The following is a 57,268-nucleotide window of genomic DNA, read 5'->3' on the forward strand; positions in this document are numbered from 1 at the left end:
CCAGAGGCTGGGGGAGCTGAAGTTTATACTCATGAGATAGCGAAAAGGCTAGTTAAGAAGGGTTATGAAATTACGCTTTTTACCTCATATTTCGATGGAGCTGAAAAGAAAGAAGAAATTGATGGAATTGAAATAATCAGGGGAGGGAAAATAGTTGGCATCTTTGACACTGTCTATTCACATGCAAAGAGATTTTACAGGGGAAATAAAAATGATTTTGATATCGTAATAGATGAAATAAACACCCGGCCATTCTTAACTCCAAAATACGTTGATAAGCCAATAATCGCGTTAATACACCAATTAGCAGTTGAGTTTTGGGATTACAAAACACCATTCCCGGTTAATCTTGTTGGAAAACACTTTTTGGAGCCATATTGGCTAAAGCATTATGTGGATATAAAAACGATAACTGTCTCTGAATCTACAAAGGAGGATTTGGAGAAATTAGGGTTTAAAGATGTTGAAATAATTTACAATGGTCTGGATGGAAATATTTTGGATAAGGTTCCTGAAAAGGAAGATGAATTTACGGCTATATTTGTTGGCAGACTAACTCCAACCAAAAAGCCTGAAGACGCTATAATGGCGTTTAAAATGTTTGATAAGGGCAAACTCTGGATCGTTGGGAGAGGAGAGCTTATAGAAAAGCTTAAAAAACGGTATAATTACGATAATATTGACTTTAAAGGCTTTGTACCCGAAAAAGAAAAGATTGAGTTCATGAAAAGAGCTCATGTATTATTAGTCCCCGGAATAAGAGAAGGCTGGGGGAGGGTTGTGATCGAGGCTAACGCCCTGGGAACTCCCGTCATAGGCTACAACGTTCCTGGGTTGGGGGATTCAATAAAGCACAACTACAACGGTTTGCTATGTGAACCAAATCCCAAGGCTATGAGCGAAGCGCTTGAAGAATTGTATGAAGATGAAGCCCTTAGGAAAAGACTAAGCGAAAACGCTTTAGAGTGGGCTAAAAGATTCAGTTGGGATGAGAGCGCGGAGAGGTTTGAGAGAGTTTTGGGGGTGGTGGTAAGATAATGAATAAATTATTAGGACAACTATTAGGTCTCAGAGATAAATGTGCAAAATATCAGGATGAGATTAACAACAAATCGGAAAGAGGTAATGGTATAAAAGCAGGATGTTTTGGCATGATACATAACTATGCTGTAGCAACGCTTGAGCTACTAAATTTCTACAAAATAGTATGGGAAAATCCTAAAGTACTTGGGTTAGAGGTTCCAAGAATGGATGAAGATCTCGAAAGAGCCAGAAAAGAAAATGCGGAAAGAATCATAGATGCCACAAAATGTTTGTTTATTAAAAGTTTATCAGCTATTGAATATTCTGCAAAAGAAGCAATCAAAGATAAAGAACATCCTTTGCATTCATGGTATCAGGAGCAAAAGAGTAAAAACAGACGGATTTATCTAAGTGGAATAATCTCTGAGTCTTATAGAATGGGACTGGTCAATAAAAAACAAAAAGAATATTGGGATTGTTTAATATATATGAGGAACATGATCGTTCACAACAATGGAGTTGCTGATAAAAATGTAAAATATAGGATCAATGATTTGGAGATTGTATTTGGAGAGAACAAAATGACAAAAGGAAAGCTGGATACTTTCGTTAAATTAACGGACATTGCAGTGGATTTATACTATAGTTGGGTTTTGGTTTCAGAAAAATATAAGACCGGTGAGTGAAATGGAGAATAAAGAGATGCCATTGGTTTCAGTGATTATTCCGACGTATAATTCAGAAAAAACGATTGGAAGGTGTTTGGAATCCATTAAAAACCAGACTTACAAAAACATAGAGATTATTGTTGTTGATAGTTTTTCGCAAGATAAAACGGTTGAAATATGCAAAAAATATAATGCAAAAGTTATCCAAATCAAGAGCGAGAGGACAAAAGCGAAGAATGTGGGGTTAAAGGATGCGAATGGAAAATACGTCCTTTTTATTGATTCTGACATGGAATTAACTCCAAAGGTCATAAAGGAGTGTGTTATACTGATTGAATCAGATCCTAAAATTGGTGGCATAATAATTCCCGAACGCTCTGTCGGTAATAGTTATTGGGTCAAGGTTAGAGATTTTGAAAGAAGTTTTTATGCTGGGACTGAGATAGAATCTGCAAGATTTTTCAGAAAAGATCTGGCTTTACAAGTTGGGGGTTTTGATGAAGATGTTGTGTTCTTTGAAGAATCTACACTCCCTCAGAAGATTGAGAAACTTGGATATAATGTAAAGGCGAGAATCTCATCGTATATTCTCCATCACGAGGAAAACTTCTCGTTATTAAAATGGCTTAAAAAGAAATACTACTATGGAAAGACAGCTAGGAGGTATAGGGCAAAATATAGAGAGTATGGAAGCAAGCAGATAAGCCTGTTTTACAGATTTGGATTGTTTTTTAAGAGGAAGAGATTTTGGAGTAAACCACATTTGGCTTTAGGTGTAATTGTTTTAAAAGGATTGGAGTATTTAGCAGCTGGTATTGGGTATTTAAGGGCATCTTAAAAGGAGGAGTGAAAAATGGAGATTCCTCAGAAAGCATTGTTCATAGCAAATGGTATAGGTGTTGAGGATGGAAAACCAGGAATAAGTGGTGGAGACATGAGATGGATAGAAATTGCTAAAAAATGGCAGGATATGGGAATTGAAATCCACGTATTAACTCAAGATGCAGGAATAGACCTCTGTGAGAGAGTAGGACTAACCGTAGAGTTTCACAAGATGGAAATGCCAAGCGAGTACTCGGTAAATGGTTATCTTTTAAGGGCTCTCAATTCTTTCAGGCTTCCCAAAGAACTTACAAGGTTTGAAGGAATAATATACGCCTCTACTGAGCATTGGTATGACGTAATTCCGGGGGCATTAATTAAAAGAAAGAACCCCCGGAGCAAATTTGTAGTAGTAGCTCATTGGGTTGCACCACTAATAAGAACTGGAACTTCACTCATAAATAGCATCCTATTTTACATAAATCAGCGTATGGGTTACTTTGTTGGCAAGAGATATGCCGATATCTTCTTGGCAGTATCTGAACCAACTGGAAACGATTTAAAAAGAATAGGGATACCCGAGTCCAAAATAAGGATAGTTGAAGCGGGAGTAGATTACGAGGAAATAAGAAGAATTGCCTCTCAAGTAAAAGAAAAAGAATTCGACGGGGTATTTATGAAAAGATTCGATGGCACTAAAGGTGTCTTTGATGTAGTGGAGATATGGAAGCACGTTGTCTCAGAAATTCCAGATGCGAAATTAGTCCTTATTGGTCATGGAACAAAAGCAAATGTGAAGAGACTAAAGAGAATGATTCAAGAGAAAAAACTCGAAAACAGTGTGTGTATTCTCGACCCAATCTATGATTTTGAGGAGAAGTTTCGGACACTTGCAAGGGCTAAAGTTTTTCTCCTGCCCAGCTATGAAGAGAACTGGGCTATCGTCATTGGGGAAGCCATGGCAACTGGATTACCGGTAGTGTGTTATAATTTACCAGAAATCCAACCAATCTGGGAGGACAACGTTATCTGGGTTCCAAAAGGAAACAAAGAAGAGTTCGCTAAGAAAGTTGTCGAATTACTTCAGGATGATGAGCTTAGAAAAAGACTTGGGGAAAAAGGGGCTGAATTTGTAAAGAAGTATGATTGGGAAATGATAGCTAAGAAAGAACTTATAATAATCTGGGGGGAACTATAATGGTAAGTCGAAAAGAAGCTATTCCCAAGTTGATCACTATTGAAACGAATAAGGAGATAATTCTAGGTTTTTCAATCTCACCTTTTTTAGTAGATGCTAGAGAGGCTAATGAAGAAACTACTTTTTGTTTTAGATTTTTAGTAACCTCAAAATTTCATATAGATCCCCATGATGCGGTAGGGGTCTTTGACAAGTTTATGCTTTTAAGTGATGGTTCTATATATTACTCGAATCAAATACTTCCTAAAATTAGGCTTAATTTAATATTCAAACCCCACAAAAACGAAATTCAGGTCAATCCAATATACCTAAGATTAATAAAAGAGAAGATTGGCTCTGTGTATCCACCGGGGGTATTGTTATTAGACTACGTCTTTGTTAAACTTCTTACACATAATTTCTTAACAATGGAGGGTAAAAAATGAAGAGACTCTATATACTTTTAGTAGTTTGTATATATTTGGTGATATCTTTCCTTTCGGCTGTTCACTATATTTTCTCCCCGGGTGTTGTTGGATTTAGGCATGATTGGAGCATCCCACCGTTTCCCGATCAGTTGTGGGATATGTTTTCTGAAGCAATATTCCTCTGGAACCCAATCTCAAGCGAAGGTGCATCTGGAGTTCCGAATACTATGTTATATGGGAGACTACTTGAATTTATGCTGACCCTTTTCTCTGGATTTAATGGTGAAATACTGTCCAAAATTATTGTCCCCTCATTTATGTTGATTTCACCTTTAACAATGTTTTATCTTGGTAAAACACTGAAATTCTCAGATAAATCAGCATTTTTTATGGGTCTTTTCTATATGTTGACTCCTGTACTTTATAATAGAGTTATTGCCGGGCATCATCTTTATAATTTTGCATATGCAATTTCACCTTTATTTTTTGCATTTTTACATAAATACATTTACTACAAACAAAGATTTTCGTATATTCTAATGGCCGCATTAGTATTTGGTGTGTCGGCTATTCAAGTGCAGTTCCCCCTAATGTTGGCGTTTATGGCAGCTCTGTACTTGTTGACATTTGCTGTATCGAGAAGAAACTATGCCTCACTTGTAATATCCTTAAAAGCAATCGCTATTCTTATAGTGCTGTTCATTATATTCAACTCTTTTTGGATTTTAACAATGTTTATGAATCCAGAAACATTGTCTAAACTTGTGCTAAATAAAGCAGCACCAATTAGTTATCATGAAATTATAAACGCTCCTAAACTTTTTCCAGCATTTTTAATAATTGGATATAATCATGTTTATGATCCATTTTACCTTTATACTCATAACAAACTGCCTAGTTTAGTTATATACTCCTTGTTATCCTTGTCGATCCTTTCGCTTATAGCAAGCATCTCTGCTATTAACAAAAAAGAACAATCATATCTCGTTGTATATTCACTTTCGTTGCTTTCCGTTGGACTATTCTTTGTGTCTGCTGTAAACGGGCCATTCCCTCAGTTGTGGAGACTTCTCTATACCAAAATACCACTTCTTTCGGTATTTCGTGAGGTATACCATTCAATGTTTGTAGTGGCATTTGCATATACGTTACTTATCGGAATACTCATAGAAGAACTTCAGAAAAAAATCACTTCTTCCAAATTAAAAAACCTATTGGTGCTGACAATGCTATTTATAATATTAATCTCGGGATATCCTTCTTTGAATTCCTTTATGCACCAATTAAACATATTGAAATATGGAACTAGTGACGTAGAGGTATACAATTTTCTGAAAAATAACTCTGAGATATATCGTGTAGTTTATGTGCCATCGTTAAGTCCGATAAAATATCCAACTGCAAATTGGCACTCTTTGGATTTGATGATTAAATATAGTCCTAAGCCAACGTTTTCTCAACACGTAAAGAGGATATCCCCCTTGGAAGGAATTCTGCAATATTATATATTGGCATCAATTGAAAAGCCTGAAAAAATAGGGAACGTCCACAAATTACTCGAAAAGATTAGCGTAAAATATATAATTTGCAGACCTGCTTTTGTGTCATATTATCCATATTATGTGCCTATGTTAAGATACCTCAATGAGGTTTATGGTAGCTCGACACTTTATAATAATTGGTTTAACACAAGCATTAGGTGCAACAACATAAAAAACACTGTGAAAGTAATAGTGGAATTCAACAACATATATGTAGTTCAGATAGATAACACCCCATTTATCAACGTCGGAGAGTTTCCAGTAGTTTTCTCTTCATTCAACAGTTTATTGTCAGCAGTTCAATATTTGAACAGTAACGAATTTGCAATAGTTTTGAATCCACTTCTGAGGGAATTTCCAATTATTGATATCAGCAACACCTTTGTGTTCGATAAAAAATCCTCGTATGGCCTATACCTAATAAGCTCTAATGCCAGTACTACTTTATTTATAAGCCCAAGCGCACTAAACAACAGACCCGAGAATGGCTGGGCAACTGATCTGCTTAGTTGGTATATCCATCCCTCCATTGCTATAGCCCCAGTCTATGGTGGGAATATAGTACTTACATGGGCTTCTCCGAAGGTAAATTTAAAGGAAAACTTATCAATCTCCAACTTAATTGCCAGTTGGGACTTCATATCTCAGGATCAAGTTAAAGAGTGGAAAAAGAACACTCCAGAAAGTCAGTTTAATGCTATTCAAACAATTTCATGGGACAAAGGTGAGCAAGCCCTTAGGGTAGAACTTTACAATTCGACTTGGGGCTGGAAGACAATAAGGTCTCCTTTAATTCCTGTAAAATATGGCCACGTTTACAGGTTTGTATTTAAAGTTAAAGGTGAAAATGCCCATGCAGTTCATGCGTATATTAGAGAATATGATGCTAATAAGACGCTGATCGAAGATTCTTTCCTCTACTATCCTTCCATAGGTGATGAAACTTTTAACTGGAAAGAAATAACTATAGATTATATACCAAAAAATGAAAACACCAGATATCTCCAGCTCCAAATATGGCATGGTCATGAAACAGATAAACCGTTGCCCAATATAATCTGGGTAGATGATGTGAGAGTTTATGACATAACAAACTACACTAAGCCAGTCACCCTTGAAATCCCCTTCAAAGTCGATAAAACCGACAATTACAAGCTTTTCATTCGCTACTTTAAGAACCAGGAAGGTGGAGCAATAAGAGTTTACCTAGATGGGACTCCAATTTATATCAAGACCAAAGACCAACTCAACAAATTCGTTTGGGAAGATCTAGGCACATTCAAACTTGAAAAAGGGGAACACAAAATAGTTCTTGAGAACGTTAGAGGTTTCAATGCAGTTAATCTGTTTGCATTGCTACCTGAGGATGAGTATTACAAAGCAAAGGGAGAAGTTGAAAGGTTATTGCAGAACAAAACCATAATCTATCTATTTGAAGCGGAATCCGACTTATACAGGGAAAAAGCCGAGGTCATAAAAGACTTCAATGCAAGCAATGGGGAAGCTGTAAAATTCAAAGATAAAGGAAAAGCGTGGCAAAATGTGGAAATCGTGAAGAACAGTACCTATAAACTTGCATTAAAAGGGGCAGGTACATTTAATGTATCCATAGGGAACTACAGCTATATTTTGACTTTAAACAATCTAACATTCAAATACACGCCAATGTTCTACTTGAGAAATGGAGAGTACAAATTAAAAATTATCCCCTTATCAAAGAATGCAATCTTAGATGTAGTCTGGCTCTACTCAGCAAACAACAACGAAACACTTGAAGAACTCTTCCAAGTCAATGAAACTCCCGCCACAGTCAAAAACTACACAAAAATCAACCCGACCCTCTGGAAGGTTAGGGTCAACGCAACAAAACCCTTCTTCCTCACCTTCGCCGAATCCTATGATCCACTGTGGGAAGCGAGGGTTTACAAGGACGGCAAACTCATAGAAAAAGTCTCTCCAGTTCCAGTGTATGGAGTAATCAACGGCTTCTGGGTCAACCAAACCGGAGACCTTGAAATAGTCCTAAGGTACACCCCTCAGGACTGGTTCGAAAGGGGATTAATAATCTCCTTAACAACCTTCGTCTTGAGCATCTTTTACATCTTCTACGACTGGAGGAGAGAGAAGAGCGATAGGTGGGCTAAGAGATTGGAAGAGAAGTTCAAAAAACTAACCAGTAAAGTTAAACGAAAATTGAGCCCTTAACTAGAGAAAGTTGCGGGAGATGAGTTCAGCTTTGTGAAACTTTTCACTTTGATATTTCAAAGGTTGCGAGAAGAGCAATAAATGGGCCAAGAGATTGGAAGAGACGTTCAAAAGAGTATCGACTTTAGATAAGTAAATTTAATAAATCTCGCCCAGAAGATACTCAGAACGAGGGAAATACATGACAGGCAAGATATTGTCTGCAGACTCAAAGTCACTTGTCATTGTACGTAAAAAGCAGTTTAAGGCGAACATCGGTGTCGCTTTATTGTTTGAAAAACCGGAAAAATTCAAGGAAAATTGCATCAACTATTTTGAGAGCCTTAAAGGGAATTTCAATACCAAAAATCCAAGATATGTGTTCAAAAGCAAAGATATAAAGTCGCTCTTTGGGCATGATAAATCAACTAAAATTATAGGGGACTTTGTTTCCCTGATCAATGAATCTAAAGTTGCCGTTAGTTTTGTGTTCTCTATACTCAACACGAAGCGTTTAAAGGAAGTCAGGTATTACTCGGGGGACAATGCAGTAAAGACTGAAAAGCCCATGAAGTTTATAGACAAGTTAACGAGTTATTTCTCATACATAACCGCATGGAAGTCACTGAGAGAGCTAGGACTTAATAGCATCGAAGTTCATCTGGACAATTTCGATGAACAGGAATATACTTACGCATGGGATGAAGTAGTAGTATCTAACCAGCCAGTTATCTTCCCAAAAGGGGACCAAGTTAATCTTTTCATCTCCGCTGCAGACATCATACTCGAATACATTCATCAGAAAATTATGGAACAAAACATCCGGTTGGGAGTTAGAGAGATGGATGAGCTCAATGAAAAGCACTTAGGTCTCGATGATTTTAAAGTATTCTACAGCGGGAACAGGGATGTTAAATACCTAGCACCATATTCACGCAGGAAAATTCCAATTAGAGACTACCTCGCAAGACCAATGCTCTATGTTCTACCCGAAGGATTAATGGGAAAGGAAGAAAGAGCAGTTATAGAGAATTCCCCGTCCTTCCAGTATCTCCTTAGATTTGCCTCTGATATTGGAGGGGGATTGAAATTCATATCGCTTGAAAAGGATGCCTATAATATAAGAGAGGATGATATTATTGTTTACTTTGGGAACGAAAGCAAGAAAAAAGCTGAATATCTTAAAAAAGTACTTAAATATCCAATAGAAGTATATTCCATATTAGAAATCATTGAACGCTATGAGACAAACGCTAACGGAGTCTGACCGAAATATTTTTATACATGAGGCTTAAATGTTATAATGAGGGTACACTCCAAGTAGGGAGTGTGCCCGTTATCTGATCTTATATTCTTGTACTTTCTATATTGTTTTATGAAGGGTTTGTTCTCCGGATAATTCAACTATTGCCGTTTATTATCTGAAAGCTTCGTCCTTCAGGGTGGGGAGGAGGTCAGCTCATCTACGACTGGAGGAGAGAGAAGGGCGATAAATGGACCAAAAGGTTAGAAAAGAAGTTCAGAAGGATAATTAGTAGAGTCAAGATAAAGGGGCATTAACCTCCTAACTAGGAAAAAAGCTTCCTTCAATTTTTTATTCTTTTTGTAATAGTTCTTTTATGGCTTTTTCAATTTTCCAGACCTCAATTAAACCTTCTTTGCCAATCTTTTCAAAGTGCTTATCGTTAGTTATGATAACAGTCCTAGTTTTGAGGCAGGTAGCGGCGTGAACAGCATCAGCAACTTGGTTTAGAGGGAAGTACTTCAAACACTTAAGAACTTCCTCCCTTGAGGGATTCACGATTTTAGTCCTTTTTCTTAGAAACTCGAAGAAATCCATTGCATTAAATGTCTCTGCATACTTCAATACTCGGCAAGGAGGACATCATTCCCAACAAGCTCATAATCCGAAGTAAGCAGATAAAGGAGCAGATCCATTGTTTTTGTCCAGCCCTTTTTTACTGCAGCAATGAAAACGTTAGTATCAATCAGAAATCTTGTATTTTTCTTTGGCAACTCTATTCCCCTCTTCCTCTGTTTCCTTTTCTAGCTTGTCAATATCTACCTTCTTTGCCTTTGCTATGAGCTCTTGGGGCATCTGCTTCACATTAAAATGCTTTAATATTATTGTTTCATTGTCAATTTCTGTTACCAAGAACTCTTCCCCCTTCTTAATTTTCAGCTTTCTTCTAATATCTTTTGGGAGCAAAATCCTACCCTTTTCATCAACCTTTGTGATTCCAACTTTTCCCACCAATCTGGCTTTTGACAGAGAGTATTCAAAGATTTCCCAAATACTGTTAGGATAAGATGAGAATTTCAACACTCAACAACCTTGATCCAGCTTGCGTTTTTAACCTCATCGGAACCGGGCTTTCCTCTTCCTTTCTTAACCACTTCAATCCAAACAGCCTTTGGGATTATTATTTCCTAAAGAGCTCTCTTAAGACATTTAATTTTCCAACATTGGCCAAAGCTATTAACGGTCCAGAGTCGGAAACCACAATCATAGCGACCTCTCCAGGGTTTTGATGTCCTCTTTTGAATCTTCTTCGTCATATTGAAGAGATACGCCTTTTGATGCTAAAATTTCTATCATCTCCCATCTGCTCACTCCAGCAATTTCTGCGGCCTTGCCCAAGCTAACTATTCCCCTCACGGTAAAGTTCAATAGTAAGGTAAAGCCTCGCAACTCTTGGGGATCTTTCTCACTAATCCTCAAAATTCTTGCCAAATCTTGAGGGACAGAAACAAAAACCTCGCTCACAATAATCACTATAGGAAAATAGCTTGGAAAAGCATAAAAACTTGTCATCCAATGTTTTCTCATCCTAGAACATCAAGAGCAGAATTGCAACCTTTAGCTTGAGGAGAGTTTTCAGAGTTGCTAAAAGATATAGGAGAATGTGTTTTACGGGTAAGGGAGAGAAAGAGTTATGAATGAGCCAAGAGGTTACAGAAGAAATTTAGAAAAATTGGGGGTAGAATTAGGGATATGTTGTTAGTTAAATAATCTTAACCAAAATGTTTAGATTTTGGTTAATTATAATTGACTAGTGGTGATATTTTTCTTTTCCAAACCTCGCCGTTTACGGCGGTTTACTGAAGAACTTCCTCAATATTTCTGCTGTTGTATAAGATTTCACGAGGTTCTGTTACTTAAACTGACCTCCTCCCCGTCCTGAAAGGCGAGGATTCCTGCAGAGAGGTATAAGTATGCTAGTGAAATATTCACGAGGAACTATTCCAAAAGATACTACATCATCCGCGTCACTAAAGGAAACTCATTGGAATAATCAAAAACTAAACGATAGCCTTAAAAATGCTCACTCTTAATTTGAGTTGGCTTATTGTTCCAAGTGCTCCTCAGTTGGTACGAAGATCTGTAGAAGGAGACAAAGGTGAACCTAATGAAAAAATTAATCACGTTAGTGCTCCTCCCTTTACTCTTCACTTTCGCTTTAGCCAACATTGAAGAAGGTGAAAATTGGCAAGGCAACGGGGTTAAGATAGAATCCATGATAATTAATAGTAACATAATTTTAAAGGCAACATCTACAAGAGAAGGATTTAACACCTTAATTTCTCCTCTAGTACCTATGAATACAACCCTAAAATACTCGTTCCTAATAAAGGCTGAAAATACTAACGGGGTTTTAGCAGAGATTGCTTATTTTAATGAAAATAAAACTTTCATATTTGCCAAAAACGTTACGTTCATAGGAAAAGGCTCTTTTAAGTGGAAAAACATAGAGATAACAGCCACACCCTTTAAAGAAGCTAAATTCTCTTCTCTAGTGATTATAATAAACGGCACTGGGACGATTTATTTAGACAACCTCACCATTAGCGAGGTTAAAGCAATTGAAAAACCAAAGACAGAGACAACTACAACTGAAGTACCACCAACTACTACTCCATCCCAAACGGAAACGTCAAAAGAAATCGAAGCTACAACAACTACCCAAGAAATGGAAAAAGAAGCCTTAACTAATGAAACAGAAACCCTTCAAAGGCTTCTAATTGATGATGAAGACATTAAAATCGAAATCTTTCTAAACAAAACCTATCACCCAGGAGACACAATTAGAGCGGACTTTTACATAACCAATAAAAAAGGAGTAATAAACGAAATAGATATAAAGCTTGAAGTTTACTACTTCGGAATTAAGGTTTTCTCCTATGAACATCCTTCATGGCGTGAATATAGCAAAGGAAAGACAATTCATATCTTCCAGGAGTCTAAGCTCCCAATAATAACTCCCCCTGGAAAATACATCTTAAAGTTCTACATAACACCAGTAGGCAGAGAAACGAAAGAGATAAGCACATCAATAACCGTAAAGCCCAATGCAAAGTGGTTTTTGTTCGTTATAACTGTGATAGCTCTCTTTTCGGGAATAGTGCTTCTAGTTAAAAAATACTGGAAGTTGATAGCTAAAACATACAAAGAATTTTCAATTGGGCAAAAATTTGTGTTCTTCGCCATAATAGGGTTAATAACAGCGGCAGTTATCTTAGCGCTTGGAGCTGAAAACTACGCTAATGATGTTGCCATTGCAGTCTATTACCTCCTCGTTATTGGTGTGCTAAATGAATGGATTGAATATTTAGAGCCCAAGTGGGATAGGAAAGATGTAAGGGGAGTAGTTAGTGTTTATGTGCTTGCTTTTCTATTATATCTTTCAAAAGACAATCTTACTGCGTATCCTGCAATCTTAGTAGTTATTATCGGAGCGATCCTTAGTTTGCTAACTTTAAAACATGAAAAAAGAACAAAAATTGAACATCAAAAGAGAAGGGAACTTGAAGAAATTGAAATTGTTGAAGAAACAGAAAATGGGTTCATAATCTATGAGATAAAAGGTGAAAAGGATGAAAGAGAAGAATAAATTAATCTTGCTCTGGTTCATCCTGATCTTTATCCCTCTATTCACCTTAAGACTATTCCAAGATGAGATGCTGTATCTAAACATGTCCAGAAAAGCCCTCCAATTTGAATTTCTGCCTAGATCTTCACTTGTTTTTATCTTAACCTCCCCACTAATGGTGCTTAAAAATGTTGATTTCAGAGTTTTCCTCCCAAGGATTGCAACATCATTAATAACTCTCTTGGACTTGATTCTAATTTACAACATAGCCAAAATGTATTATGGAAAAAAAGCGGGATTCTTAAGCTCTCTAATGTTCTTATTCTCATTTGTTGCTTTAAGGTATGGTGCAAGATACACTCTAGAGCCTTGGGGAACTTTTTTTGCATTGTTGGCAGTCTATTATCTTGATACAAAGCCCATGTACTCGGCGGTTTCAATGGGTTTAGCATTTTGGGCTAGGGAGCAGTGGGTAGTTGTCTATCCCTTTTATCTCATCCTTGCAAAAATCAAAAAAGACCATAGAACTTTCATTAGAATATTGCTCGTATCTTCAGTAGTTGTAGCTTTGAATTTCCTATTTATTTTCTATGTGAGTGAATTCTATGGAGGCATTCATAGAGCCAGCGTTGTTTCGTATCCGTCGAAAACTCTTTCATCATACATATCTTTTATTCCATCCCTGCTCAGAGATTGGATGGAGTTTGTAATAGCTTTTCCATTAACTACAATTGGTTTTATCTATACCTTAATAAAGGACAGAAAGAACCCTGAGTTTTGGGTTATTATTCCATCAGTTTTGGTTTTAAATGGATTGCCAGGATTTATCCTAAACGGCCCCTTTGAGCGCTACACTTTTGGGCCTCTGGCCTTAATGAGCATCTTTTCCGGCTATGGGATAACCCAGCTTTACAATGATTTAAGATCCAAAATTAAACTTTTGGACATTTTAACAGTAGAAAAATGGGTCGCTTTATTTTTAATTGCCCAATTTATCTTTTTCAACGTCGCTGTTCTAAAGCTCAGCGACATAGGAGCAAAGGGAATCCAAGACTACGGCTATTGGCACGATAGGGAAGTTTTCAAGATTTTGGAAGAAAATGCTAATCCAAATGAATTTTTCGTAGGAACTCCTCATCCAGCTCTCCTTGGTTTTAAAAATTGGAAGTGGGCAGATAGAAATATACAAAAAGCCATAGAACTCAATCCAGACTGGTTGATAACATTCGAAAGCTGGGTGAATTTTAGAGAAAACCCACACGAGATCGATGAGCTGGAGATTTATTCCATAGGCCCCTACTTAGTAATTCACGCCAAGGAGAAAGGTGCCATAAAAAAGTACGTTGTTTCAAGTGATTTGAAGCTCTGGAAATTTAGGAAATGAAGCGTTTAATTGTTTTTCTCCCAATTATCCCCATTTTTCTTCTCGTCTTTTCATCCCTTAGCAAAAATAAGATCTTTTCTGCTAAGTCTTTTTCATTCAAATTTACCAAGCTTCCGCTCTTTCCCTCTTCAACAATAGCTGGGAACTCTCCCACTTTGCTGACTACAACTGGAGTCCCCAAGGCTAAAGCCTCTAAAACAACCATCCCAAAAGCTTCACTCTTGGAGGAAGGTAGGACTAAAATCTTGGCTTTTTTGTAAGCATCTATCAGCTCTTTTTTGCCCACATGTCCGAGGAATTCGACGTTTTTCTCAAGATTTAGGTCTTTGGCCAATCTTTTATAATAATCTTCTAAGTCCCCACTACCAATTACCATAAGTTTAACGTCAGGAATTTCTCTTTTAACTAAAACTAACGCCTTTAACAATAATTCTAGATTCTTCCACCTGTGGAATTTGCCCAATTGTCCTACGAAAAGAATAACATTTCCTTTTCCTTTGAAATCTGGCTCAGCAAGGAGAAAATCTTCACCAACTTTTGGATATTTTACTTTCGAATAAAATCCTTTTTTCCACAGAATCCTTTGAACGTAGCGGGAAACTGAAATGATTTTAGTGTTTTTCAGCGTTATCCTTTCAATTGTTCTTTCATAAAGCTCAGCGAGAAGGTCAACCCAAGAGCCCTTCTTTAGCTCTCCAGTATGATAAACAATTATTACAGGCTTTTTCAAGAGCCTGGCAACTAAGGAAGCTACATCTGCAAAAAATGGAACTGGAGTGTGAGCAATTATAAGCTCAAAATTTTTTCTTTTCATCATTGCTAGGAGCTCAAAAGGCAGGAGAAATCTAATTGGCGTGTTTGAAAGAATGAAGTTTGGCTTTTTTCTTAAAATTTTAATCTTGCCAATTTTCTCATCTCTGCTTTCTCTCTTTGTTGAGCATATAACAACTACTTCATTCTCTTTACTCAGCTCTTTTGCCATTTCATAGGCATATCTCTCTAACCCACCCCCTTCTGGATAAAAGTAAGGGGAAACCATTAAAATCCTCACTCAAAGCCCTCCTTCAGCATTAGAGAGCTTATGAAGAAGGAGAAAAATATCAGCTGAATGCTTAACGCTATCAGCGTCAATACTATTATAGCCGATCTTATTTCAAACAGCTCCCCGTATCCTGTTGCCCTCCACCTCAAGAATATCCCAACACCCAAGACTAAACCCACTATAAACAAAATTCCACCGAGCATAAGCCCCTCCTCTAAAATTGAGTACCTCATGAAAAATTTCGTTATTCTGTCTGGTCTATCCAGCCCTTCCTTAACGGCATAAACTTTCCCCGAAATCCCGAAGTTTATTACTTGAAAGCCCACTATAGTCAAGAGACTCCCCAGAATCATAGTGTGCATTCTTAGAGGATTCGTGTTGTAGGCATAAGCCAAGAGACCAAAGCCAATAATTATTAAAAATAAACCAGGGAGCAGGAACAGGTATGAGGGTGAATAGAGGAGCATTAGCCTTAAATGCCTCCACCCATCTCTGAACGAGTGAAGCTTTGATTCACCAATTCTTGGATAATAAGTTATGGGCACCTCCTTAATTCTCAAACCTGCTTTCGCTGCTTCTATCACCATTTCGCTTGCAAACTCCATTCCACGACATTTCAGGGGGAGCTTTTGTAGTGCTTCCCTTGTTATTGCTCTGAAACCGCAGTGAGCGTCTGAAATCCCTATTCTGAAAAAGAGGTTTAATGTTTTTGTCAAAAGAGGATTCCCAATATAGCGATGTAACCAGGGCATTGCTCCAGGCTTAATGTCTCCTTTCAACCTCGTTCCAATAACAAAATCTACTTCCCCTCTTATTAATGGCTCCAAAAGCTTTGGAATCTCACTTGGATCATAACTCCCATCTGGATCCATCATTACAATATACTTTCCTTTTGCAGTATTAAATCCCTCAATGTAAGCATCACCGTACCCTTTCCTTTCCTGTTTAATAACCTTTGCGCCTAAGCTCCTTGCGATTTCTGGTGTTTTGTCGCTGCTCTTATCTACTACTATAATCTCATAGGAGAGCCTCAGTTGATCCAACGTTTCCTTAATCTGCGGTATAATCTTGGCTATTGCCTCTTCCTCATTCATAGTGGGCAAAATCACTGAAACTTCAACGCTCATTTAGGACCCTCTCATAGAACTTTTCTGTTAGTTCAGCTATGTTCTCCCAATCGTATCGTTTAGCGTTTTTCACGCAATTTCTTTTAAATTTTTTTCCGCTAAAGAGCGAAATTTCTATGTATTCTGCTAAAGAGCTTGGAGTAGACGATGAAATAAACCCGTTATATCCGTGAATTATTAAGTCCTTAGATGCATTCATGGGATAATTGAGAGTTATTACGGGAAGTCCAGAGGCGTTCGCCTCCAAAACAACTATCCCAAAACCTTCACGTTTGGAAGGGAGGACAAAAACTTTTGAAGATTTTAGATAAGATATAACTTCTTCGTAGTCCCTAAGAAAGCCGAGGAATTTCACATTTTGGGATAGCTTCAGCACTGATGCTAAACTTACCAGTCTCTCTTTTTCTGGGCCTTCACCAATAATTAAAACTTTCAAATCAGGAACGTTATTTTTTACTATTTCCACAGCTCTTAGAAGCAAATCAACGTTTTTCTCTTTTATTAACCTTCCAACGAAGATTATGTCATATTCCTCATCTCTTCCACTTACTTTTTGTATTCTCTTGAAATCAATCCCATTCGGAATAAATTCGCTCGTCACGCCAAGAGAGTGCAGTCTCTTCTGAGTTAACCTAGAGACGGAAACATTGTTTTTTGTCAATTTACTCGTTACTTTTTCTATTTGGAGCCCAAATATTCCTAAGTCTCCTAAGTACTCCTTCCAGTACTCTCTCCAAACTTCATGCCACGTTATTACTAAGGGAGTATTCTTTATGATCGAATGAAACTTGGCCGAAAAACAAGAGAGGTAAGGAAACTGCTGGCAGTCTATAATATCGTACTCACCTTTAAATTTCAGGAAAAGCTTTGATGCAAAGTAAAGTGCCTCCCTTATTGATCTTTTTCCACCCTTATAGAGGTTCTTCCCTTTTCCTACTCCATAGAACTTTATATCCCCTAAGTTTTCTTCTCCCCATTGAAGGCCAAACCAGTGAACCTCATGTTTTTTAGCTAGTCTACTCCCTATTTCATAAATCCTTTTTTCAACTCCTCCTTTGATCCAGGGATAAACGGCATCATAAACGTATGCTATTCTCATTTTCCATCACTTAACTTTGAATATCTTGATGATGCCGCCGTCTGAATAGAATGGGGTTGAGTTTATGAACATTAACTGGGCAAGGGGCGTGTTAAATGCTTTTTCAGACATTAAAACGGCGTATCCGTAATTTAGGTTTATGTATACAACGCTACCACTTATTGTGCCTTCTTTTAGCTTTGCTCTTACTATTTCCTTGCCCCTCTCTACCCAAACTTCTTTTGGTGTGAACGTCATTTTTGGCGTCACAACTTTAACTTCCCAAGCATCCCCTGGTTTTGCTACAACTTTGTAACCACCTTTAGAAAACACGAAAGCTCCAAAAGTATACTCTAATGGCAGGAGCATAATGGAATATTCGCCACTATTTACACCGGCAGTCTCGAGTATTGCCCCAAACTTGTTAACAAGCTCCAAGTTTACAACCACATATTTAACCTGTCGTTTTTCAAGCTCTTTTTGGGGCAACAATCCCAAATAGTACTTAGCAACGTATGGAGCGTTCCCCTGCCCGTAAACGCTATCAGCTACTGTTGGTCTTTCTGCATAGTACTGAACAAACCCACCATAATCCCACCAAGTCAGGACTACATCACTACTGTTGGAATGCTCTTTTAGGTAAATTAATGCTCTTTCCCAATTTTTGCTCATAAAAGGCTTTGTGTTGTAGAGAGAAGCGAAAGAGAAGTATCCCACGGATGCAAAGACTAAGAAAATTAGAAAAATTGATATAACCTGCCTTTTTGAGCACTTCTCATCAATAATTTTCAAGAGGTAGGAAAAACCAAGCCCGCTCATAAACGCAACCCCTAAAGACGCCAAGAACACAAATCTAACCGCATTCACCAGCAAATAAACACTTGGGAGAATCCATCCCAAGCTGAGGAGGTTTATCACCCTGCGTCGCCTAAGCTGCAGGAGATAAAAGGGAACAAACAAGATGGAAATACTAAATGCCCTCCATAAATCTGAGACTTTTGGCCTTTGAAGCTCCATAATTGTTCCATAGATTCTATTTCCACTAAAATACCCAAAAGCCTTAAATAAAGACGCTATTTGTTCTCTGAATATTGTTAAGGACAAGAATCCAAAGAGGAATCCCCCTATAACAAGAACAAACAGCCGATATTTGAATTCAATCCTCACTTTTGAGAGAATTAAAAACACTGAAAGAATGAAGAGTGAAGGTAAGAAGAGGTATTTGACAAATATTATCGGAAAACTTGAGTACATCGGATTCCAATGGGGACCTGATAATATTTTTGCGATGAGGGCTCCTATCAATGTCGTGCTTAGAAGGGCAAGGGGCATGAAAATTCTTTCTTCTTCCCATAAAAATAGAGCAACCCCCCAAGAAAGGGCTATTCCAACTGTAAAAATAAAGAGTATTGGGTATCCCCACCAAAAGAATGCTGAAATCCCTAGTATAATACCAATTCCAAGGAATGAAAGGTAATAAGTAAGTTTCCCCCTGTTTTTAAGCGAAACTGACAGCAAAAATAACAATACAGAGAATAAAAACAAAATATAATTATCCCCTCTATAATAGTTTGCCATTGATCGGTGTATATGGCCGTAGCTCAATGATAGAAACAGTGCCGAAAAAATAGCCTCTTTTCTCCCATAAAAATTAAGCACTGCCATAAAGAAAAATAAAACCGTTAAAAGCCCAAAAATAACAGGCGTAATCCTAAAAGCATTATAGAGGGAAACCCCAAAAATACTCAGGGTTTTATAAACGTAGAGGGGAACATAGTATAATCCCAAAGGTTCTGTTATTTCTGCGCCAAAAGGAGCATTTGAAAGGGGATAATACTGCAAATTTCCTTTCAGCATTTCTCTTATAACAGATACGTGAACATATGGGTCAAAGCCAAATAAGTATCCACATTTAAAATAGGGATATATTCGATATGTGAGTGTGATGAATATTATTACTATGATGGCACTTATAGTTTTGGATAATTGTTTTATGCTTTCCATAACATTTCCCTAATCTTCTTTGGGTCCCACAATTATAAATTTTCGCCCATCGAGTATGGAGGCCACAAAGATTAAGTTAAGAGCTGAAACTAAGACAGAGATAACGCCGACCTCTTGGTAGGGATAGAGTCGAGAAGTCACGTTCCAAAATATGAAGCAAGGGAGGCAATTATTGGGGACATTGAGATCTGACCTCTTCCCAGCCTTGAAGGGCGAGGCTTTCAGGTTGTAATCGTGTAGTGTGGGCTGTGGCTAAATTAGCTTTGTTCTTCCTCAAGGCTCTCCGAGGTTTCAGCTAACATTTCGAGACTCACATAAAGTGCTTCCACAACCTGAGGCTCTTTGAACTTGAGCATGTAATCCCCGCCTTTTTCGGGCCTAAGTCTGGATAAGACATTAGTTGTTCCAAGATAGGCTACTGACTTGTCAATTATAACAGCCTTCTCATGCATTTGCTTCCGTTTGTGAACTTTGAATCCATAAGACTCCATGGCACGAATATTCTTAGACTGGAACTCTCTAGACTTTGGCCCCGTGAAAACGTCAGGATGCCTTGTGTGAATTATTACTTCCACTCCCCTATTCTTGGCTCTTATGAGTGGATCCATCAGCCAGGACTCCCTGTTAATTATTTCCGCATTTATGAAGGGGGAGTAAATTACAATTTCTTCTTTAGACTTGTTAATGTCATTAATCAGATTTTCTCTGAATTCCTCAACGCTTAAGAAGTCGGGCTTGAGGTCTTCAAAGGCTTTTTGGAGTAAAGGCCTCGACTTTATTGCCTGAGCTAGTGGACCTTCCCTTTCTACGAGTTTGTAAAGGGGGCCATACTTTTCCCTAATCTCACGGATTTTGTCCCTCAATCTCATGAGCACCACCTCCAAACTTCCCATTAGTTAAATGTAGTTAAAAATACCTTAGTTCCCACCACCTGTGAGGTAATCCCTCCAGATTCACAGCCAGAATCGCTCCCAAAATCCTAACAGCCAAACCCCTCAAACTAACACTCCTGCTCGGTTTCAGAAGAAACTCAGAAAACTTCGAAAACAAAGTCTCAATCCGCCTGCGAAAATCAGACAGGTACTTGTAAAACTTCCCCTCCCCCAGACTACTAATCTGATTCTCCAGCTTTACCGGCGTGTAAACAACACCAAACTTCAGGAATTCCTCTTCCAACTCCCTGCTGACATACCCCTTATCCAGAAACAGAAAACAGCCAGTAAACTTTTCAACAATCACCCAGAATTTCTCCCTGACAACGCTCACATCATGCTCGTTCGCCGGATCAATGGACAATAAAGCCAGCAAATTCCCGTCAGAATAACACGTCAGCTTGTACCCATAGTAGAACTTTTTTTAGAGGGGACAAACCCAACTGCGGGCTTTTCAGTTATGACTTCTGAAGAACCTACCTTCCCTTTCCTGTTTTTTCTGGCCAACTCTTTGGTCTCAACTGACTTCGAGTCGATTATTCTGACGTATTCCCTGGCGTGTTTTTTGAATAATTCTTCCTGAGTTATGATGAGGTTTTTCGTGCCTGTTCAAGCGTTCTGTCAGTTTGTTGTACCTGATTTTTGGGAAGAGTTTCATTTCCTCAATTAAAACCCTGTAAGCGTGCTTGTAAACTCTGTTAAAGTGCAAGTGTGCTAGTATTGCGCGTTACGCGTAGAGGCTGATTACTTCCCTGCAGGTGTTTTTCGGGTAGTGTTTGCTGACTATCGGGTAGATTTCGGATTTTATGGTCAGAATTTCCTGGTGGAAGTTCATCACGACCACCAATCAACCAAAAAATTTAAATGCATATAAATCTAACGACCCGATGGGAACTAAGGTTACTTAAAAAACTTTACTCTTAATGAGGGCGTGTTTAGTTTCACCTCCCGTTACTTAAACAGTACTTGACTCTGAGGAGGATTCTGTTGGTGTGATGAAACCTGGAGATTCTTTGTGTCCAAGTTTCGGATACTCTAAGAAAAATATCATTGTTGTGGTTGTGAGTGTTAGTGATATTGGGGCTGTAATTAAGATTCCGAGAATTATGCCAATGGTGTTTAGGTTAACTGTCAAAAGTGTCATGACTATTGATATTGGAATGGCAAAAAGGAGGTATTTTATACCGTATTCAGCGTATTTTCCTCCGTTAAGGGCCAATTCCAAGCTTTTTCTGAGTGCCTCCCCAAAGGTTAGTTCTTGAGAAACTATGAGGTAAGGAGTTCCGTAGATTAAATATGTCAGGAAAATCATTGTTGGGAGTGCGAGGAGTACAAATAATGGAGTTATCAATGCAAGGCCTATCATTACAAATAGAATTGGGAGTATTAGAACTCTGAACTTCAGCATCTCTACAAAGTATTTCCCAGCATTGTGGGGGAACTCATAAGTTCTATCCTCAAGTCCCTGCTTTATGCTTCCGAGATAGCCAGCTGCTAGATAGGATCCAATGATTGTGAACGCTATTAGTGAGATAAGTCCCGGAAGGGAAATGTTTATTCCAGGTTTTGGGTTTGGAAGTGAAACAAAACTCCAGAGATTGGGTACATCCTCCGGGAAGATGAATTTAACGCCAATATGAAATCCATGAAAGTCCAACACCCTCTCAATATTGTCAATTGAAAAGAGACTTGTAATCATTGGAATTAACATTAACGGGATGAAATCAGATTTTCTATACCAAGCCTCCTCCAAAAGCTTCATGAACTCCACCATAAACACCCCCATCTTTAATCTGACTACCTTGGTTCCCATCATGTTTTTAGTTGTGTGTTGTATGTTTACACATTAGTACTTCCTCAAGCATTCGGACTAATTTTAATTTTGATGGGAAGTAAGGTATATATAATAGTTTCTTCTAATTATCAGCTTTGAACTATTGAGCATTTTGATCTCAAAGGATTTCTCTTTAGTTCCACAAAATTTTTATCTAAGTTAATTGTCAATTTTTGGTAATGAGGATGGAAGAACTTAGAAGGGTTTTCGGGAGCAGGGTATTTGAGAGGGGAGAAAGATATTACAGAGAAGGGCGGGTTATTGGAGTTGTGAAGATAGGGGATAAGCTCTATGCAAAGGTTAAGGGGAGCAAAACATACGCAGTAGAATTCGACCTTAAAAAGAATGTGTCATACTGCACTTGTCCCTACGGAATGAACTGCAAGCACGGTGTTTCTGCATTTTTTGCCTATTCTAACGGTGAGTTTTTTGACGGCGATGCATTTCTCAGGTCTCTGGAAGATAGGAGCAAGTCGGAAATTCTGGAAACTTTAAGAGAAATACTTGAAGACAATCCAGATATCCTGCTTGGAATAACGGAGGACGTCTCCTCATACTTTAAGGGTCACATATCTTATGAGAGCGCTCTCAGGATTAACAGGATCCTCAAAAGAAAAAAGATCCCTAAGGAGAAGGCGTGGGAGCTCGTAAAATACATATGCAAGCACTACTACGATTTTGAGGGATTCTATGACGACTACAGGGATTTGTATTATGGTGACCTGGTTCTGGAACCTCTCTTCGAGCTCATAGAACGGGGATTAAGTAAAGAAGACTTTGACCACTTTGTTGAGATTTTAGAGCTTTCAGAAATTCCTGAAGACGTCTATAAATATGCATACGGTGTTTTGTTGAGAAATGCTTGGCGTTTCAGGGAAGAAATCTTAAACGCCAGTGATGTAAGCGTTAAGCTTAAAGCACCTTTGCTCGCAAAGATTGGGGAGAAGAAGAAAGCCGAAGAAATGATATTAAACTCCGATCTTAGTTTAAAGGAAAAGGTCGCTCTCCTCCTTGAAGTTAATCCAGAGCTTGCAAAGGAGCTTGGCTTAAAGCTCTCTGACTATTCTCTTCTCATAGAATACTTCGGGAAAAAGAGAAATTATGAGGAAGTTTTGGAGATTTATGCAGAGAGTGATGGTGTGGGCTACCTCGTAAGTTATGTCTGCGATGCCATAAAAGCCACAGGAAAATTGGACATGTTTGAGGAGATATTGAAGAAGGAAAGTAAAAGCATAGCATTCTTATGTGCCCTTGAGCTGAATCTTGGTGACAGGCTTGCTGAGCTCTTCCCCAGTGCCCTGGAGGAATATATGAAGGGGATGCTCTCTCGCAGTGCCATTCTGGACTCGCTCTCAATAATTCAAGACCTAAGGCCGTTGATTCCAAGCGTTGAGAGAATAATTGAATTTGAGGTCGCCAAAAAGGACAGAAGGGCATATGAGTTTGCGGCTAAACTTCTGAACCTTGTTAAAAAGGTGGATAGAGAAGAATACGAAAGGCTGGTGAAAAAGCTCAAAGAGAAATACCCGAAGGTGAGAGTACTCTGGGAGGTCCTTGAGCACCCAGCTGACTAGAGGAAAACACGACCAAAAGAGTTAAGCTAAAGGAGTCCTGTCTCAGAGCGAAACTTCACTGAGGCCTCTGATCACGCGGTGCCCCCCACTCTCGTTATTGTAGTGTCAAAAAATAGAAAGAGCTAAACCTTTCCGACTCTCAAGTATACAAATCCCAGTTGGTAAGCTTTCTTGTGGTTTATAATGTTTCTCCCATCCACAATCACTTTGCTTCTTACCTGTCTTGCTATTTCTCTTAAATCTAATTCCCTAAATTCTTTGTGGTCAGTTACTATGACTATTGCATCTATGTCTTTAAAGTCTTCTTTCCACTCCGCACCGAAGCGTTCCGCGTCTTCCGGAGTGCATAGGGGATCGTAGGCGTAAACTTTAGCCCCCCACTCCTTGAGTTCTTTGATTATTGGAATTGCCGGGCTTCTCGTAAATTCCCTAACCCCACCCCTAAACGTCAGACCAAGAACGAGAATATTACTTCCTTTTAGCGGCTTTCCAACCTCATTGAGCCCCTTAATAGTGAGCTCAACAACATGGTGAGGCATTGAATCATTAATCTCTCTGGCAGTCTTAATCAAGCGTGGATTCGTCTTTTTGGCCAAATTAATGACGAACCATGGGTAGATTGGAATACAGTGTCCTCCAACTCCGGCACCAGGCATGTGGAGGTGGCAGTAGGGTTGAGTGTTTGCTGCCTTAAAGACTTCAAGAGCATCTAAGCCATGCTCTTCACACCATAATGCCAGCTCATTAGCCAATGCAATGTTGACGTCTCTGTAAACCCCCTCAAAGACTTTTACAGCTTCAGCCGCTTTTATGGAACTAACTGGGATGACTCCCTTCTTGTTTATTGTCTCGTATATTCCGATAACTGCTTCTAGGGTTTTCCCGTCGCTTGCCCCCACAATTTTGGGATACTGCCCAGTGATGTCCCTAATAGCAGTTCCAGTCATTGTTCGTTCGGGAGCATGAGCTAAACCAAATTCTCCAAGCTTAAGACCGCTCTTCTCGAGGATTGGAATCAAGCTTTCAGTTGTTCCGGGTGGCATGGTGGCCTCGGTTATCACGATGTCGCCCTTCTGGAGTCCTTTTGAAATCTTCTCAGCCACATCATATACTGGATCAAGCTTGAGGTTGCCCCTCTCGTCGGTTAGGGTTGGAACGAGTATCACCATAACATCGGCCTGCTCTGCGGCTTCAACTCCGTCGGTAGTGGCTCTGAGCCTTCCTGCCTCGACGTTCCTCTTAACTAGCTCATCCAGGCCGGGTTCTTCCTTTACGTGGTTCTCTCCACGATTTATCATCTCAACGACCCTCTCGTTGATGTCCACCCCTATCACGTTGGCACCGTGATCAGCAAAAACAGCAGCCAAAGGTAAACCCATCTTCCCGAGACCATAAACAGCTATCGTAACTTTGCCCTCTTTGAAAACCTGCTTTACCTCCCCTCTATTTAAGCCAAGGAGCTTCATTTTCTCACCCCAGCTTTACTACCTCATCCCTCGCTGCACTTTCAAGAGCCTTAACGGCAACTTCTAAAGCATGTAAGCCTTCTTCTCCACTAACTAATGGTTTTTTACCCTCTTTGGCGCACTCAATGAAATGTTCAATCTCAATCCTAAGGGGTTCTCCCCTTTGTACCTTAGCCTCATGCACCCACTTATTGTCATAAATTGTCAAAGTTTGATTTATATAATCGAGATACGCTATTCCCTCAGTTCCAACAACGTTTAGCGTTCTCGTTTTATGAGGTGTTAGTCTGTTGGTTTCGATAACCCCATCAATTCCATTTTTGAAGCTAAGAAGAATAAGGGCGTAATCTTCAACTTTTGCAGGATGCTTTACGTTTCTTGCCTTTGCGTATACCTCTTTAACCCTCGAATCTACAAGGAAGCTCATTATATCTATGTCGTGAACTGCTAAATCGATTATAACCCCAACATCCGCTATTCTAACGACCATTGGGCCTACCCTTTTAGCATTCATCGTAACTATCTCCCCGAGCATTCTTTGAGATATCGTCTCTTTCAGCTTCAGTACTGCTGGGTTGAACCTCTCCACGTGGCCGACCATTAGAACAACGCCCCTGTTTTTGGCTGCTTTAATGATTTCTTGAGCGCTCTCAATGCTCTCAGCTATGGGCTTCTCAACTAAAACGTGAACTCCGTTCTCGATGAACTCTAAGGCGACTTGCTTGTGAAGGGAGGTGGGAACGGCAATGCTGACTGCATCAACCTCATTTACAAGCTCCCTGTAATCGGCAAAGGCCCTTGTCCTAAACTTCTCCGCAACCTCCTTAGCTCTTTCGAAGTTGGCATCTGCCACTCCAACTAATTCAACTTTGCCCTCTCTGGCCAATTCAGAGTAAATCCTCGCATGGTGAAAGCCCATGTTGCCAACTCCAACAACTCCAACGCGAAGCATTTTGATCACCCTTTATGAACAGCTACTAGTTGCTTTACCTTTAAAGTATAAAAAGCTACTCTAAAAAGCTGAACAAGTAGATATTTCAAGCTTCGGAATTGCAATGCTTAAATCCATGGTTTATTAATGTGTCAATACAAAGGCTCAAAGAGCTGAAAAGTTCCTTCTTTATGAGCTAATCATCATCCAGTATTTTCCTTTCTTCAATCCTTTCTTTTTAAGCTCTTCGAACTTCTTCTTTGCGATTCTATAAAACCCATCATCGTGGAGAACCTTTCCATAAGAAACTGCATCAAGTGCCGTTGGGGAGAGGTTTTCCAAGGCTTTCAGGAACTCTTCTCTTGTATAGGCTATTATGTCCACTGGTAGAAAATCCTTGTTTAGAGCATACAGATCTTTTGTCCTTTTTAGGGGATTTTTTTCCAGTCTATCGGAAACAACAACAATGTCAAAATCACTCGCCCTATTGTAATCTCCCCTCGCGTAGGAGCCAAAAAGGATTATTGTGACCTCTCCATTCAAATATTCAACAATTCGATTGACAAACTCTCTAAGTAGTTTGAAGTTCATCTGCAACTCCCTCAATAAATTTGATTATTTTCTCCGCATATTCAATAAGCTCTTTGGCGATGTCTTCCGAGTAATATTCAAATGGGGAGCCTTCTGGATACGCATCAGGATACCTAGGTGCTATATAGTTCCTATCCAGCTCCATTGCAAAATATAAAATCTCTTTGGGAACCTTTATGTTGTTTTCGGACAAGTCCCGTAAGAGCCTTGTTATCGAGTGTCCAATGGGGGCAAAGCCTATTCCTCTCAAAATTGCCTTTACTGCCAATTCTGCTGCCTGTTGAGCTTTAAAGCTCGCCCATTCGTAATAGCCTTCTTTTAAGTCAGAGTATGCGGAGGCAAGGGTTCTTTTGGCTTCTGCAATCCAGCGTTCATACTCTTTCTTCTTGAACATAAATGACCTCCCGTTAATCTATTGTTCGGCTATCTCCTTAAGAGTTTCGATTATGTACTCTATGTCCTCCCTATTTACAGCTGGATGCACCGGCAAGCTCAACACTCTCTTTGAAGCGTCTATTGCGTTGGGGCAGATGTCCTTTGGATATCCGAGCCTTTGGTAGAGGGGCTGGTGATGAACTGGGATTGGATAATGCACAGCTGTTCCAATGCCTTTCTCCCTCAATTTTGCCATAAGCTCGTCCCTACTCAAAGGAAAATCATCCTCAACCCTAACAACATACTGGTGGAAGACGTGCTTAACCCTCCCATCAACGTAAGGTGGAGTTAAACCCTTAATGTTACTTATTCCTTTAGTTAAAAGTTTGGCATTCTCAATTCTCCTTTCGTTCCACTCGTCGAGCTTTTTCAGCTGAACCCTTCCGATTGCAGCTGAAATGTTCGTCATTCTCAAATTATAGCCGAGCTCTACGTGGAGGTATTTTTCTGCCTGCCCGTGGTTTCTTATCAAGTCTGCCCTTTTAGCCAGCTCGTCATCATTAGTTACAACCATTCCGCCCTCGCCAGTGGTCATATTTTTGGTTGGGTAAAAGCTGAAGGCAGCTATGTCCCCAAAAGTGCCAACCTTTCGGCCTTCAAATTCAGCGCCGTGGGCCTGTGCACAGTCTTCAACAAGATAAAGTTTGTAATCCTCTGCTATTTCCTTGAAGGCCTCCATATTCGCGGGCTGGCCGTAGAGGTGAACGACTATTATCGCCTTTGTTTTATCACTAATCTTCTCAAGAACATCGTTTGGATCAAGGTTGTAAGTTTTTGGATCAATGTCAGCAAAAACGGGCTTTGCACCCTGGAAGAGGATTGAATTTGCTGAAGCTATGAACGTGAAGGGGGTTGTTATTACCTCATCACCGGGACCTATTTTAAGGGCTTTGAGAGCAACATCGAGTGCAGCGGTTCCATTAGAGACGGCTATTCCATGTTTGACCCCTAAGTACTCGGCAAATTCTCTCTCAAAGGCTTCAACTTCCTTTCCATGGGCGAGCATTCCACTCTTCAAAACTTCAACAACAGCCTCTATTTCTTCTTCTCCAATTAGGGGTTTAGCGATTGGTATGTTCCTCATCTTTACCGCCTCACAAATCTTTTTCCGTTAAGTATCTTTCGTAATCCTCCTTCCTTATTTTAACCTCCCTCCCGCAGTGAGAACACTTGAAAATAATATTTGCTTCATCTTCGCCGGTTTTCTCCTTCAAGGGCCTTCCGCAGTAGCAGACAAAGCCCCTCAAGCGTGCCGGGTTGCCAAAGACAAGCCCGAAGGGAGGAACGTCTTTGGTAACAACAGCTCCAGCTCCCACCATCGCATACTCGCCGATGGTTACGCCACAGACTATCGTTGCATGGGCCCCGATGCTTGCTCCCTTTTTAACCAACGTCGGCACAACCTCCCAGTCCTCGTTGAAGGCTCTTGGATAGAGGTCGTTGGTGAAGGTCATGTGAGGGCCGAGGAAGACGTCGTCCTCAACTTTAACTCCCCTATAGACGCTCACTCCGTTCTGGATTTTTACGTTGTTTCCTATTTCAACGCCAACATCGATGTAGACGTCCTTTCCAATGTTGCAGTTCTTGCCTATCTTTGCCCCGGTTCTTATGTGGGCGAAGTGCCATATTCTGGTTCCCTCTCCAATCTCCGCCCCTTCCTCAACAACAGCAGTTGGATGGACGAAATATTTTTTAGCCTCCTCGGTCATTAAGACCACCGGGAGTATAAACACTGGAAACAATATAAGGGTTTGGGAGCTATGGAGGAGCATCCCTTTGTTAGTGTGATAATACCAGCCTATAACGAGGAAAAATACATAGCCAAGTGTCTTGAGGGGTGGGTTGATCAGGATTATCCCAAGGACAGATACGAGATTCTCGTCTATGACGGTATGAGCACTGATAGGACAGCTGAAATTGTGAGGGAGTTTGAAAGGAACCATCCTAACCTCGTTTTCTATAGGAAAAACCCGAAGAGGCGGCAGGTTTATGCCTTCAATATGGGTATTAGAGAGTCGAGGGGAGAGTTCTTCATAATCTTTGGAGCCCATGCTTATCCAGAGAGGGACTTCCTGAGGAAGAGCGTGGAAACCTTTCTGAAAATAAAAAAGATGGAGCCAAAGCTCGCGGGGGCTGGGGGGAAGATCATCAAGCTCTTTCAAAACCGCCTGGCTAAATTCGTTGCCCTCATATACTCCTCGCCTCTGAGCGGTGCGAGCACCTTCTGGTACGAGGAAAAACCTCACTTCGCCAAGACAGTTGCTTTTGCACTTTACGATAAGAAAGTAGCCGAAGAAATCGGCGGCTTTGATGAGGATATGCTCATAGGGGATGACTTCGAGTTCAATCTTCGATTAAACAAAAAGGGCTACAAGCTGTTCTTTAACCCAGAAATAAAAAGCCACTACTACGCCCGCTCCAGCTGGAAGGGCTTTATAAAACAGAGCTTCAACTACGGCGCCGTTAAGGGCGTTTCCATAAGGAAGGGATACTTTTCGCCTCTCTGGTTGTTTCCTCTGGGATTTCTTGGGTTTGAAGCATTGCTACCCCTTGTGCCCAAACTCTTGTGGCTCTTTGCCCTCTACTGGCTGGCTCTCTTTGGAGAGAGTCTCAGGCTGGCTTACAAGACAAAGAACCCAGACGGGATATTTCTCCCTCCCGTTATGTTCCTTTTCCACAACCTTATAAGCCTTGGATTTATAGCGGGGTTATTGCTTCATAAAAGGGCCTTTAGGTGAGATAATGAGGATCGTAATGACGGTGAGCAATCCCTTTAAGCCCGACCCCCGCGTATACAAAGAAGCAAAAAGCTTGGCTAAGCACGGGCATGAGGTTATTGTAATTGCGTGGGATAGAGAAGGAAAATATCCTAAGGAGGAAGTTATTGACTGCATAAAAATCATTAGATTCGGCCCAAAATCAAAGTACGGAAACCTTCTCGATTTTGCACTCAAGCTCCCACTGTTCTACTTGAGAACCTTAAAGTTCATCTTGAGGCATGATTACGACGCAATACATACCCACGATTTCGACACTGCAATTTTGGGCCTTTTAGCAAAGATTCTGAGAAGAAAAAAGTGGATCTATGATGTTCATGATCTATATTACACTTTCTTTTCAATGGAAGGGGAAAAAGAGAATTTCCTCGAGAAATTAATTCAACGGTTGGATATGTTTTTAGCCAAGAGTTCCAACGTCGTAATAGTTGCAACTCAATCGATTGGGGGAAAGTACGAGGGGCTGAGAGAGTATTATATAAAGAGCGGTATCAATCCAGAGAAAATAGTCACAATATGGAATGTTCCTGAAGTAGAGAGCTTCTTGAAGCATGAAGAGCTGAATCTCAAAAAACCCAAAAAGTTCACAATAGGATTTATAGGGTCACAGAGGACCATTTCAAATTTCATAAGACTGTTTGAAGCAGTAAAAAACGAGAAAAATTCCAAAATTTTGTTTGTTGGGACGGGAAAAGTAGCAGAAGAATTGAAGAGAACTGTAAAAGAGAAGTATCGGAATCTCGATATCGAATTCATTGGGAGCGTGCCCTACAAATTAATCCCAAACTACTACAAGCTCTGCAATGTGATGTACGCTTACTACCCTCCTCGAGAAAACGTAAAGAGAGCGATAGCGATTAAAGTGTTTGAAGCAGCAATCTTAGGCATTCCCGTGATAGTAAATGCTGATTCGTTAATGGAGGACTTTGTGAAGAAATATCGCTGTGGAGCTACGATATCAACGCCAACTGTAAATGACGTTCAAAGAGCGTTAGAAGATGTAAAACTTGTGAAGTTTAGCCCAAAATACATAAGAAGGAAATGGAATTGGAGAAACGAAGAAAGGAAGTTAATAAGAACTTACCATAGAGTTGCACGGAGGTGAAAAGGATTGCACTAAAAGATGTTAGATTGTTGGTGATAGCAAACTCATTTCCAAACAAGAACAACTCTTACCATGGTGGAATCTTTGTAAAAGAGCAGGTCAACGAACTTGGCAAGTACCTCAAAGAGATAACCGTCGTCTCACCTCAGCCACTTGGAGCGAATAGAACACTTAAAAGTTATTCTTATGACAATATTAAAGTGTATTTCCCACTATTCTTTCACTTGCCCATCAATCACTTTAGAAAAAGATTAGGAGACAACATCTTTAAAGCTACAGAGAGATTGATAGAAAAAGAAAACATTGAGTTTGATATTATTCATGCCCACTTCACTTGGCCTTCTGGGTATGCTGGAGTTAAACTAGGTAAAAAATTTGGTGTTCCCGTTGTAGTCCACATTCACGAGAACAGGGAGTGGTTTATGCAAGAATATAATTCAGGAAGGGAAGAGATATATTGGACTTGGAAGAATGCTGATGCATTGATCCGGGTCAACAGAATAGATGTTCCCCTTCTGCAAAAGTTTAACGATAGTGTGTATTATATCCCCAATGGGTTTGACCCTGAGAGGTTAAGGGTTATGTCCAAAAAGGAGGCTAGAGAATATTTTGGCTTGTCTCAAGATGGAAAAATATTGTTTAGCCTTGGAAATTTGATCGAGAGGAAAGGCTTTCAGTATTTAATAACCGCAATGGTCAGAATAGTTCGGAAAAGGGATGATGTGTTTTGCTTTATTGGGGGTAGTGGTCCCTTAAAAGACAAGCTCCAGCACCAGATAAATTCCTTAGGATTAAGGAATCACGTCAAGCTTCTTGGTTTTGTGCCTGATGAAGAGTTGGCTTACTGGATGAACGCTGCCGACCTTTTTGTGTTGCCGAGTTTGAGTGAGAGTTTTGGGGTTGTTCAGATCGAGGCCATGGCTGTTGGGACTCCAGTTGTTGCTACAATTAACGGTGGTAGTGAGGAGATTATAACCTCTGAGGACTACGGTCTGCTCTGCCCACCTGCGGATCCAGAGTGTTTGGCGGAGAAAATCTTAATAGCCCTTGAGAAAGAATGGGACCGGGAGAAGATAAGGAAGTATGCGGAGCAATTTACGTGGGAGAACGTTGTAATGCAAATTTTGAAAGTTTATACCTCGAGGGTGTGAGGGTCATGAGTCATAAAAATGTAGTGCTTGTGCCACTCCATAACAATATGAGTCTGGCAACAGCCCAGACGATCAGAGACATAGTTAAATTTTCTTCCGAGCTTGGTTTTTCTCCGAGTTACCTACCACCTCGGCGTACTATTCTTTCCTCTGTTTCTTATTACCGGAAAATGCTTTCAGTCCTTAAATCTGACTTCCTTCTTGTCCCATATCCGGCAATTGGTAATCCTATTAAAACAACAAAACTCAGGATATTTGACATTAAAACTCTTGAGCTCCTCTCTAAAAGTTCTTCTTTGATTGTTTATGTTTATGATCTCCCATTTGAGCAAATAAGGTATACAAAAAGTCCTAATTGGGATTCCTTGATAGACAGCAAAATGTTCTCTATAGAGGGAATACTCTTTGATGTTGCTGATAAAATCCTTGTCTTTAACGAAGCAATGGCAGAGATTATTCGGAAGAGATACAAAATTCCAAAAGAAAAATTTATGTACTATGAAATACTTGATCTTAGTGTGGATTTTGTTCCATCTTCTGTTAAAGATCCAAATCAAAAATTGAAAATAATAATCTACGCGGGTAATCTTCATCCAGATAGGTTGCAGGCTCTTGAGCGGTATTTAACAAAGGTACCTCCTACATTGGAGCTTTGGTTCGTTGGCCCTAACGGTGACTGGATACAAACTTCTCTAAAAGAGCCTCGAGTCCGTTATCTTGGTTCATTTTATGGCCATGAATTCTATACCTTACTTTTAAAAGGTGATTTTGGTTTGATTTGGTATCCTGAAGGGTTATCAGAGTATCTTAGATTTGGTAGTTCTTCAAAGTTCTCCAGTTATCTTGTGACAGGGTTGCCGGTTCTCGTTGACAGCCATGCAGTTTACGTATCTGAGCTTGTTAAGAGATATAACGTAGGAATTACTAACAAAAACTTAGAGAGGTTACTTTTCAAGGCAAAAAATATTTCAAATGAAGATTATCTTAAGTTAAGAAAAAATGCTCTCTCTTTGGGAACGAAGATTAGGGAAGGATATTTCTTCAAAAAGGTACTAAAAGCAGTGATAGAATAATAGAGTTATGTCCTAACTAGTCGAAATTTGAATTTTTAATCATAATTAAACTCGTACCCCACGCCACTCCCTGACTCACAACCGTCGCCACTGCCGCCCCGCTCGCCCCGTAATGTAATATCAAGAAGTAGTTCAAGAGCACGTTTAATAGTGCCGTAAACCCAGTTATTTTGGTAAAAGTTAGCTCCCTTCCCGTGGCGTTCATGTAGCTCCCAAAGAGCGAGTTTAGGAACATAAAAGGAACTGCAAAGGCCAGTATTCTAAGTACCGGCACGCCTGAGAGGAATTTGTCCCCAAAGACGATGACTATCCCAAGGCGGGCGAATAGGTAATAACCAGCTGTCCCAAGGACCCCGAGGAGTAGCAGGGCCTGAAAGGCCTTTCTGAAGAGGAGCTTTAGCGTTTTTCTGTCCTTTTCGTGGAGCTTCGCCATCGAGGGCATCGTCGTGACAACAACGATGTTTGGAATAAACAGGGAGACCTCAATGAGGGTAAAGGCCGCCCTGTAAATCCCGGTCTCGTAATCGCCCCTCATGAGGCTAAGCATAACCATGTCCGTGCGGTAGTAGATGAGTGTGAAGAGACCTATGAGCCAGAAGGGGTATGACCTCCTTAGCAGAGAGAACCATATTTGCGGTTTAAATCGAATGCTGATTTTCTTGACGAATTTAGCTCCCCATTTTATTCTTAAAGACTCCCTAACTGCATAGCCAGCGAGAAGTGCAATTATAAATGGAGGAAGAGATCTGTAAAAGTAAAGAACAATTCCTCCAGCAAAAAACGCCCAAAACCTCTCAACTGTCCTTGCTATTGCCTCATACTTCGTCATTTCATGGGCATACATAAGCTGTACAAACACCAACGAGACCCAGGTGAGCATAGCCTCCGCTCCGACCAGCAGGATGAGGGCCTTCATCCAAGTCGGCTTCGGGAGGAAGAGCGTTAGCAGGACTATAACAATGAAGTTGAAAAGTGCGAGAACGATTTTAAAACCGAGGACATCGGACAGGAGCTCGTTAGCTTTTCCCCTGTCCCGCGCAACCTCGCGCATGAAGTAGTAACCAACCCCCAAGTCTGAAAAAATCCCCAAAAGCCCAACGTAGTAAAAGATGAACGAATACTGACCAAGCCCCTCCGGGCCAAGGGTTCTGCTCAGGATAACGACTACACCGTAAGCTAAGAGCTTCGAAATCATTTCAGCACTGAAGAGCCAGCCTGCGTTTTTAAGCAACTTCAGTTTTAGACTCTCGGCCATGACAGCTTTTCAATAGAAAAGAGAGATTAAAAACCTAATCCCCCCTCTGTATCTTCGCGTGACCCCCTACAAGGCTCTTCTTAAGCTCGAGGTTCCTTATCTCGCACTTCTCGTCTATGATCGAACGCCATATCGTAGAGCCCCTTACGATAGTGTCGCCAAAGATTATCGAGTCGCTCACGTCGGAGTTCTCTATGATGCAGTTCTCGCCTATGTAGGCGTAGGGCCCAACTATTGATCTTCCAAGAATCTTTGCACCCCTCTTTATGACCACCGGCGGGATTATCTTGGAGTAAGGGCTTATCTGGATCTCCTCGATGTGGCTCTCCTTCAGAAGGGTCTTCATCGCCTCAAGATAGCTGTCCGCGCTTCCAATATCGTACCAGTAGTCGTCGAACTTGTAGGCATAGACCTCAACTCCCTTTCCGAGCAGCCACTCTATGAAGTAGCCCGGAGAATCCCTGTTGCCCTCTTCAAGGTATCCCTCTATCATCTCAATGATATCCTTCGGAAGGGCGTAGACGCCGGTGCTTATCAAGGTTGACTTTGGTTGTAAAGGCTTCTCCTGAAAGTCAACCACTCTATCCCCTTCAAGAACCACAACACCGTATCTCTTTGCAAGTTCAAAGTCGCCAACGTCGTAAACGGCTATCAGCGGATTTCCCTTATAGCGCCTTAGAAACTCATCTAAAGAGAAGGAGAATAGGTTGTCACCGGCGATTATGAGATAATCATCGAGGCCGAGCTTTGATATTGCGTAGCTTATCGCCCCTATCGTTCCGAGCTTTTCTTCCTCGCTCAGGGTTTCCTCGACTATTAATTCCACACCATTTTTCCCGGCCCATTCTTTGAAGTGTCTCTCAAAGAACTTGTTAGTTGAGACGTAAACTTCCAGACCAAGGTCCTTGGTCTTCTCAAGAATGTAGTCAATGATGTACTTATTTCCGACTGGCAAAAGGGGTTTGGGCTTCCCCTTCGTTATGGGCCACAAACGAGTGGCATAGCCGCCCGCCATGATTAGAACCTTCATATTTTCTCTCCCCCGTAGATTTCGAGTTATGACACTCTCTTGCATATCATTACACGGCAAAATACTAAAAACTTTTCCTAAAGCTTAAGAACTCTCCGGTAGGAATTGGTGTGGTGATAGGATGAAGGTTCTCGTAACTGGTGGGGCTGGGTTCATAGGCTCTCATCTTGTCGATAGGCTCATGGAAGAGGGGCATGAGGTTAGAGTCCTTGACGACTTAAGCGCTGGGGATTTGAAAAACATCGAGCAGTGGATTGGTCATGAAAGGTTTGAGTTCATCAAGGGAGACATGAGAGATGTAGAGGGTGTAAGGGAAGCAGTTAAAGGCGTTGAAGCGGTATTCCACCTTGCTGCAAACCCCGAGGTGAGGATAGGGGCCCAAAGTCCAGAGCTCCTCTATGAGACCAATGTCTTGATCACATACAACCTCCTCGAGGCAATGAGAAAGGAGGGAGTGAAGGTTCTCGCTTTTACCTCATCGTCAACGGTTTACGGGGAGGCCAAAAAAATCCCGACGCCAGAGGATTATGGCCCGATGGAGCCGATAAGCGTTTACGGTGGGGCTAAATTAGCAGCTGAAGCCCTGATTTCTGGCTATGCTCACACTTTTGACATGAAGGCTATAGTTTTTAGGCTGGCTAACATAATTGGAAAGCGCTCAAACCACGGAGTTATCTATGACTTCATAAACAAGCTCAAGAAGAACCCGAACAGGCTGGAAATCCTTGGGGATGGAACGCAGAGGAAGAGCTATCTCCACGTGAGCGACACCGTTGAGGCAATGGTGCATCTCTTCAAGGAGTTCCTTAGGGAAGATAAGGCTTACGACGTCTACAACGTTGGAAGCGAGGACTGGATTACCGTGAAGGAAATAGCGGAGATCGTGAGCAGGGAGATGGGCTTGAATCCGGAGTTCTATTTTACTGGTGGCGTTGATGGGGGGAGGGGATGGAAGGGGGATGTTAAGGTAATGCTCTTAAGCATTGAGAAAGCCAAAGCTAAGGGCTGGAAGCCAAAAATGAACAGCAGAGAGGCCGTTGAAAAGACCGTAAGGGAGCTTTTGGGGAAGGGATAGCCCTTTGGTCTCTCCAATAAAAATGTCGCAGTCAAAGTCAGATGCCCTTCAAGTTTTTATATGCTTTGGAAATTGAAAGATGGGTGGAAAATGCAAGCATCCTGAAGAGGAGCTTCAATGCCCTTATGTTAACAATTCCCCCCAACCTAAGCGACAACTTTAAAAACCAACCCTAAAAGCTAAAAGCAGAAGCCAACTTTTGGGTTAGGTTTATAACTAAATCTTCTGAAAACCAAAGAGGTGATTGAGATGAATCCATTCCACGATTTGGAGCCCGGACCGGAAGTGCCGGAAGTTGTTTATGCCCTAATAGAGATTCCAAAGGGGAGCAGAAACAAGTATGAGCTTGATAAAAAGACCGGCCTCATAAAGCTTGACAGAGTCCTTTACAGCCCGTTCTACTACCCGGTCGACTATGGAATCATCCCACAAACATGGTACGATGATGACGACCCGTTTGACATCATGGTCATTATGAGGGAGCCAACCTATCCACTGACAATCATTGAAGCAAGGCCAATAGGCCTCTTCAAGATGATAGACAGCGGCGATAAGGACTACAAGGTATTGGCGGTTCCTGTTGAGGATCCCTACTTCAACGACTGGAAGGACATAAGCGACGTTCCAAAGGCCTTCCTCGATGAGATTGCGCACTTCTTCAAACGCTATAAGGAGCTCCAAGGTAAGGAGATCATTGTTGAGGGCTGGGAAAACGCAGAGAGGGCAAAGCAGGAAATACTCAGGGCAATAGAACTTTACAAGGAGAAATTCAAGAAGTGACTTCCTTTTTAAAATTTTGGAGGTAAGAAAATGTACAAGCTCATTCAGGTCAAAGACGTTGTGAGAATTCCCCCGAGAATGTTTTCAATGGATCCAAAGGAAGCCGCTAAGATAGTTCTGCGAGAGGCTTATGAGGGAATTTACGATAAAGATGAGGGCGTTGTTTTGGCAATTCTTGACGTTCACGAAATTAGCGAGGGAGTAATAATTCACGGAGATGGTGCCACGTATCATGAGGTCGTCTTTGACGTTCTTGTGTGGAAGCCTGAGATGCATGAGGTTGTTGAGGGAGAGGTCATTGACGTTGTCCCCTACGGTGCTTTCATAAGGATCGGTCCTATGGACGGGTTGGTTCATATCTCCCAGCTTATGGATGATTACGTTGTCTTTGACGAGAAGAATGCTCAATTCGTCGGGAAGGAAAAGGGTTATATCTTGAAGCCTGGTGATGCTGTGAGGGCCAGGATAATAGCCGTCAGCGAGAAGAGCAAGATAATCAGAGAGAACAAGATAGGCCTTACAATGAGACAGCCCGGATTAGGAAAGTTCGATTGGATACAAAAAGAGAAGAGAAAAGCCCAGAGTGGTGAGTGAGAATGACCGAAAAAGCCTGCAGACACTGCCATTATATAACTAACGAAGACCGATGTCCCGTTTGCGGAAGTAAGGATTTGAGTGATGAGTGGTTTGACCTCCTCATAATCCTTGATCCCAAAAATTCCAAAATAGCTCAAAGGCTCGGAGTGAAGAATTCGGGGAAATACGCCATAAGGGTCAGGTAGAATGTCCCGGGAATTTTACTTTAAACTCACAGAAGAGCTGAGAAAGGAGCTTAAAAACCCCATAGGTAGGCTAATCAAGGGGGAAATGCCGCAGCCTTACTTAATCTCCCGGAAAGAGCTTGAGAATGCATCTTGTTTGGTTACGGTTGGGGATGTGGTCACTGAAAACGTCCTCAGGCTTGGTATAGAGCCCTCTATAGCTATCTACGATCACAAAACTAAGAGAAGGGAATATGAACCCGATATTGAGCTTGGAGCGATTGTGCTAACTACAAAAAATCCCCCCGGAACAATAACGAAAGCTTTATTAAATGCCATCAAAAAGTCCTTTGAACTTGCCAAAAGGGGAAGAAGGGTCTACATAAAGGTAAACGGTGAGGAGGATTTAGCCGCTATTCCGGCCGTCCTCTATGCCCCGGAAGGGGCTTTGGTGGTTTACGGGCAGCCGAATGAGGGGATAGTGCTTATAAAGGTCACACCCGAATGTAAGCGCAGATGCGCTCAACTGCTTAGAAAGATGGAGGTGGTTTACGATGGAGATTAGGGTTATCGAGACCAAAGAAAACAAGCTCCTCGGAAGAAAGGAAATATACTTCGAGGTCATCCACGAAGGTGAGCCAACCCCTTCAAGAAAGGACGTTAAAGGAAAGCTCGTTGCAATGCTCGACCTAAACCCAGAGACAACGGTTATTCAGTACATAAGAAGCTACTTCGGAAGTAGAGTCAGCAAGGGCTATGCCAAGGCTTATGAAAGCAAGGAGAGGATGCTCTACATAGAGCCCGAGTACATCCTGAGGAGAGATGGGATAATACAAGAAGAAGGGGAGTGATGTAAATGGCCAAGAAGTCCTCCCAAAAATGGAAGCTTTACGAGGTCAAGGATGGAAAAGTTACAAGGAAGAACAGGTTCTGCCCAAGATGTGGTCCCGGGGTTTTCATGGCAAACCACAAGGACAGATGGACCTGCGGTAGATGCGGCTACACGGAATGGAAGAAGTGATCTCCTTTCTTTTTCGGTGTTTTTATGATTTATCGCGGTCTCAAAATTAAGCTCCATCCTCAGGTTTATGAGCCCGCTGAGGACACTTTTTTGTTAGCTGAGAATCTGAAGGTTAGAGAAGGGGACGTTGCCCTTGATGTGGGCACTGGGACTGGAATAATTGCCCTTCTAATGGCCAGAAAGGCAAGGCTTGTTCTTGGAGTTGATGTTAATCCCATAGCCGTAGAGCTTGCAAAGGAAAACGCAAGGCTAAACGGTATAACCAATGTCGAGTTCCGGCAGAGCGACCTTTTTGAGAACGTTGAAGGGAAGTTTGACATAATAACCTTCAACGCCCCGTATCTCCCGGGCGAGCCGAAAGAACCTATAGACCTTGCCTTGGTTGGAGGTGAAAGCGGGAGAGAAGTCCTTGACAGGTTTCTTGAGGAGTTTCCAAGCTATCTCAAGGAAAACGGAGTCGTTCAGATGGTTCAGTCCTCGATAACCGGTATAGAAGAGACCCTAAAAAAGCTTGAATCCAAGGGCTTTATTGCAGAAATAACGGCTAAGGAGAGATATTTCTTTGAGGATATTATGGTTATCACCGCTAGGCGAGCCTAATCCTTGGAACCTCTTGGATAAACCTGACTTTGGGCTTTGATTCCACTTCACTCTCTTCCTCGAAGAACTCCCTTTCAAAAATCCTCTCCCGTGTTTTGATTGTAATCCTTGGTTTCAGTTCGTGCATGGAAGTTAAGTGAACAAAACAGTATTTAAGTCTTTCGCCGAAGTATTTTTCGACAGTGAAATATGTTGCAAAAATTTTTAAACTCTCTCTTGAAGCACAGTTAGGTGAGGCTAATGGATGCAAAAACAAACATGCCTGGAGAGATTGAAAATCTTTTTAAAAAGCAACATTACGCTCTCATAGGTCATCACAGCTCGGTTAAGCTCTGTCATTGGTTAAAGGAGAGTATAAAACACGATCGCTTTTGCTACAAGCAGAAGTTTTATGGGATTCAATCCCACCGCTGTCTGCAGATGACCCCGGTAACGGCATGGTGCACCCACAACTGCATATTCTGCTGGCGCCCGATGGAAGGCTTTCTGGGAGTTGAGCTTCCACAGCCTTGGGATGAACCAAGTTACATAGTTGAGAAGAGCATAGAAGCACAGAGAAAACTTTTAAGCGGCTACTGGGGGGTAAAAGATCAGATAAACGTCAGAAAGCTTGAGGAAGCCATGGAGCCCAAACATGCAGCAATAAGCCTATCCGGTGAGCCCATGCTTTACCCAATGATAGGGGACCTCGTCGAGGAGTTTCACAAGAGAGGCTTTACCACATTTATAGTCACCAACGGCACGGAGCCGGAGGTTTTGGAGAAAATGATAAAGGAGAATAAACTCCCCACACAGCTCTACGTCTCTTTAACGGCTCCAGATGAAGAAACCTACCAGAGGGTAAACGTGCCAATGATTCCAGACGGATGGGAGAGGATAAACAGAACGCTTGAGCTTATGCGCGATCTTCCAATAAGGACGGTCATAAGGCTTACCCTTGTTAAGGACGAAAACATGCACAATCCAGAGGGCTATGCAAAGCTCATAATGAAAGCTAAGCCAATGTTCGTCGAAGCCAAGGCCTACATGTTCGTGGGCTTCTCAAGGAACAGGCTAACTATCAACAACATGCCAAGCCATGAGGACATAAAAGCCTTTGCCGAGGAACTTGTGAAATACCTCCCCGGATACCACATAGAAGATGAGTACCCCCCGAGCAGGGTTGTTTTGATAATGAGGGACGACATCAGCAAAAAGGATCGCTTTATAAAACACTAGTCCTTCTTCCGCAACCTTTATTTGTTTTGAGTGAGCAATACTTAATTGGGTAATTGATAAAAAGCCGGTTCAGAGGTGTCGAGAATGAAGAGAGTTGTTACTGTATTGCTTGTTGTGATGATGATACTTCCTTATGCTGGAGCAGTGCCTATTCTCGATGCATCAACGAGGTTTCTCTTGGAAGGAAAGGAGTACATGGAGACTACCCAACAGCTTAGTCTTTCGCTAATAGCTCTCGCTTCCAGTTATCCTGCCGTTGAGAACCTCACGATGGGTGACATCGACTACTTTGTTGACGCGCTCTTAGCAAGGCAAAATCCCGATGGTGGCTGGGGCTATTATGAGGGGAGCGTGAGCAATGTAGTCGATACCTCCTATGCTGTAATCGCATTGAAAAAAACCCTTGCCGTCTATGAGGGTAACAAGCGTTCTTTAATCCTCAATGCCATTGAAAGGGGCGTTGACTTTTTGGTTGATTCATACAACGGAAAGGGGTGGGGTTACGTTCCAAACACTCTGACTGAGTTTTATCCCACTCTTATGGCAGTCTGGGCACTTGGCGAGATGGGATACTCAAAGGAGCATCCTTATATTAAGAGTGCAATCGAATATCTTGAAAAAACCGAGTCTTATGGAATTCGCAGGGGAGAGGCAGTTGCTCTTAAACTTCTGGCTTATCATGCAGTTGGTTACGTTTCCCCGGGATTGAGAGAAGAAGCTTGGAAGCTGGTCGATTCTCCAGAAATTACCGTTAAGGAGCGGGCCTTTCTAACCTATGCCCTGCTTGTGTACGATGGCTTGACCTTTGAGACGGCCAAACTGCTCACCACACTTGAGGATTTGAAAGAGAAAAACGAAAGCTTTGTCTACTGGGCTAATAAACCGGGTCAGCTAATACAGAGAGAAGTTTTTGTCACCTCTGCCCTTGCAACCTGGAGTTTTGCAAAGGTCAGCGGTGAATTAGCGGCTGGGCAGGAGACACCTTTTGGGGCATCTTGTTCAGAGCTGGAAAAGGTACAGAACAAGGATGGAGGATGGCCTTACATAATTGGCTTCTCGTCCACGGATAGGGCCACATATTATGCCTTGAAAGCCCTGAAAAAGTGCTATTTTATGGATGAAAGCATAGAAAAAGGTATAGAATGGGTAAAGGGTAGAATTGATAAGAACATGGAGATTTCCTCAAAAAGTGGGGAAATATATCCACCCTATATCTACAACTTGCTGACCCTACTGGAGTTTAATCTGGTTAATGAGAGTGAAAAAGCAAAGCACATAGCTTTTATAAAGGGCCTTAAGAAAGAAGATGGAAAGTGGGGCGACTTCTTAGGTCTACAGCCATACGATACCGCTCTGGCGATTAAAGCCCTTTTAGCTCTGGGAGTTTCACCTCAGGATGAGGACATTGCCAAGGCAAAGGAGTGGCTTCTTTCCTTCCCCACAAAAGGGTGGGGAACAGTAATAACGACCAAATACTACACCAGGTTCTTCTCCTCTGAAGTCTCGACTACAATTGAGGTACTTGAGGCGTTGCAGCCTCTGGTAACAAAAGAGGATGTTGAAAAGCACTTAAATTGGCTTCTTAACCAAAGGACTGAGGACGGGGGATGGCCGAACGTTAAGGAAAGCTACATAGTTGGAGTCCTGATGTACCAGGGACAGCCGAGTGTAGAGCTTACTATACGTGCCACGGAAGTTCTTTATGCATTTGGCATTGATTATCGCCAAGAGACCCTTCAATGGCTATTACCCAAAAAGAGGAATAACCTCTGGGGAAACAGTATTATCGATTCGGCCCTTGCAACTCTTTATTTCTCAACTTTCGAAGAGCTTCCAAAACCTGTAAACCTTTACGAAGTGATAAGAGCACTTCCCGATGGAAACTTCAAGATATTGTACACGTTTGGTCGGGACAAAGTTGCGCTTTCAGTGAAGGAGTCCCTTGATATGATATTTGGAACCAATATGACAGCTGAAGAGTTTAAAGAAATAGGTGACGGCAACTACATTGTGCTGGCCGATCTCACTGAGTTTGACCTCTCCAAATACAACCCATATGTCGAGCTTAAGGTTGACGGGGAAAGCCTCTATTTGAATGGAAAGGGCTACAAGGGAGACGGCACCATGGTAATAGTGCCAGGAAAAACGAGTAAGGGATACATACTTTTTGTTCTATACCCGAGAAGCTTAGAGGGCGCTGTTAAAGTCTTCCTTGCGTCAAACATCGTCAAATACCTTAACGGCGTTGCCTGCGTTGTTAGCTATGAAGACAAAAATAAAAACGGCATCGTTGAGCTTGAGGAGCTAAAAGCGGAATTCGTGAGGTGAAATTACTGTGAGGGCTTTAATCATTGGAGTAGGCCAGTGCGGAACAAAGATAGCCGACCTATTCGCTTTGGTTAATTTTGAAGCACTTGCTATAAACACTTCCAAGAGCGATTTAGAGTATTTAAAGCACATTCCAGAGGAGAGGAGGATACTCGTTGGAGAAAGTTTAACTGGTGGAAAAGGGGTAAATGCCAATCCAGTGCTGGGAAGAGAGGCCATCAATAGAGATTTACCTTTGGTAATGAAAAAAATAAGCTCCATGGTCGGCTACAGCGACGTTGATATCTTCTTTCTAACATTTGGCTTTGGGGGAGGGACTGGGGCCGGAGGAGCCCCGGTTTTAGCGGAGGCACTAAAGGAGGAATACCCCGAGTCTCTTGTAGTTGCCATAGGTGCCCTTCCCTTAAAGGAAGAAGGCATAAGGCCCACAATAAACGCGGCAATAACCATAGACAAGCTCTCTAAGGTAGTTGACTCCATAATAGCGATAGACAACAACAAGCTGAAGGAAAGCACTGAGGACATATCCAAAGCTTATGAAAAGATAAACTACACGATAGTTGAGAGAATAGCCTCCCTTTTGGCTTTAATAGACGTTCCAGGTGAGCAGACGCTTGATGCAAGTGACTTAAAGTTCGTTCTCAACGCCTTTGGAAGCTTTGCAACAGTGGGCTATGCAAAAGCTGAGGCTAATAAAGTCAAAAACATCTCTCGCCTAATCTTGAAGTCCTTTGAAAACGAAGGCCTCTACCTTGAGGCCAACATAGAATCAGCCCTCTATGGGCTGGTTGCCATCCATGGCCCGCCAGAGCTCCTAAAGGCAAAGGACATCTTTGAAGCCCTTGAGTATCTAACAAGAAAGATAAAGGGCAAGCAGATTTTCCGCGGCTTTTATCCGGATCCAAGGGAAAAGGAGATAGAAGTTGTGACACTTTTGAGCGGTATATACGAGAGCAAGAGCATAGAGGATATAGTGGTTACTGCCAAAAAATACGCCCACGCGTTTATGAAAGCAAAGGAAGAAGCCGAAACAAAGAAAAAAGAACTTTTAACTGGATTGCCGGACTTTGACGACATCTACCCGGGTGAGGTTGATGAGAGACTCGGTTGAAGTAGCTTTAGAGCTCAACGAGAAGAAGGTTTATGCGCATATAGCCAGGGAAAGCGCCGAGGACATGATAAGGATAATCTCCTCAATAGACGCTGAGAGGGCAAAAAACAGGGGAGAAGTGATATACTATGAAGATGATTGGGACGATTTAATCAGGCAGAGGATCGCAAAGGGAAAAAGGCACACGGCGTTTGACTTTTACAATCCTTCCCTTCTCAAGATTTGGGAGAACAAAGTTAAAGACATGAAACGGGTTAAAAACACTTTCAAGCTCGGCTTAGCTTTAATTGGCGCTTTCATAACTTTGGGGATTGCTCTTACGATAATTTACTATGAGCTATGGCTTCTTATACCATTAAGCGCTCTTCCGCTTGTGCTCTTCTTGCTTGACTATAAAAAGCACGCCCTGGATATGAGCTACTACCAGCTCACCCAGCTTTTCATCGATGAACTGAGGGAGCTCTTAAAGAAGCATGGGCTGAATGGGGAGCAGTATAAATTCAAGATTTTCAACCACGACTACTTCGGAGTCTCAATTAAAAAGCTCGGAGGGAATGTTTTTGCGGTTGTAAAGGGGGAGAACAAAGAAAGTGTTAAATAAGCTTAAGACATTATTATTGGTGAGTGGTGAGAAACATGAAAAAAGGCCAAGTCTCGCTCGAGTTTCTCTTTATCTTCGTGCTGTTTATGGTACTTCTAACCTTCTCAATTAGGAATATAACCTTCTCAAGCGAGCAGTCTTCGGACATGCTGAGGATTCAGGTCAGTGAAGAGGCAAAGCTGTTCGCGAACACCATTTCCAATGCGATTTCCCAAGTTTACGCCCAGGGGCCGGGGGCTAAGGTCACCGAATACTTTACTTTTAAATACCTCAGGGACAAATACTTCCTCCAAAAAGCCTTTGGAATGGATGGAGATCCCTATATTGTGGTTGGATACCAGAATGGGACGTACGTTATGATACTCGAGCTGAACAGCACCCTAAACTTCACTAAATACAATGCCTCCACAAACGTGCTTTTCGGAATGGTAAGTAGGCAAGGCGAGAGTGAAACAACAAAGAAGAACTTTTTCTCCGCTCCATCACTGTATCACAAGGATTTGAGCAATCTTACGGTGTATGGAGACGCTTTAGTTAGCATTCAATACAACGGAACCCTCTATTCTCCAAGTATCCTAACCCTGAATCTAACCCCTTACAATGGGATATTGCTGTTTCCTGATGTAGCTCCAACAACCTTGGAGATAATTGTGGAGTGGAATCCCGATAAGAACGAAACCTGGATGTTTAACTCAACAAGCGGTGAGCTGAGGATAAACATTAAGCCCGGTGGTTAGCATGAGGGCTCAGCTAAGTCTGGATTTCCTTTTTGCGTTTGTGCTGGTGACCTTAACAATGTTGAACCTCATCTATCTCTCAAACAGTGAGGTAGCCCATGCTGAAAGCTTTGATGTAATGGCAAAGGTCAGGGTATTCTCCGCTGAGATAGTTGACCACACCGCCAAAGTCTATGCTGTGGGTGAAGGTTACAGTCTTAAGGAGGAGCCCCCGCAAATAGAGGGAGCAATCTTTAACATAACCTTCAATGGAGCAGAAAACAAAATAACCGTAAACGCAACCGTAAATGGAAAAAGCTACTGGGTGGTTAAGAACTCAACGGTTCCCATAGCCAATGCATCGATAGTTGTTGAGAGCAACGATACATTTTGGATAAAAACCGTGAAAATAGGTGGTATGCTCTATGCGAACATCACGAGCTCAGACGGCAATTGAGATGGTGTTTATATTATCCGTGTTATTCATAGGTCTGCTCCTCATAATCCCCTCATACACGGACAATAGCACAAATATGGCTATAGTTAGTGCCGTTAGGAGCTCCACCTCCAAGGCGATCACGTATTTAAACACGGGCGTAATGAGCGATGAGGAGCCCTATACACTGCTGAACCCAATAATGGAAGAAATCCATAGGGCTGAAGGGAATCCCCATCTGGCAATTAAGACCCTAAAATCCGAGGAAAGTGAAAGGGACGTCAATATAACCATAAGCCTAACAACACCATTTTCCTCCGTGGCAGGTATAGACAACTTAAATGAAACGATAAAGGGCTTTATTGAGAAAGACCTCGTGAAGAGCTTTAGGTTTACAAACTCCTCCGACAATTTAGTCTATGGGGGAAAGGTTGTGAGAATAAAGGTTAAGGTGGAGAGAGGATGAGGAAAGGCCAGTTGCTTTCGATAGATGCTCTGCTTTCACTGGTTATCGTTGTGATGGTCGTTGGGGTAGTGATGAACACGAACGATATGATCAAGGCTGAGATAACAAATCTCTTAGACTGGTACGATAGGGCGAACATAGCCAACAACATGCTTGATGTTTTGACTAAGAGTCCGGGTTATCCAGAGGACTGGGAGGAGAATGTGAGCGGTGTTAAAATGATTGGACTGAGGCATGGAAATTACTCTTATGCCTTGGATTATGAAAAAATACTTGCTCTTAATAGGTCAAAGGAGAACTTAACGGAGATCTTTAATCACTTGGCGAGAGGAAAAGACTTTATGTTTGAGTTTTACGTTTCAAAGTATAACTTAGATGTAGAGGGCAGGTTTCCGAGAGTCTATATAAACAATATAACATTTGCAAATCCAACTCCACCTCCATTTGGGTTAATAGTTGATATTTCTAAACCAGAAGCGGGGGATAAGACATTTCGGGTGAGTTACATACGTGTTGTCAAAGGCGGGAAGATTTATGAAAATGATGAAATTTGTAGTATTAACAGGGGAAACAATGTTGACTTGGATCCGGGGGATTATGTAATGTTTATAACGGAGGAACCAGTAGAAATAGTAGGGAAAAGGGGCAGTGAGCTACTCCATGATTACCTTGTTTATCCCCCCGTTGTTGTAGAGATATATGTTGGACTAGAAGAAAATCAAAATCAGAACAACTTTAGCAACTTTTTAATAGAATTTAGTCCAAAGGGGCAATGCCGGTATGGCTGGTATGATCTTAAACTAGGGACACAGGGTAATGTTATTATAACAGTTTCCTCATATGACAGCACCTTCCCCAACCTCACCTCCACCTACAATAGTTTCAGGGACTTTTATGACTTGAATGAGCCGCTATACAGATTCGCCTTTATAAACAAGACCTTTGTAAATGATGACGCTATAATAAAAGCATCTATGCAGAGATCACCATGGATAGAGTCCGTTGAGAGGACTTTTGTATTTTTGAAACCAGTATACAATCTTTCTGCGGGACCTTCAGAGGAAGAGCCCCTCGTTTACGGGTTTGTGAAGTACAAGGTCATGGATGGGGAAGTGGTCAGGATCAAAGTTAACTCATCAAACTATGGAAACCTAACTTTAATAAGCCAGCTCGGCATTGAGATAAGGGGATTGTTCGTTTATGGGAATCAAAGCGATTTAAACGCAACGCTTGTATGGTACGAATATGAAAACGGAAACAGAACAGCAAAACTAAAAGTATACAGGGGCTTCAATGGGACTATAGACGTTCCCTTCAAAGAGCTTTTCGGCTCGACTGATACTCAGAACAAGATACTCCTTTTATGGCTCTATTCATTAGAGGGCTGGTCAAGAAGCGAAGTGGAAATCGAGTTTATTCCGGAGATAAGGTACATGCTCGAGCCCAAGTTTGACGACGCTATAATAAAACTTCTCGTGTGGGATGACAGATGAGGAGGAGGGGGTTTATCTTCACACTCGATGCTTTGCTCTCGTTGATTTTGGTTATGGTGTTTGTTAGCGGCATGGTCGCTATTACAGATAATACAAATGTTTACACAACTTCATTAAGGGAGGGGAGCAAGTACAAAGCTGAAGATGTTCTCACAATCCTAAGAAATGTTCCTCTTAAGGAGTTTGTTTCTCCGGAGATTTTAGAAAACTGGAGCGCCAGTGGTGTTCTTGATGGGTCTCTTGTGAATCCAGATATGAGTCCCCTTGATATAATCGCCACTTACTGGGCAACCAGAGATCTCTTTCCGGAGAAAAACCTCACCCATAAGGCAGAGTTGATTCTGGGATACCTTTTGAACAAAACTCTTGAGGGTTATTACTATGAACTGTTTATAAACAACTACACGAGCCCTTATCTTAGAAAGGTCGGTGGGGATTACTCCAAGGCCTTTGAGGTTTCTCCCGCAACGCTCACCTTGAGCGGGTACAAGTACAACCAGACGCCGAGGGGCTATATGGCGAGGGCGTTTTTGACGAAGGTGACTGTTGAGAGGGAGGAACTTTACGGCTGGTTCAGGGTTCTCGCGGGTGCTGATTATGGTAACTATGGTCCCTTGAATCGTCTGAACATAACGCGCGTTATAACTCTTCCGGAGGATGCAGATGTAATAAGTGCTGATGGAAAATTTGTCTCAAGAGAAGGAGAACGCGTGGATGTTTACATAAACGGAGACTGGATTGGGGGAGGATATAATCAGGTCAACCTGAACAACCTTGAGAACTACCTCAGAGGAGGCGACAACGTCATTTCCCTCATATTTTCAAATGCGCAGGGTGACGAAATTGGTTCCGCAAGCGGTACCACAATGTACGTTAAATATAAAAGCAACAGCCTCAGCGTAGAGGATCCTGGAACTGTTAAGATATATGATGTAACTTCGGAAAGGACTGGAATTATGTATCTCCTTGAAACTTTCGTGCCAGGGAACATAACTTCGATAAACATGCGCTTCAGCGTTCACAACGTCGGCACTGTAAGACTATACTACGGTCTCGGTGGGGATCTCCATCTTCTTTTAACAAAAAATGGAAATCCAAATGGGGATGCTGTTGTTGAGTTTACCGACAGCGAGATAAAGGTCGCTTTGAACGCAACGGGAGTTACTTACGATGACCTCAGCAAGATGGTATTTGACTTTATCGTTGGATTCGATGCCTATTACAAGAACGGGGACTGGTATTATGAGGGGGATGACAATTACAACGATGATGCCAACAGGGAGCGGAGAATATACGGGTATCCAGAATCCTACGTCAAGATAGATTACGTGCCCGGAATACTCACAACCCAGTACAGCATTCCCCTATCCATCTACTTCCCATACGGCGATCCGAGGGTTACCTATAATGGAAACGGCCTTCAGGTTAGATATTCACTGCCGGAAAACACTACTCCTTGGTATGCTGATTTTTGGGTAGGGTACAGGTTTTATGATTATTCAACATACCAGGAGCTCTGGGAGAACAATCAAAGATTTTATAGGGGGCCGTTGGGCAGGTATGCAATTAGGGTGGCATACACGAGGCTTTACGAGTGGATGATGGTTCCGGGGCAGACAAACAACTTCGAGATTAGGATGACGGATGGTAATTCTATAGTAAGGGATGAAGAGACGAGAGGTATCATCAAGTACTTCATCCAAGGATACGCCGGTTATGGGGATGTGTTCCCCTTCCTTCTTCAGGATTATCTCACTTACAAAGGCTACAATCTAACCTACTACTACAACGGTTCCTCCGGAATTGTGGAGAAGAATATACTTGTTGGAGATCCTCCATACAAGTCTATATCAATTGACGACCTCAACCCCGATATAGAGAGAGGCTACGCTGTAGATGATGCCATTCTAAGACTCTTTGATAAACTCAACTATAGAGGAGACTTAAATCCAGGGGAATGGAGAAAGAAACCATTTGACGGCTCTCAAGAGAACCCAATAGACGTTGACCTCTCAGAGGAGGTTAAAATTTCTTTCGTTGATATGGGAGAAATTCCGGGGCTTTTTGAGCCCGTCCAGATTACCCTTAGGGTATGGAGGGAGGATTAATGAGAAGGAGGGGCTTCGTGCTGAACTCCGCAGTTTTGGTTCTTCTCATCCCCATGTTACTTCTTTTGGCGACTTATGAAGACGTTTCCTCTCAAATATTTCGGGCACAGAACGAGAGAGTTCTCGTGGAGAGGAGCTTCAGGGGGGTTGCTTACTTTGACTCTGACTTTCAGAGGGCACTTGAGATTTCTGGAAAGAGAGCATTAATAGCTGCTATAGACTACGTTACAGCCACTGAAGAATTTATAAAACAGAAAATGGCTAACGAAACCTTGAAGGATTTAATTCTATTTGGAACCAGTGAGGAACTTTCGGGCTATGAGAATTTGGAGAAGATTATGCAAAACCAAACCATTGAAAGGTGGCTTATTTTAACAAGAGAATATCTCCTTGAACAGGGATTTTTGATAGAGCAAAGCAACGAGGAGATATTGAACAACATGAGGATTACTGTTGGTGTTCTTGATTCCTTCACTATTTTCGTAAAGGCAAAGATTCCTAACATAACGGTGAGAGATTTTAACGGCAAGATAGTCTACAGTGGCTCTATCCCAAAGAGTGGCAACCCCACTTATGTGTTTATAGACATTAGAAACCTTGAAGATCCATTATTCCCTCCAATGACGGGGGGAAGGTACTCAAGATCCATCAGGGCATGCGTCTACCCCTATCCGGAGCTAACAGGAAGGCCAGTAAAGGTTCTTGAAGGGAAGGGTAGCAGTGATAGGTCTTATGTTCTTGGAGAATTTTCTAGGAGTATTGGTGAAGATTACATCTACTTCGGTGACTTTTATCCCGGTGATGGTGCTCTCGCTTATGTGCTTTTGAATGGCTCTCTTGAATTGAGCGCTCCAATAATTGTGAACACCAGCGTAGGCGGAATTCCAATCTCCCCTATAAACGTTCTTGACGAGGGTGATGCGGGGGTTTTGGTCTTTAGAAACCTTAGTGCTGGGAGTGAAAGGAAAGGATGGTGTGCTTTAAGCTACAACTACAGGGTTAACGTCACAATAACCAACCCCAGCCCAACAACCCTAACGAACTTTCAGGTTCCAATAACTCTGAAGCTTTCTTCCAATAAAATTTCCTTGCCTCAAACTCCAAACATTGTAGTTTACGATGGGGACTGCAATCCAATTAACTTCTGGGTCGAAAAGTGGGAAAAAACAGGTAACACAGTTGATTTGATAATATGGGTGAGAACCTCTATTTCTGCAGGCTCCAGTAAAACCTTAAGCATATACTTTGATAGTTCAGCTCCAATAGAATGGGGAGATCCAAATCTTATATTTGAATTTTATGAGGACTTTGAGGATGGTAATTTAGATGGATGGGAATTTGCTGGACCTACTAATTGGACTGCGACTACTGATGATGCACGTTCGGGCAGTTACAGTGCGAAAAGTGGCGTTTTATCCAGCAAGAGGGAGACTTCATGTATGTACAGAACTGTTACAGTCTCAGGAGATAGTGAACTTTCTTTCTGGTGGAAGGTTAATAACAACAAGGGCATCCTTTCCTTTTATTTGAATAACACACTAAAAGATACAACCACTAATACGAATTGGCAAAACAAGACTTATGAGCTTTCTCCAAGCTCTTATGTTATAAAATGGTGCTTTAACACTACTAAAAGGAACCCTAAAGATAGTGACGTTGGTTATGTTGATCTGATAATTATAAGAAAAGCAGGGGGATCAGGGGTTTCTGTAACATCTTCTGAGGTGGAATCTAAGCCAGAGTATCCTCTCCAACCCTCTGTCGCAAAAGCCTACGACCTCCAACCTTTCCTCGAATGCCTCTTGGAGCAGAGGTACTTTGGAGTCTACAATGGCTGGTCTATATTTGAGAGACTTGAAGGAAGCTATGATAACCATGAAAAATACGAAGAGCTGGCAAATAAAACCCAAGATGAGCTTGGAATAAGTTATGAAGATAAACATTATCCAATTGGTTTGGTGAGTTTCATGATTCCACACGATTCCTTTGACAGCAAGCTATATACCCTCTTTGCTTTGGGCCTAACGGCTAGGCCATTAAAAGAAGGTCAGAGCAGTGCTGACTACTATTTCCTTCAATATTACTTTGGAAATGGGAATGAGACGAATGGCTATAGAATGTGGGGGGTTTCGTATGGAACACTTGATGTTCCCTACTTTATTTTCAACCCTCCTGTTGATTTGTCTTTCATTCCCTTCTTCCTTGACAATCAAACAGCAATTTCAATCTTAAGTAATGAGGCAGCATGTGACCTGCTTGAGGGCTATACCTGCAGTTAGGGGTGGTAATCATGACCCTTGATGAGATCTTCTACAGGGTGGGTGAATTAGCTGAAAAATCAGCCAAATGGATCGTGAGGTGCATAAAAGAGATAGCAAAGCCAACAACATCAAAAACCCCACCAAAGTTCAAACTCCTCAGAAAGCTAATAAAGAGGGAACTCACGGTTCATGAGCTCTTAAGCTTGAGCATTCAGCTTTCCTTCGTTGCTTACCTTATATTGTCCCTCCTCTTCGTCCTCTTCGGAAATGAGCTTTATCTGACTTTGTTTTTTGCCCTCTATTTCGCTTATCTGAGATACACCATTTTAAAAAATCAGGAATTCTTTATTGAGGTTGAGCCCTACAGGTTCTTTTACTATGGGTTAACGGCGATTGGTTTTCTTTCCTTTATTGGATATCTCGTGGTGAGAAGGCTCGCAGAGAACGTTTACTATTTTTATGCCTACCTGATGATTATCTTTATAGCCGTGCTGGGGTTTAGGTACCTCTACAAATCGAGGTTCACTCGTGACTGGACTTACGGCGTTGTAGAGGAGGTCAAAGGCGAGCTTGTAAAGATTGGCGTTCACGATGACATAAGGGCCAACGTTAAGCCAGGCAAGTACTGGGTCGAGAGCTCGGAAGATGTTGAAGTAGGCGATATAGTTAAAGTTCTCGTCGAGGAGAGGGTATTCAGGAGCTCTATTCCAAAAAGGGTCTTGGAGGTTCACAGAACAAAGCCTTCATCATCTGAGACTTCAACGGAGCCAAAGGCTGAAAGTGAGAGCAGTAGCAGTAAATAAATAGATGTGTAGGGCTCTTTTTTGTAAGTTTTCGTGAACCCTTTTCCCTCTTTAATCACAAGGGGCTCTACTTTCTCTTCTGGAGGGGACACAATTATCTCTCCCTCTCTGCTATTAAACTCCCACCTAAGTCCTTTGCATACCCTTTCAATGAACCTTGCCGCTTTTTCAGGTTCCTTGAGCCTTATGTGATAGTAAAGGGTATACCCCATGTTTCTCCCTCTTTTACATTTTAATATAGTAAGAAAATAAAATTTAAAAAAGTTTTGTTCTTATGATTGGGAGTTTATTTTGAATGAAAAACAAAGGATTGATTATTCTTCAAGCTCCCTGAGGTTGATTCTCTCTATTCCTAACCTGTCATAGACACTATCTGAGCTTATGATTTTGCCGTTGCAGTTTGCTGCGTGAAATGCATCAAAAACGTTCACATTGTGTTCTTTGATGTAAAATGCAGCCCTTAAGTACTTTGTATCCTCTATGTTGCATATTGCCATGACACTTGAGGCGAGTCTTATAGGGTCAAGGTTATGGCGTTTGGCTAAGAGCATCAGCTCGATAAAAGTGACCTCTGAAGTTGTTATCTTCCCTTTATATTTTTGGAGTATCTTCTTCGCGTTTTCTTTCAGCCAATCATTTGGCTTTAGAAGAGCAAGAAAGAAATCTGTGTCTGCATAAATCATTTCAGCTCCTCCAGTGCTTGATTTAATATATCCTTTTTGAGTTCTTCAATTGTTTTGTTTGGGAGGTTTCTTCCAAGTTTTTCCAGCTCTTTTATGGGGTCTTTAGGTTTTGGAACTATCAAAATCCCATCTGGAGTTTCCACAAGGTACACATCTCTGGTGAGCTTTTCCCTCATCTTTTTCGGAATGTATAGTCTGCCCTTGGAATCTATTTTTGAGAGCATCTATTCCCACCATAATAAAAATAAGTTGGGAAATTATTTAAGATTTTCCCAAAAATCAAAGCTCCCCGCAGAGCTTGGCAAAATTCCTGTAAATCTCGCTTCCCTTCTCCGTATGAGCAACTTCTGGATGGAACTGGACTCCATAAATTGGAAGTTCTTTGTGCTTCATTGCTTCAACGGGGCAGAACTCGCTCTTAGCTAAGAGCTCAAATTCCTCTGGAAGCTCTTTTACCTCATCCATGTGGCTCTCCCAGACCTTGAGCCTCTTTGGGAGTTCCTTGAAGATATCGTTCTCCTTGACTATCTCGACCTCAACGAGGCTGTATTCAGCTTTTTCTCCCCTACCAACTTTGCCGCCAAAGTGCTTTGCTATGAGCTGATGTCCCAGGCATATTCCAAGTATGGGCACGTTGAAGTCTTTGTAGTTCTCTAAGATAGCTTCACAATTTCCGGTTTTTTCCAAATCCGGCCCGCCTGAAAAGATAATTCCCTTGGGCTTCATTGCCTTTATCTCCTCAAGCGGCGTTGTGTTTGGGATTATTTTCGCCTCAACGCCGAGGTAGCGTAGGGTTCTCCAAATCCTGTGCACATACTGCCCGTGGTTATCCATTATGACGATCATTGTGAACCCTCCTTTTTCACATTTTGCAAAAATGGTGAATCAGAAGTCATGAAAATGTTCTCCGGGTAGTCTATTATGGATATAACCTTCTCATCTTTGAGACTTAACTCTGCTATAACCTCCATAATTTTCTCGTATTCTTCAAGACTCAGTCTTTCCTTTACAATTAACAGAACATCTACATCGCTTTCGGTGGAATAGTCCCCTCTCGCATAAGAACCATAAAGGATGACCTCTTTAAGCTTATCCCCCAATATGGAATGAACCTTTTCTCTTAGTTCTTTTAAGAGGAGCTGAACGCTCATTCCTCATACACCATTGAAAATTTAGTTGAAAAATTAAATAAACGTTATCACTCAAACTCAATTGTAGCTGGAGGTTTGTTGGTTATGTCGTAGAGAACCCTTCCTACTTGGGGGATCTCGCTCGTTATGCGAAAGGCTATCCTCTGGAGCACCTCAAAGGGAACATTCATAGCGTTTGCCGTCATACCGTCCAGGCTTTCAACGACCCTAACGGCTATTGTCTCTTTGTAGGCCCTTATGTCCCCTTGCACTCCAACTGTCTTAACCCCTAAAAGCACGGCAAAAGCCTGCCAGGGTTTTAGGCCGGCTTTTTCAATCTCTTCCTCAACTATTGCGTTAGCTTCCCTTACTATGGCTATTTTCTCCGGCGTTACTTCTCCGATTACCCTCACGGCTAACCCCGGGCCCGGAAATGGCATGCGGTTGTATATCTTCTCCGGCAAACCGAGTTCCTTTGCAACTTCTCTCACCTCGTCTTTGTAGAGATCCCTTAGGGGCTCTATGAGCTTTAGGTTCAATCTCTCTGGTAAACCACCGACGTTGTGATGGCTCTTTATCTTTCCTTGGCTTTCGATCCAGTCTGGAGCTATGGTGCCCTGAATTAAGAAATCCGCGTTGATTTCCCTCGCCACTTCCTCAAAGACATCTATGAACGTTTTTCCTATGATTTTTCTCTTTTCCTCCGGATCGGTTACACCTTTAAGTGCCTCAAAAAACCTCTCTTGGGCATCCACATAAATCAAGTTCAGGCCGAACTCATCTCTGAAGGTCTTTACAACGAACTCGGGTTCCCCTTTCCTCAGGAATCCTGTATTCACGAAGACCGCATAGAGCCTATCCCCAATGGCCTTATAGGCTAATATTGCCGCTGTCGAGCTATCTACGCCTCCGCTTAGTGCTATTATTGCCTTTCCATCTCCTATTTTGCTTCTGATTTCGTTAACTTTTTCCTCAATAAATTTCTCCCACATGAGCGTCACCTTCAACACAAAATTGTAAAATCTGATTTAAAAATTTTGCTATTTTGAACATAAAAATGTAAAATCATCCCTCGAGGGGATAATTTGGCGCCTCGTTTGTTATTGCCACATCGTGGGGATGGCTTTCTCTAATCCCCGCCTGGGTTATTATAACGAACTGCCCCCTTTCCTTAAGTTCTTCAATGTTTCTTGCTCCAACGTAGCCCATTCCAGCCTTTAATCCACCCACAAGCTGGTAAAGCACTTCACTTACTCTACCTTTGTAGGGAACAACCCCCTCAATCCCCTCTGGGACGAATTTCCTCGTTTTCATGTGGCCCTTCTGATAATACCTCTCCGCTCCTCCCTTCATCATTGCTCCCAAGCTTCCCATTCCCCTATACTGCTTGTATTTCCTTCCATTTATCGTGACTTCCCTTCCGGGAGCCTCTTTGGTTCCGGCTAAGAGGTTCCCCAGCATAACCGCATCTGCCCCGGCCGCTATGGCTTTGACGATGTCCCCGGAATACCTTATGCCCCCATCCGCTATTACCTTGATTCCATATTCCTCAGCCCTGTCTGCCACCATGGAGATTGCCGTTATCTGTGGAACTCCAACTCCCGCCACAATTCTCGTCGTACATATGCTCCCCGGCCCTATACCTACTTTCACGGCATCTGCAAAAGTTAAGTCGTCAACGGCCTTTGGGTTTGCTATGTTTCCAACTATCATCTCTGCGTCGATTTTGCTTCTCATTTCCTTCATCGCCTTTATTGCCTTCAGATTATGTGCGTGAGCGGTATCAACGACGATGACATCCGCTCCAGCTTTATCGAGGGCAAGTGCCCTTTTCAGGTCAAAGGGCGAAACCGCTGCTCCTACCCTTAACCGGCCTTCTTCATCTCTCACCGCATTTTTGTGCTTCTTTCTTGCAAGGAGATCCCCCATAGTAATAATTCCAGCGAGCTTTCCTTCCTCGTTGACTATTGGAACCCTTTCGATGTTGTTCTCTATCATCAATGACATTATCTCCTCTATGCTGGCAGTTTCTCTTGCTGTTATGACTTCCCTCGTCATCACATCTCTGACCCTTTGTCCTTCTCTTGTCGTTATGTCGGTTTTTGTTACTATCCCGACCAGTTCCCCATTTTCAATAACTGGTAATCCGTCTATGCCTTCCCTTTCCATTAAAA

Annotated in this window: 59 protein-coding genes and 1 pseudogene (2 of these 60 running past the window's edge); 33 read left to right on the forward strand and 27 right to left on the reverse strand. The window is 41.7% G+C overall.

Going from position 1 to position 57,268, the window contains the following annotated elements:
* The 7 genes from ADU37_RS10230 to ADU37_RS10260 form a co-directional block, all read left to right on the forward strand.
* Positions 1–1,038: the 3' portion of a glycosyltransferase family 4 protein gene (locus tag ADU37_RS10230; RefSeq protein ID WP_058947487.1), read on the forward strand. The gene continues 39 nt to the left of window position 1, outside the view; 1,038 of the gene's 1,077 nt are visible here — the last part of the coding sequence; its start codon lies off the left edge, out of view; its stop codon occupies positions 1,036–1,038.
* Positions 1,038–1,709, forward strand: a complete 672-nt coding sequence (locus ADU37_RS10235; RefSeq protein WP_058947488.1) for a hypothetical protein — start codon at positions 1,038–1,040, stop codon at positions 1,707–1,709. The genes ADU37_RS10230 and ADU37_RS10235 overlap by 1 nt, the downstream gene beginning before the upstream one ends.
* Before the next feature lies 1 nt (position 1,710).
* Positions 1,711–2,529 (forward strand): glycosyltransferase family A protein, encoded by an 819-nt coding sequence (locus ADU37_RS10240; protein ID WP_058947489.1) that lies wholly within the window; start codon positions 1,711–1,713, stop codon positions 2,527–2,529.
* Between the two features lie 15 nt (positions 2,530–2,544).
* Entirely contained in the window at positions 2,545–3,711 is a 1,167-nt protein-coding gene (locus ADU37_RS10245) for a glycosyltransferase family 4 protein (protein WP_058947490.1), read from the forward strand.
* Positions 3,711–4,136 (forward strand): hypothetical protein, encoded by a 426-nt coding sequence (locus ADU37_RS10250; RefSeq protein ID WP_058947491.1) that lies wholly within the window; start codon positions 3,711–3,713, stop codon positions 4,134–4,136. The genes ADU37_RS10245 and ADU37_RS10250 overlap by 1 nt, the downstream gene beginning before the upstream one ends.
* Positions 4,133–7,864, forward strand: coding sequence for a hypothetical protein (locus ADU37_RS10255; protein ID WP_144433268.1), 3,732 nt, complete (start codon positions 4,133–4,135; stop codon positions 7,862–7,864). Before ADU37_RS10250 ends, ADU37_RS10255 begins: the two co-directional genes overlap by 4 nt.
* Before the next feature lie 181 nt (positions 7,865–8,045).
* Positions 8,046–9,110: a hypothetical protein gene (locus ADU37_RS10260; RefSeq protein WP_144433270.1), complete on the forward strand. Its 1,065-nt coding sequence runs from the start codon at positions 8,046–8,048 to the stop codon at positions 9,108–9,110.
* Between the two features lie 327 nt (positions 9,111–9,437).
* Here ADU37_RS10260 and ADU37_RS10265 read toward each other — a convergent pair whose 3' ends face one another.
* From ADU37_RS10265 to ADU37_RS10275, 4 genes are all read right to left on the reverse strand, one after another.
* On the reverse strand, positions 9,438–9,710 hold the full coding sequence (locus tag ADU37_RS10265) for a PIN domain-containing protein (RefSeq protein ID WP_238981968.1): 273 nt from the start codon (positions 9,708–9,710) through the stop codon (positions 9,438–9,440).
* Positions 9,707–9,859: a hypothetical protein gene (locus tag ADU37_RS11715; RefSeq protein ID WP_238981969.1), complete on the reverse strand. Its 153-nt coding sequence runs from the start codon at positions 9,857–9,859 to the stop codon at positions 9,707–9,709. The genes ADU37_RS10265 and ADU37_RS11715 overlap by 4 nt, the downstream gene beginning before the upstream one ends.
* Positions 9,828–10,097: an AbrB/MazE/SpoVT family DNA-binding domain-containing protein gene (locus ADU37_RS10270; RefSeq protein WP_238981970.1), complete on the reverse strand. Its 270-nt coding sequence runs from the start codon at positions 10,095–10,097 to the stop codon at positions 9,828–9,830. Before ADU37_RS10270 ends, ADU37_RS11715 begins: the two co-directional genes overlap by 32 nt.
* Before the next feature lie 252 nt (positions 10,098–10,349).
* Positions 10,350–10,619 carry a UPF0175 family protein gene (locus ADU37_RS10275; protein ID WP_158508497.1) on the reverse strand — a complete coding sequence of 90 codons (270 nt, stop codon included), beginning with the start codon at positions 10,617–10,619 and terminating at the stop codon, positions 10,350–10,352.
* Positions 10,620–11,253: 634 nt separating this feature from the next.
* On the opposite strand from ADU37_RS10275, the gene ADU37_RS10280 reads away from it, so the two are divergent.
* Both ADU37_RS10280 and ADU37_RS10285 read left to right on the forward strand, forming a co-directional pair.
* Positions 11,254–12,735: a hypothetical protein gene (locus tag ADU37_RS10280; RefSeq protein ID WP_058947494.1), complete on the forward strand. Its 1,482-nt coding sequence runs from the start codon at positions 11,254–11,256 to the stop codon at positions 12,733–12,735.
* Positions 12,719–14,098 (forward strand): glycosyltransferase family 39 protein, encoded by a 1,380-nt coding sequence (locus ADU37_RS10285; protein WP_058947495.1) that lies wholly within the window; start codon positions 12,719–12,721, stop codon positions 14,096–14,098. Before ADU37_RS10280 ends, ADU37_RS10285 begins: the two co-directional genes overlap by 17 nt.
* Here ADU37_RS10285 and ADU37_RS10290 read toward each other — a convergent pair.
* From ADU37_RS10290 to ADU37_RS10325, 7 genes and pseudogenes are all read right to left on the reverse strand, one after another.
* Positions 14,088–15,149 (reverse strand): glycosyltransferase family 4 protein, encoded by a 1,062-nt coding sequence (locus tag ADU37_RS10290; protein WP_058947496.1) that lies wholly within the window; start codon positions 15,147–15,149, stop codon positions 14,088–14,090. The genes ADU37_RS10285 and ADU37_RS10290 overlap by 11 nt on opposite strands.
* Complete coding sequence (locus ADU37_RS10295) at positions 15,146–16,267, reverse strand: glycosyltransferase family 2 protein (RefSeq protein ID WP_058947497.1); 1,122 nt, start codon at positions 16,265–16,267, stop codon at positions 15,146–15,148. Before ADU37_RS10295 ends, ADU37_RS10290 begins: the two co-directional genes overlap by 4 nt.
* Positions 16,257–17,366: a glycosyltransferase family 4 protein gene (locus tag ADU37_RS10300; protein ID WP_058947498.1), complete on the reverse strand. Its 1,110-nt coding sequence runs from the start codon at positions 17,364–17,366 to the stop codon at positions 16,257–16,259. Before ADU37_RS10300 ends, ADU37_RS10295 begins: the two co-directional genes overlap by 11 nt.
* Positions 17,367–17,372: 6 nt before the next feature.
* Positions 17,373–19,349, reverse strand: a complete 1,977-nt coding sequence (locus tag ADU37_RS10305; protein ID WP_058947499.1) for a hypothetical protein — start codon at positions 19,347–19,349, stop codon at positions 17,373–17,375.
* A gap of 257 nt (positions 19,350–19,606) precedes the next feature.
* Positions 19,607–20,218, reverse strand: a complete 612-nt coding sequence (locus ADU37_RS10310; protein ID WP_158508498.1) for a phospholipase D-like domain-containing protein — start codon at positions 20,216–20,218, stop codon at positions 19,607–19,609.
* A 48-nt stretch (positions 20,219–20,266) separates the two neighbouring features.
* A pseudogene (locus ADU37_RS11150) lies at positions 20,267–21,116 on the reverse strand (IS982 family transposase).
* A gap of 120 nt (positions 21,117–21,236) precedes the next feature.
* Entirely contained in the window at positions 21,237–22,052 is an 816-nt protein-coding gene (locus tag ADU37_RS10325; protein WP_144433272.1) for a hypothetical protein, read from the reverse strand.
* Positions 22,053–22,294: 242 nt separating this feature from the next.
* On the opposite strand from ADU37_RS10325, the gene ADU37_RS10330 reads away from it, so the two are divergent.
* On the forward strand, positions 22,295–23,689 hold the full coding sequence (locus ADU37_RS10330) for an SWIM zinc finger domain-containing protein (RefSeq protein ID WP_144433274.1): 1,395 nt from the start codon (positions 22,295–22,297) through the stop codon (positions 23,687–23,689).
* Positions 23,690–23,811: 122 nt separating this feature from the next.
* Here ADU37_RS10330 and ADU37_RS10335 read toward each other — a convergent pair whose 3' ends face one another.
* The 6 genes from ADU37_RS10335 to ADU37_RS10360 form a co-directional block, all read right to left on the reverse strand.
* Complete coding sequence (locus tag ADU37_RS10335) at positions 23,812–25,155, reverse strand: nucleotide sugar dehydrogenase (RefSeq protein WP_058947503.1); 1,344 nt, start codon at positions 25,153–25,155, stop codon at positions 23,812–23,814.
* Positions 25,156–25,159: 4 nt separating this feature from the next.
* Positions 25,160–26,107, reverse strand: coding sequence for a UDP-N-acetylglucosamine 3-dehydrogenase (locus tag ADU37_RS10340; RefSeq protein ID WP_058947504.1), 948 nt, complete (start codon positions 26,105–26,107; stop codon positions 25,160–25,162).
* Between the two features lie 168 nt (positions 26,108–26,275).
* Complete coding sequence (locus ADU37_RS10345) at positions 26,276–26,677, reverse strand: nucleotidyltransferase domain-containing protein (protein ID WP_058947505.1); 402 nt, start codon at positions 26,675–26,677, stop codon at positions 26,276–26,278.
* A complete protein-coding gene (locus ADU37_RS10350; protein ID WP_058947506.1) occupies positions 26,658–27,071 on the reverse strand; it encodes a HEPN domain-containing protein in 414 nt (137 codons plus the stop codon). The genes ADU37_RS10345 and ADU37_RS10350 overlap by 20 nt, the downstream gene beginning before the upstream one ends.
* Before the next feature lie 18 nt (positions 27,072–27,089).
* Complete coding sequence (locus ADU37_RS10355; RefSeq protein ID WP_058947507.1) at positions 27,090–28,196, reverse strand: DegT/DnrJ/EryC1/StrS aminotransferase family protein; 1,107 nt, start codon at positions 28,194–28,196, stop codon at positions 27,090–27,092.
* Between the two features lie 10 nt (positions 28,197–28,206).
* The gene (locus ADU37_RS10360; protein WP_058947508.1) at positions 28,207–28,821 is read right to left on the reverse strand and encodes an acyltransferase; all 615 of its coding nucleotides are present in this window, start codon (positions 28,819–28,821) and stop codon (positions 28,207–28,209) included.
* 51 nt (positions 28,822–28,872) lie between these two features.
* On the opposite strand from ADU37_RS10360, the gene ADU37_RS10365 reads away from it, so the two are divergent.
* From ADU37_RS10365 to ADU37_RS10380, 4 genes are read left to right on the forward strand one after another with little or no spacing between them, the layout of a single operon-like run.
* The gene (locus ADU37_RS10365; protein WP_058947509.1) at positions 28,873–29,850 is read left to right on the forward strand and encodes a glycosyltransferase family 2 protein; all 978 of its coding nucleotides are present in this window, start codon (positions 28,873–28,875) and stop codon (positions 29,848–29,850) included.
* Positions 29,851–29,854: 4 nt separating this feature from the next.
* Entirely contained in the window at positions 29,855–30,994 is a 1,140-nt protein-coding gene (locus tag ADU37_RS10370; RefSeq protein WP_058947510.1) for a glycosyltransferase family 4 protein, read from the forward strand.
* Entirely contained in the window at positions 30,991–32,145 is a 1,155-nt protein-coding gene (locus tag ADU37_RS10375; protein WP_238981971.1) for a glycosyltransferase family 4 protein, read from the forward strand. Before ADU37_RS10370 ends, ADU37_RS10375 begins: the two co-directional genes overlap by 4 nt.
* Positions 32,052–33,218 (forward strand): hypothetical protein, encoded by a 1,167-nt coding sequence (locus ADU37_RS10380; RefSeq protein ID WP_144433276.1) that lies wholly within the window; start codon positions 32,052–32,054, stop codon positions 33,216–33,218. The genes ADU37_RS10375 and ADU37_RS10380 overlap by 94 nt, the downstream gene beginning before the upstream one ends.
* A gap of 16 nt (positions 33,219–33,234) precedes the next feature.
* Here the strand turns inward: ADU37_RS10380 and ADU37_RS10385 are convergent, their stop codons facing one another.
* Both ADU37_RS10385 and ADU37_RS10390 read right to left on the reverse strand, forming a co-directional pair.
* Complete coding sequence (locus ADU37_RS10385) at positions 33,235–34,473, reverse strand: flippase (RefSeq protein WP_058947512.1); 1,239 nt, start codon at positions 34,471–34,473, stop codon at positions 33,235–33,237.
* Positions 34,474–34,507: 34 nt separating this feature from the next.
* Positions 34,508–35,503: a sugar phosphate nucleotidyltransferase gene (locus ADU37_RS10390; RefSeq protein ID WP_058947513.1), complete on the reverse strand. Its 996-nt coding sequence runs from the start codon at positions 35,501–35,503 to the stop codon at positions 34,508–34,510.
* A gap of 121 nt (positions 35,504–35,624) precedes the next feature.
* Here ADU37_RS10390 and ADU37_RS10395 point away from each other — a divergent pair, with 121 nt between their 5' ends.
* The 8 genes from ADU37_RS10395 (at position 35,625) to ADU37_RS10430 (ending at position 39,740) form a co-directional block, all read left to right on the forward strand.
* Positions 35,625–36,578 (forward strand): NAD-dependent epimerase/dehydratase family protein, encoded by a 954-nt coding sequence (locus ADU37_RS10395; RefSeq protein WP_058947514.1) that lies wholly within the window; start codon positions 35,625–35,627, stop codon positions 36,576–36,578.
* A 249-nt stretch (positions 36,579–36,827) separates the two neighbouring features.
* Positions 36,828–37,358 carry an inorganic diphosphatase gene (locus ADU37_RS10400; RefSeq protein WP_058947515.1) on the forward strand — a complete coding sequence of 177 codons (531 nt, stop codon included), beginning with the start codon at positions 36,828–36,830 and terminating at the stop codon, positions 37,356–37,358.
* A gap of 30 nt (positions 37,359–37,388) precedes the next feature.
* Positions 37,389–37,952, forward strand: a complete 564-nt coding sequence (locus tag ADU37_RS10405) for a DNA-directed RNA polymerase (RefSeq protein WP_058947516.1) — start codon at positions 37,389–37,391, stop codon at positions 37,950–37,952.
* A 2-nt stretch (positions 37,953–37,954) separates the two neighbouring features.
* A complete protein-coding gene (spt4, locus tag ADU37_RS10410) occupies positions 37,955–38,140 on the forward strand; it encodes a transcription elongation factor subunit Spt4 (protein WP_058947517.1) in 186 nt (61 codons plus the stop codon).
* 1 nt (position 38,141) lies between these two features.
* On the forward strand, positions 38,142–38,684 hold the full coding sequence (locus ADU37_RS10415) for a GTP-dependent dephospho-CoA kinase (RefSeq protein ID WP_058947518.1): 543 nt from the start codon (positions 38,142–38,144) through the stop codon (positions 38,682–38,684).
* A complete protein-coding gene (locus tag ADU37_RS10420) occupies positions 38,674–38,970 on the forward strand; it encodes a 30S ribosomal protein S24e (protein ID WP_058947519.1) in 297 nt (98 codons plus the stop codon). The genes ADU37_RS10415 and ADU37_RS10420 overlap by 11 nt, the downstream gene beginning before the upstream one ends.
* A gap of 5 nt (positions 38,971–38,975) precedes the next feature.
* Positions 38,976–39,140 (forward strand): 30S ribosomal protein S27ae, encoded by a 165-nt coding sequence (locus ADU37_RS10425; protein ID WP_058947520.1) that lies wholly within the window; start codon positions 38,976–38,978, stop codon positions 39,138–39,140.
* Between the two features lie 24 nt (positions 39,141–39,164).
* Complete coding sequence (locus tag ADU37_RS10430) at positions 39,165–39,740, forward strand: HemK2/MTQ2 family protein methyltransferase (protein ID WP_058947521.1); 576 nt, start codon at positions 39,165–39,167, stop codon at positions 39,738–39,740.
* On the opposite strand, the gene ADU37_RS11545 is transcribed toward ADU37_RS10430, so the two are convergent.
* The gene (locus tag ADU37_RS11545; RefSeq protein WP_175060137.1) at positions 39,727–39,867 is read right to left on the reverse strand and encodes a hypothetical protein; all 141 of its coding nucleotides are present in this window, start codon (positions 39,865–39,867) and stop codon (positions 39,727–39,729) included. The two genes, ADU37_RS10430 and ADU37_RS11545, sit on opposite strands and share 14 nt — an antisense overlap.
* A 113-nt stretch (positions 39,868–39,980) precedes the next feature.
* On the opposite strand from ADU37_RS11545, the gene twy1 reads away from it, so the two are divergent.
* The 11 genes from twy1 (at position 39,981) to ADU37_RS10485 (ending at position 53,281) form a co-directional block, all read left to right on the forward strand.
* Entirely contained in the window at positions 39,981–40,958 is a 978-nt protein-coding gene (twy1, locus tag ADU37_RS10435; RefSeq protein WP_058947522.1) for a 4-demethylwyosine synthase TYW1, read from the forward strand.
* 84 nt (positions 40,959–41,042) lie between these two features.
* A complete protein-coding gene (locus ADU37_RS10440; protein WP_058947523.1) occupies positions 41,043–43,286 on the forward strand; it encodes a prenyltransferase/squalene oxidase repeat-containing protein in 2,244 nt (747 codons plus the stop codon).
* A 7-nt stretch (positions 43,287–43,293) separates the two neighbouring features.
* The gene (locus ADU37_RS10445; protein ID WP_058947524.1) at positions 43,294–44,397 is read left to right on the forward strand and encodes a cell division protein FtsZ; all 1,104 of its coding nucleotides are present in this window, start codon (positions 43,294–43,296) and stop codon (positions 44,395–44,397) included.
* Positions 44,381–44,998 (forward strand): hypothetical protein, encoded by a 618-nt coding sequence (locus ADU37_RS10450; protein WP_058947525.1) that lies wholly within the window; start codon positions 44,381–44,383, stop codon positions 44,996–44,998. Before ADU37_RS10445 ends, ADU37_RS10450 begins: the two co-directional genes overlap by 17 nt.
* Positions 44,999–45,033: 35 nt before the next feature.
* A complete protein-coding gene (locus ADU37_RS10455) occupies positions 45,034–45,735 on the forward strand; it encodes a class III signal peptide-containing protein (RefSeq protein WP_058947526.1) in 702 nt (233 codons plus the stop codon).
* A 1-nt stretch (position 45,736) separates the two neighbouring features.
* Entirely contained in the window at positions 45,737–46,171 is a 435-nt protein-coding gene (locus ADU37_RS10460; RefSeq protein ID WP_058947527.1) for a hypothetical protein, read from the forward strand.
* Positions 46,140–46,616, forward strand: coding sequence for a hypothetical protein (locus ADU37_RS10465; protein WP_144433278.1), 477 nt, complete (start codon positions 46,140–46,142; stop codon positions 46,614–46,616). The genes ADU37_RS10460 and ADU37_RS10465 overlap by 32 nt, the downstream gene beginning before the upstream one ends.
* Entirely contained in the window at positions 46,613–48,109 is a 1,497-nt protein-coding gene (locus ADU37_RS10470; protein WP_058947529.1) for a hypothetical protein, read from the forward strand. Before ADU37_RS10465 ends, ADU37_RS10470 begins: the two co-directional genes overlap by 4 nt.
* A complete protein-coding gene (locus ADU37_RS10475; protein WP_058947530.1) occupies positions 48,106–50,217 on the forward strand; it encodes a hypothetical protein in 2,112 nt (703 codons plus the stop codon). Before ADU37_RS10470 ends, ADU37_RS10475 begins: the two co-directional genes overlap by 4 nt.
* Positions 50,217–52,496, forward strand: coding sequence for a DUF2341 domain-containing protein (locus ADU37_RS10480; protein ID WP_058947531.1), 2,280 nt, complete (start codon positions 50,217–50,219; stop codon positions 52,494–52,496). The genes ADU37_RS10475 and ADU37_RS10480 overlap by 1 nt, the downstream gene beginning before the upstream one ends.
* Positions 52,497–52,507: 11 nt before the next feature.
* Complete coding sequence (locus ADU37_RS10485) at positions 52,508–53,281, forward strand: DUF2101 family protein (protein WP_058947532.1); 774 nt, start codon at positions 52,508–52,510, stop codon at positions 53,279–53,281.
* On the opposite strand, the gene ADU37_RS11155 is transcribed toward ADU37_RS10485, so the two are convergent.
* The 7 genes from ADU37_RS11155 to guaB all read right to left on the reverse strand — a co-directional run.
* Positions 53,206–53,493 carry a hypothetical protein gene (locus ADU37_RS11155; RefSeq protein WP_082663061.1) on the reverse strand — a complete coding sequence of 96 codons (288 nt, stop codon included), beginning with the start codon at positions 53,491–53,493 and terminating at the stop codon, positions 53,206–53,208. The two genes, ADU37_RS10485 and ADU37_RS11155, sit on opposite strands and share 76 nt — an antisense overlap.
* Positions 53,494–53,595: 102 nt before the next feature.
* On the reverse strand, positions 53,596–53,964 hold the full coding sequence (locus ADU37_RS10490) for a PIN domain-containing protein (RefSeq protein ID WP_058947533.1): 369 nt from the start codon (positions 53,962–53,964) through the stop codon (positions 53,596–53,598).
* A complete protein-coding gene (locus tag ADU37_RS10495) occupies positions 53,961–54,188 on the reverse strand; it encodes an AbrB/MazE/SpoVT family DNA-binding domain-containing protein (protein WP_058947534.1) in 228 nt (75 codons plus the stop codon). Before ADU37_RS10495 ends, ADU37_RS10490 begins: the two co-directional genes overlap by 4 nt.
* Before the next feature lie 55 nt (positions 54,189–54,243).
* Complete coding sequence (locus ADU37_RS10500; protein ID WP_058947535.1) at positions 54,244–54,810, reverse strand: GMP synthase subunit A; 567 nt, start codon at positions 54,808–54,810, stop codon at positions 54,244–54,246.
* Positions 54,807–55,115, reverse strand: coding sequence for a nucleotidyltransferase domain-containing protein (locus ADU37_RS10505; RefSeq protein ID WP_058947536.1), 309 nt, complete (start codon positions 55,113–55,115; stop codon positions 54,807–54,809). The genes ADU37_RS10500 and ADU37_RS10505 overlap by 4 nt, the downstream gene beginning before the upstream one ends.
* 47 nt (positions 55,116–55,162) lie before the next feature.
* Positions 55,163–56,086: a glutamine-hydrolyzing GMP synthase gene (guaA, locus tag ADU37_RS10510; protein ID WP_058947537.1), complete on the reverse strand. Its 924-nt coding sequence runs from the start codon at positions 56,084–56,086 to the stop codon at positions 55,163–55,165.
* Between the two features lie 73 nt (positions 56,087–56,159).
* Positions 56,160–57,268, reverse strand: the 3' portion of a protein-coding gene (guaB, locus tag ADU37_RS10515; protein ID WP_058947538.1) for an IMP dehydrogenase. 343 nt of this gene lie beyond the right edge of the window; the window shows 1,109 of its 1,452 coding nt (coding positions 344–1,452); its start codon lies off the right edge, out of view; its stop codon occupies positions 56,160–56,162.

Origin of the sequence: Thermococcus sp. 2319x1, from assembly GCF_001484685.1 — an archaeon.
GTDB lineage: Archaea > Methanobacteriota_B > Thermococci > Thermococcales > Thermococcaceae > Thermococcus_A.

Bases quoted from the DNA above. Each gene is read 5' to 3' on its own strand.
- ADU37_RS10235 (WP_058947488.1), top strand. From the start codon at position 1,038: ATGAATAAATTATTAGGACAACTATTAGGTCTCAGAGATAAATGTGCA.
- ADU37_RS10240 (WP_058947489.1), top strand. From the start codon at position 1,711: ATGGAGAATAAAGAGATGCCATTGGTTTCAGTGATTATTCCGACGTAT.
- ADU37_RS10245 (WP_058947490.1), top strand. From the start codon at position 2,545: ATGGAGATTCCTCAGAAAGCATTGTTCATAGCAAATGGTATAGGTGTT.
- ADU37_RS10250 (WP_058947491.1), top strand. From the start codon at position 3,711: ATGGTAAGTCGAAAAGAAGCTATTCCCAAGTTGATCACTATTGAAACG.
- ADU37_RS10255 (WP_144433268.1), top strand. From the start codon at position 4,133: ATGAAGAGACTCTATATACTTTTAGTAGTTTGTATATATTTGGTGATA.
- ADU37_RS10260 (WP_144433270.1), top strand. From the start codon at position 8,046: ATGACAGGCAAGATATTGTCTGCAGACTCAAAGTCACTTGTCATTGTA.
- ADU37_RS10280 (WP_058947494.1), top strand. From the start codon at position 11,254: ATGAAAAAATTAATCACGTTAGTGCTCCTCCCTTTACTCTTCACTTTC.
- ADU37_RS10285 (WP_058947495.1), top strand. From the start codon at position 12,719: ATGAAAGAGAAGAATAAATTAATCTTGCTCTGGTTCATCCTGATCTTT.
- ADU37_RS10295 (WP_058947497.1), bottom strand. From the start codon at position 16,267: ATGAGCGTTGAAGTTTCAGTGATTTTGCCCACTATGAATGAGGAAGAG.
- ADU37_RS10300 (WP_058947498.1), bottom strand. From the start codon at position 17,366: ATGAGAATAGCATACGTTTATGATGCCGTTTATCCCTGGATCAAAGGA.
- ADU37_RS10305 (WP_058947499.1), bottom strand. From the start codon at position 19,349: ATGGAAAGCATAAAACAATTATCCAAAACTATAAGTGCCATCATAGTA.
- ADU37_RS10310 (WP_158508498.1), bottom strand. From the start codon at position 20,218: ATGAGATTGAGGGACAAAATCCGTGAGATTAGGGAAAAGTATGGCCCC.
- ADU37_RS10330 (WP_144433274.1), top strand. From the start codon at position 22,295: ATGAGGATGGAAGAACTTAGAAGGGTTTTCGGGAGCAGGGTATTTGAG.
- ADU37_RS10335 (WP_058947503.1), bottom strand. From the start codon at position 25,155: ATGAAGCTCCTTGGCTTAAATAGAGGGGAGGTAAAGCAGGTTTTCAAA.
- ADU37_RS10340 (WP_058947504.1), bottom strand. From the start codon at position 26,107: ATGCTTCGCGTTGGAGTTGTTGGAGTTGGCAACATGGGCTTTCACCAT.
- ADU37_RS10345 (WP_058947505.1), bottom strand. From the start codon at position 26,677: ATGAACTTCAAACTACTTAGAGAGTTTGTCAATCGAATTGTTGAATAT.
- ADU37_RS10350 (WP_058947506.1), bottom strand. From the start codon at position 27,071: ATGTTCAAGAAGAAAGAGTATGAACGCTGGATTGCAGAAGCCAAAAGA.
- ADU37_RS10355 (WP_058947507.1), bottom strand. From the start codon at position 28,196: ATGAGGAACATACCAATCGCTAAACCCCTAATTGGAGAAGAAGAAATA.
- ADU37_RS10360 (WP_058947508.1), bottom strand. From the start codon at position 28,821: ATGACCGAGGAGGCTAAAAAATATTTCGTCCATCCAACTGCTGTTGTT.
- ADU37_RS10365 (WP_058947509.1), top strand. From the start codon at position 28,873: ATGGAGGAGCATCCCTTTGTTAGTGTGATAATACCAGCCTATAACGAG.
- ADU37_RS10370 (WP_058947510.1), top strand. From the start codon at position 29,855: ATGAGGATCGTAATGACGGTGAGCAATCCCTTTAAGCCCGACCCCCGC.
- ADU37_RS10380 (WP_144433276.1), top strand. From the start codon at position 32,052: ATGGGACCGGGAGAAGATAAGGAAGTATGCGGAGCAATTTACGTGGGA.
- ADU37_RS10385 (WP_058947512.1), bottom strand. From the start codon at position 34,473: ATGGCCGAGAGTCTAAAACTGAAGTTGCTTAAAAACGCAGGCTGGCTC.
- ADU37_RS10390 (WP_058947513.1), bottom strand. From the start codon at position 35,503: ATGAAGGTTCTAATCATGGCGGGCGGCTATGCCACTCGTTTGTGGCCC.
- ADU37_RS10395 (WP_058947514.1), top strand. From the start codon at position 35,625: ATGAAGGTTCTCGTAACTGGTGGGGCTGGGTTCATAGGCTCTCATCTT.
- ADU37_RS10400 (WP_058947515.1), top strand. From the start codon at position 36,828: ATGAATCCATTCCACGATTTGGAGCCCGGACCGGAAGTGCCGGAAGTT.
- ADU37_RS10405 (WP_058947516.1), top strand. From the start codon at position 37,389: ATGTACAAGCTCATTCAGGTCAAAGACGTTGTGAGAATTCCCCCGAGA.
- spt4 (WP_058947517.1), top strand. From the start codon at position 37,955: ATGACCGAAAAAGCCTGCAGACACTGCCATTATATAACTAACGAAGAC.
- ADU37_RS10415 (WP_058947518.1), top strand. From the start codon at position 38,142: ATGTCCCGGGAATTTTACTTTAAACTCACAGAAGAGCTGAGAAAGGAG.
- ADU37_RS10420 (WP_058947519.1), top strand. From the start codon at position 38,674: ATGGAGATTAGGGTTATCGAGACCAAAGAAAACAAGCTCCTCGGAAGA.
- ADU37_RS10425 (WP_058947520.1), top strand. From the start codon at position 38,976: ATGGCCAAGAAGTCCTCCCAAAAATGGAAGCTTTACGAGGTCAAGGAT.
- ADU37_RS10430 (WP_058947521.1), top strand. From the start codon at position 39,165: ATGATTTATCGCGGTCTCAAAATTAAGCTCCATCCTCAGGTTTATGAG.
- ADU37_RS11545 (WP_175060137.1), bottom strand. From the start codon at position 39,867: ATGCACGAACTGAAACCAAGGATTACAATCAAAACACGGGAGAGGATT.
- twy1 (WP_058947522.1), top strand. From the start codon at position 39,981: ATGGATGCAAAAACAAACATGCCTGGAGAGATTGAAAATCTTTTTAAA.
- ADU37_RS10440 (WP_058947523.1), top strand. From the start codon at position 41,043: ATGAAGAGAGTTGTTACTGTATTGCTTGTTGTGATGATGATACTTCCT.
- ADU37_RS10450 (WP_058947525.1), top strand. From the start codon at position 44,381: ATGAGAGACTCGGTTGAAGTAGCTTTAGAGCTCAACGAGAAGAAGGTT.
- ADU37_RS10455 (WP_058947526.1), top strand. From the start codon at position 45,034: ATGAAAAAAGGCCAAGTCTCGCTCGAGTTTCTCTTTATCTTCGTGCTG.
- ADU37_RS10460 (WP_058947527.1), top strand. From the start codon at position 45,737: ATGAGGGCTCAGCTAAGTCTGGATTTCCTTTTTGCGTTTGTGCTGGTG.
- ADU37_RS10465 (WP_144433278.1), top strand. From the start codon at position 46,140: ATGCGAACATCACGAGCTCAGACGGCAATTGAGATGGTGTTTATATTA.
- ADU37_RS10470 (WP_058947529.1), top strand. From the start codon at position 46,613: ATGAGGAAAGGCCAGTTGCTTTCGATAGATGCTCTGCTTTCACTGGTT.
- ADU37_RS10475 (WP_058947530.1), top strand. From the start codon at position 48,106: ATGAGGAGGAGGGGGTTTATCTTCACACTCGATGCTTTGCTCTCGTTG.
- ADU37_RS10480 (WP_058947531.1), top strand. From the start codon at position 50,217: ATGAGAAGGAGGGGCTTCGTGCTGAACTCCGCAGTTTTGGTTCTTCTC.
- ADU37_RS10485 (WP_058947532.1), top strand. From the start codon at position 52,508: ATGACCCTTGATGAGATCTTCTACAGGGTGGGTGAATTAGCTGAAAAA.
- ADU37_RS11155 (WP_082663061.1), bottom strand. From the start codon at position 53,493: ATGGGGTATACCCTTTACTATCACATAAGGCTCAAGGAACCTGAAAAA.
- ADU37_RS10490 (WP_058947533.1), bottom strand. From the start codon at position 53,964: ATGATTTATGCAGACACAGATTTCTTTCTTGCTCTTCTAAAGCCAAAT.
- ADU37_RS10495 (WP_058947534.1), bottom strand. From the start codon at position 54,188: ATGCTCTCAAAAATAGATTCCAAGGGCAGACTATACATTCCGAAAAAG.
- ADU37_RS10500 (WP_058947535.1), bottom strand. From the start codon at position 54,810: ATGATCGTCATAATGGATAACCACGGGCAGTATGTGCACAGGATTTGG.
- ADU37_RS10505 (WP_058947536.1), bottom strand. From the start codon at position 55,115: ATGAGCGTTCAGCTCCTCTTAAAAGAACTAAGAGAAAAGGTTCATTCC.
- guaA (WP_058947537.1), bottom strand. From the start codon at position 56,086: ATGTGGGAGAAATTTATTGAGGAAAAAGTTAACGAAATCAGAAGCAAA.